The 57,671-nt window shown below is 42.2% G+C and carries 51 protein-coding genes and 4 tRNA genes (1 of these 55 running past the window's edge); 24 read left to right on the plus strand and 31 right to left on the minus strand.

Annotation, left to right across the window (positions count from 1 at the left end; genetic code table 11):
• From ACTXGH_RS02995 to ACTXGH_RS03035, 9 genes are all read right to left on the minus strand, one after another.
• On the minus strand, positions 1-335 hold a 335-nt coding region (locus tag ACTXGH_RS02995; protein WP_439295652.1), incomplete at its 3' end, for a GTP-binding protein.
• A gap of 406 nt (positions 336-741) precedes the next feature.
• A tRNA-Thr gene (locus tag ACTXGH_RS03000) sits at positions 742-816 on the minus strand.
• 106 nt (positions 817-922) lie between these two features.
• Positions 923-996: transfer RNA gene (locus ACTXGH_RS03005), tRNA-Gly, on the minus strand.
• Positions 997-1,109: 113 nt separating this feature from the next.
• A tRNA-Tyr gene (locus ACTXGH_RS03010) sits at positions 1,110-1,193 on the minus strand.
• 66 nt (positions 1,194-1,259) lie between these two features.
• A tRNA-Thr gene (locus tag ACTXGH_RS03015) sits at positions 1,260-1,335 on the minus strand.
• A 256-nt stretch (positions 1,336-1,591) separates the two neighbouring features.
• The gene (locus tag ACTXGH_RS03020) at positions 1,592-3,088 is read right to left on the minus strand and encodes an anthranilate synthase component I family protein (protein ID WP_439262631.1); all 1,497 of its coding nucleotides are present in this window, start codon (positions 3,086-3,088) and stop codon (positions 1,592-1,594) included.
• Positions 3,089-3,366: 278 nt separating this feature from the next.
• A complete protein-coding gene (locus tag ACTXGH_RS03025; RefSeq protein WP_439262632.1) occupies positions 3,367-4,365 on the minus strand; it encodes an FHA domain-containing protein in 999 nt (332 codons plus the stop codon).
• Positions 4,366-4,448: 83 nt separating this feature from the next.
• Positions 4,449-5,303 carry an RsiV family protein gene (locus ACTXGH_RS03030; RefSeq protein ID WP_439262634.1) on the minus strand — a complete coding sequence of 285 codons (855 nt, stop codon included), beginning with the start codon at positions 5,301-5,303 and terminating at the stop codon, positions 4,449-4,451.
• A 203-nt stretch (positions 5,304-5,506) separates the two neighbouring features.
• Positions 5,507-7,129, minus strand: a complete 1,623-nt coding sequence (locus ACTXGH_RS03035; RefSeq protein WP_439295651.1) for a peptide chain release factor 3 — start codon at positions 7,127-7,129, stop codon at positions 5,507-5,509.
• Between the two features lie 318 nt (positions 7,130-7,447).
• Between ACTXGH_RS03035 and ACTXGH_RS03040 the strand changes: the two genes are divergently transcribed.
• Entirely contained in the window at positions 7,448-8,800 is a 1,353-nt protein-coding gene (locus tag ACTXGH_RS03040; RefSeq protein WP_439295650.1) for an MBL fold metallo-hydrolase, read from the plus strand.
• Positions 8,801-8,852: 52 nt separating this feature from the next.
• Here ACTXGH_RS03040 and ACTXGH_RS03045 read toward each other — a convergent pair whose 3' ends face one another.
• Positions 8,853-9,773: a hypothetical protein gene (locus ACTXGH_RS03045; protein WP_439295649.1), complete on the minus strand. Its 921-nt coding sequence runs from the start codon at positions 9,771-9,773 to the stop codon at positions 8,853-8,855.
• A gap of 299 nt (positions 9,774-10,072) precedes the next feature.
• Here ACTXGH_RS03045 and ACTXGH_RS03050 point away from each other — a divergent pair, with 299 nt between their 5' ends.
• A complete protein-coding gene (locus ACTXGH_RS03050) occupies positions 10,073-10,489 on the plus strand; it encodes an organic hydroperoxide resistance protein (RefSeq protein ID WP_439262639.1) in 417 nt (138 codons plus the stop codon).
• 198 nt (positions 10,490-10,687) lie between these two features.
• Complete coding sequence (gene polA, locus ACTXGH_RS03055; protein ID WP_439295648.1) at positions 10,688-13,642, plus strand: DNA polymerase I; 2,955 nt, start codon at positions 10,688-10,690, stop codon at positions 13,640-13,642.
• A gap of 142 nt (positions 13,643-13,784) precedes the next feature.
• On the opposite strand, the gene ACTXGH_RS03060 is transcribed toward polA, so the two are convergent.
• Positions 13,785-14,237, minus strand: a complete 453-nt coding sequence (locus ACTXGH_RS03060) for a hypothetical protein (RefSeq protein ID WP_439295647.1) — start codon at positions 14,235-14,237, stop codon at positions 13,785-13,787.
• Positions 14,238-14,461: 224 nt separating this feature from the next.
• Between ACTXGH_RS03060 and ACTXGH_RS03065 the strand changes: the two genes are divergently transcribed.
• The 3 genes from ACTXGH_RS03065 to ACTXGH_RS03075 all read left to right on the plus strand — a co-directional run bounded on the left by ACTXGH_RS03065 (position 14,462) and on the right by ACTXGH_RS03075 (position 16,706).
• The gene (locus ACTXGH_RS03065; RefSeq protein ID WP_439295646.1) at positions 14,462-14,899 is read left to right on the plus strand and encodes a MarR family winged helix-turn-helix transcriptional regulator; all 438 of its coding nucleotides are present in this window, start codon (positions 14,462-14,464) and stop codon (positions 14,897-14,899) included.
• A gap of 285 nt (positions 14,900-15,184) precedes the next feature.
• The gene (locus ACTXGH_RS03070; protein ID WP_439295645.1) at positions 15,185-15,715 is read left to right on the plus strand and encodes a hypothetical protein; all 531 of its coding nucleotides are present in this window, start codon (positions 15,185-15,187) and stop codon (positions 15,713-15,715) included.
• A gap of 202 nt (positions 15,716-15,917) precedes the next feature.
• Positions 15,918-16,706: an SDR family NAD(P)-dependent oxidoreductase gene (locus ACTXGH_RS03075; protein WP_439295644.1), complete on the plus strand. Its 789-nt coding sequence runs from the start codon at positions 15,918-15,920 to the stop codon at positions 16,704-16,706.
• 43 nt (positions 16,707-16,749) lie between these two features.
• On the opposite strand, the gene ACTXGH_RS03080 is transcribed toward ACTXGH_RS03075, so the two are convergent.
• Positions 16,750-18,042, minus strand: a complete 1,293-nt coding sequence (locus ACTXGH_RS03080; protein WP_439295643.1) for a right-handed parallel beta-helix repeat-containing protein — start codon at positions 18,040-18,042, stop codon at positions 16,750-16,752.
• A gap of 131 nt (positions 18,043-18,173) precedes the next feature.
• On the opposite strand from ACTXGH_RS03080, the gene ACTXGH_RS03085 reads away from it, so the two are divergent.
• Complete coding sequence (locus tag ACTXGH_RS03085; RefSeq protein WP_439262653.1) at positions 18,174-18,491, plus strand: hypothetical protein; 318 nt, start codon at positions 18,174-18,176, stop codon at positions 18,489-18,491.
• 77 nt (positions 18,492-18,568) lie between these two features.
• Here ACTXGH_RS03085 and hemH read toward each other — a convergent pair whose 3' ends face one another.
• Positions 18,569-19,588, minus strand: a complete 1,020-nt coding sequence (gene hemH, locus ACTXGH_RS03090; protein WP_439262655.1) for a ferrochelatase — start codon at positions 19,586-19,588, stop codon at positions 18,569-18,571.
• Positions 19,589-19,932: 344 nt separating this feature from the next.
• Here hemH and metX point away from each other — a divergent pair, with 344 nt between their 5' ends.
• The 3 genes from metX to ACTXGH_RS03105 all read left to right on the plus strand — a co-directional run bounded on the left by metX (position 19,933) and on the right by ACTXGH_RS03105 (position 22,831).
• The gene (gene metX, locus ACTXGH_RS03095; protein ID WP_439295661.1) at positions 19,933-21,249 is read left to right on the plus strand and encodes a homoserine O-acetyltransferase MetX; all 1,317 of its coding nucleotides are present in this window, start codon (positions 19,933-19,935) and stop codon (positions 21,247-21,249) included.
• Positions 21,246-21,863, plus strand: coding sequence for a methionine biosynthesis protein MetW (gene metW / locus ACTXGH_RS03100; protein ID WP_439295642.1), 618 nt, complete (start codon positions 21,246-21,248; stop codon positions 21,861-21,863). Before metX ends, metW begins: the two co-directional genes overlap by 4 nt.
• 386 nt (positions 21,864-22,249) lie before the next feature.
• On the plus strand, positions 22,250-22,831 hold the full coding sequence (locus ACTXGH_RS03105; protein ID WP_299185536.1) for a tetratricopeptide repeat protein: 582 nt from the start codon (positions 22,250-22,252) through the stop codon (positions 22,829-22,831).
• Between the two features lie 99 nt (positions 22,832-22,930).
• Here the strand turns inward: ACTXGH_RS03105 and ACTXGH_RS03110 are convergent, their stop codons facing one another.
• Positions 22,931-23,551 carry a peroxidase-related enzyme gene (locus tag ACTXGH_RS03110; protein WP_439295641.1) on the minus strand — a complete coding sequence of 207 codons (621 nt, stop codon included), beginning with the start codon at positions 23,549-23,551 and terminating at the stop codon, positions 22,931-22,933.
• 259 nt (positions 23,552-23,810) lie between these two features.
• Between ACTXGH_RS03110 and trhO the strand changes: the two genes are divergently transcribed.
• Entirely contained in the window at positions 23,811-24,899 is a 1,089-nt protein-coding gene (gene trhO / locus ACTXGH_RS03115; RefSeq protein ID WP_439295640.1) for an oxygen-dependent tRNA uridine(34) hydroxylase TrhO, read from the plus strand.
• Positions 24,900-24,972: 73 nt separating this feature from the next.
• On the opposite strand, the gene uraH is transcribed toward trhO, so the two are convergent.
• Both uraH and serA read right to left on the minus strand, forming a co-directional pair.
• A complete protein-coding gene (uraH, locus tag ACTXGH_RS03120) occupies positions 24,973-25,398 on the minus strand; it encodes a hydroxyisourate hydrolase (protein ID WP_439262661.1) in 426 nt (141 codons plus the stop codon).
• A gap of 295 nt (positions 25,399-25,693) precedes the next feature.
• Positions 25,694-26,920, minus strand: coding sequence for a phosphoglycerate dehydrogenase (serA, locus tag ACTXGH_RS03125; RefSeq protein ID WP_439295639.1), 1,227 nt, complete (start codon positions 26,918-26,920; stop codon positions 25,694-25,696).
• A gap of 342 nt (positions 26,921-27,262) precedes the next feature.
• Here serA and ACTXGH_RS03130 point away from each other — a divergent pair, with 342 nt between their 5' ends.
• Positions 27,263-28,705 (plus strand): FAD-binding oxidoreductase, encoded by a 1,443-nt coding sequence (locus ACTXGH_RS03130; RefSeq protein ID WP_439262665.1) that lies wholly within the window; start codon positions 27,263-27,265, stop codon positions 28,703-28,705.
• A 134-nt stretch (positions 28,706-28,839) separates the two neighbouring features.
• On the opposite strand, the gene ACTXGH_RS03135 is transcribed toward ACTXGH_RS03130, so the two are convergent.
• Complete coding sequence (locus tag ACTXGH_RS03135) at positions 28,840-29,469, minus strand: BLUF domain-containing protein (RefSeq protein ID WP_439262667.1); 630 nt, start codon at positions 29,467-29,469, stop codon at positions 28,840-28,842.
• A 370-nt stretch (positions 29,470-29,839) separates the two neighbouring features.
• Here ACTXGH_RS03135 and ACTXGH_RS03140 point away from each other — a divergent pair, with 370 nt between their 5' ends.
• Both ACTXGH_RS03140 and ACTXGH_RS03145 read left to right on the plus strand, forming a co-directional pair.
• Complete coding sequence (locus tag ACTXGH_RS03140; protein WP_439262668.1) at positions 29,840-31,480, plus strand: carbon-nitrogen hydrolase family protein; 1,641 nt, start codon at positions 29,840-29,842, stop codon at positions 31,478-31,480.
• A 171-nt stretch (positions 31,481-31,651) separates the two neighbouring features.
• Complete coding sequence (locus tag ACTXGH_RS03145; RefSeq protein WP_439295638.1) at positions 31,652-32,203, plus strand: protein disulfide oxidoreductase; 552 nt, start codon at positions 31,652-31,654, stop codon at positions 32,201-32,203.
• Positions 32,204-32,292: 89 nt separating this feature from the next.
• On the opposite strand, the gene ACTXGH_RS03150 is transcribed toward ACTXGH_RS03145, so the two are convergent.
• The 4 genes from ACTXGH_RS03150 to ACTXGH_RS03165 all read right to left on the minus strand — a co-directional run bounded on the left by ACTXGH_RS03150 (position 32,293) and on the right by ACTXGH_RS03165 (position 36,504).
• Positions 32,293-32,886, minus strand: coding sequence for a glutathione S-transferase family protein (locus ACTXGH_RS03150; RefSeq protein ID WP_439262672.1), 594 nt, complete (start codon positions 32,884-32,886; stop codon positions 32,293-32,295).
• Positions 32,887-33,055: 169 nt separating this feature from the next.
• Positions 33,056-34,171: an alanine dehydrogenase gene (gene ald, locus ACTXGH_RS03155; protein ID WP_439295637.1), complete on the minus strand. Its 1,116-nt coding sequence runs from the start codon at positions 34,169-34,171 to the stop codon at positions 33,056-33,058.
• A 214-nt stretch (positions 34,172-34,385) separates the two neighbouring features.
• A complete protein-coding gene (locus ACTXGH_RS03160; protein ID WP_439295636.1) occupies positions 34,386-35,744 on the minus strand; it encodes an NCS1 family transporter in 1,359 nt (452 codons plus the stop codon).
• Positions 35,745-35,805: 61 nt separating this feature from the next.
• Positions 35,806-36,504: an aspartate/glutamate racemase family protein gene (locus ACTXGH_RS03165; RefSeq protein WP_439295635.1), complete on the minus strand. Its 699-nt coding sequence runs from the start codon at positions 36,502-36,504 to the stop codon at positions 35,806-35,808.
• A 185-nt stretch (positions 36,505-36,689) separates the two neighbouring features.
• Here ACTXGH_RS03165 and ACTXGH_RS03170 point away from each other — a divergent pair, with 185 nt between their 5' ends.
• The 3 genes from ACTXGH_RS03170 (at position 36,690) to lspA (ending at position 41,244) form a co-directional block, all read left to right on the plus strand.
• Positions 36,690-37,406 (plus strand): GntR family transcriptional regulator, encoded by a 717-nt coding sequence (locus ACTXGH_RS03170; protein ID WP_439295634.1) that lies wholly within the window; start codon positions 36,690-36,692, stop codon positions 37,404-37,406.
• 399 nt (positions 37,407-37,805) lie between these two features.
• Positions 37,806-40,625, plus strand: coding sequence for an isoleucine--tRNA ligase (gene ileS, locus ACTXGH_RS03175; RefSeq protein ID WP_439295633.1), 2,820 nt, complete (start codon positions 37,806-37,808; stop codon positions 40,623-40,625).
• Complete coding sequence (gene lspA / locus ACTXGH_RS03180) at positions 40,618-41,244, plus strand: signal peptidase II (protein ID WP_439262683.1); 627 nt, start codon at positions 40,618-40,620, stop codon at positions 41,242-41,244. The genes ileS and lspA overlap by 8 nt, the downstream gene beginning before the upstream one ends.
• 127 nt (positions 41,245-41,371) lie before the next feature.
• Here the strand turns inward: lspA and ACTXGH_RS03185 are convergent, their stop codons facing one another.
• Complete coding sequence (locus ACTXGH_RS03185) at positions 41,372-41,983, minus strand: glutathione S-transferase family protein (RefSeq protein WP_439295632.1); 612 nt, start codon at positions 41,981-41,983, stop codon at positions 41,372-41,374.
• Between the two features lie 177 nt (positions 41,984-42,160).
• On the opposite strand from ACTXGH_RS03185, the gene ACTXGH_RS03190 reads away from it, so the two are divergent.
• Positions 42,161-42,766, plus strand: a complete 606-nt coding sequence (locus ACTXGH_RS03190) for an O-acetyl-ADP-ribose deacetylase (RefSeq protein WP_439295631.1) — start codon at positions 42,161-42,163, stop codon at positions 42,764-42,766.
• A gap of 9 nt (positions 42,767-42,775) precedes the next feature.
• Here ACTXGH_RS03190 and ACTXGH_RS03195 read toward each other — a convergent pair whose 3' ends face one another.
• On the minus strand, positions 42,776-43,435 hold the full coding sequence (locus ACTXGH_RS03195) for a DUF1294 domain-containing protein (RefSeq protein ID WP_439295630.1): 660 nt from the start codon (positions 43,433-43,435) through the stop codon (positions 42,776-42,778).
• 151 nt (positions 43,436-43,586) lie between these two features.
• Here ACTXGH_RS03195 and fkpB point away from each other — a divergent pair, with 151 nt between their 5' ends.
• Both fkpB and ACTXGH_RS03205 read left to right on the plus strand, forming a co-directional pair.
• Complete coding sequence (fkpB, locus tag ACTXGH_RS03200; protein ID WP_439262691.1) at positions 43,587-44,084, plus strand: FKBP-type peptidyl-prolyl cis-trans isomerase; 498 nt, start codon at positions 43,587-43,589, stop codon at positions 44,082-44,084.
• 50 nt (positions 44,085-44,134) lie between these two features.
• Positions 44,135-45,175 carry an aldo/keto reductase gene (locus tag ACTXGH_RS03205; protein ID WP_439295629.1) on the plus strand — a complete coding sequence of 347 codons (1,041 nt, stop codon included), beginning with the start codon at positions 44,135-44,137 and terminating at the stop codon, positions 45,173-45,175.
• 135 nt (positions 45,176-45,310) lie between these two features.
• Here the strand turns inward: ACTXGH_RS03205 and ACTXGH_RS03210 are convergent, their stop codons facing one another.
• On the minus strand, positions 45,311-46,111 hold the full coding sequence (locus ACTXGH_RS03210) for a lysophospholipid acyltransferase family protein (RefSeq protein WP_439262694.1): 801 nt from the start codon (positions 46,109-46,111) through the stop codon (positions 45,311-45,313).
• Positions 46,112-46,572: 461 nt separating this feature from the next.
• On the opposite strand from ACTXGH_RS03210, the gene hflX reads away from it, so the two are divergent.
• From hflX to ACTXGH_RS03230, 4 genes are all read left to right on the plus strand, one after another.
• Complete coding sequence (gene hflX, locus ACTXGH_RS03215) at positions 46,573-48,021, plus strand: ribosome rescue GTPase HflX (RefSeq protein ID WP_439295628.1); 1,449 nt, start codon at positions 46,573-46,575, stop codon at positions 48,019-48,021.
• Between the two features lie 332 nt (positions 48,022-48,353).
• Entirely contained in the window at positions 48,354-48,785 is a 432-nt protein-coding gene (locus ACTXGH_RS03220; RefSeq protein WP_439295627.1) for a CidA/LrgA family protein, read from the plus strand.
• Positions 48,786-48,804: 19 nt separating this feature from the next.
• Positions 48,805-49,494 carry an LrgB family protein gene (locus ACTXGH_RS03225; protein ID WP_439295626.1) on the plus strand — a complete coding sequence of 230 codons (690 nt, stop codon included), beginning with the start codon at positions 48,805-48,807 and terminating at the stop codon, positions 49,492-49,494.
• A gap of 490 nt (positions 49,495-49,984) precedes the next feature.
• A complete protein-coding gene (locus ACTXGH_RS03230) occupies positions 49,985-50,800 on the plus strand; it encodes a lytic transglycosylase domain-containing protein (protein ID WP_439262700.1) in 816 nt (271 codons plus the stop codon).
• A 169-nt stretch (positions 50,801-50,969) separates the two neighbouring features.
• Here the strand turns inward: ACTXGH_RS03230 and tsf are convergent, their stop codons facing one another.
• From tsf to ACTXGH_RS03265, 7 genes are all read right to left on the minus strand, one after another.
• Entirely contained in the window at positions 50,970-51,851 is an 882-nt protein-coding gene (gene tsf, locus ACTXGH_RS03235) for a translation elongation factor Ts (RefSeq protein WP_299218101.1), read from the minus strand.
• A 255-nt stretch (positions 51,852-52,106) separates the two neighbouring features.
• Positions 52,107-52,916: a 30S ribosomal protein S2 gene (gene rpsB, locus ACTXGH_RS03240; protein ID WP_439262702.1), complete on the minus strand. Its 810-nt coding sequence runs from the start codon at positions 52,914-52,916 to the stop codon at positions 52,107-52,109.
• 392 nt (positions 52,917-53,308) lie between these two features.
• Entirely contained in the window at positions 53,309-53,758 is a 450-nt protein-coding gene (locus tag ACTXGH_RS03245; RefSeq protein ID WP_439295625.1) for a chemotaxis protein CheX, read from the minus strand.
• A 41-nt stretch (positions 53,759-53,799) separates the two neighbouring features.
• The gene (locus tag ACTXGH_RS03250; protein WP_439295624.1) at positions 53,800-54,249 is read right to left on the minus strand and encodes a chemotaxis protein CheX; all 450 of its coding nucleotides are present in this window, start codon (positions 54,247-54,249) and stop codon (positions 53,800-53,802) included.
• A 30-nt stretch (positions 54,250-54,279) separates the two neighbouring features.
• Positions 54,280-54,642, minus strand: a complete 363-nt coding sequence (locus tag ACTXGH_RS03255; RefSeq protein ID WP_439262706.1) for a response regulator — start codon at positions 54,640-54,642, stop codon at positions 54,280-54,282.
• Between the two features lie 20 nt (positions 54,643-54,662).
• Positions 54,663-56,834 (minus strand): ATP-binding protein, encoded by a 2,172-nt coding sequence (locus ACTXGH_RS03260; RefSeq protein WP_439295623.1) that lies wholly within the window; start codon positions 56,832-56,834, stop codon positions 54,663-54,665.
• Positions 56,835-56,846: 12 nt separating this feature from the next.
• Positions 56,847-57,671: the 3' portion of a substrate-binding periplasmic protein gene (locus ACTXGH_RS03265; RefSeq protein WP_299218112.1), read on the minus strand. 57 nt of this gene lie beyond the right edge of the window; only the last 825 of its 882 coding nucleotides appear in the window; its start codon lies beyond the right edge, outside the window; its stop codon occupies positions 56,847-56,849.

The following is a 57,671-nucleotide window of genomic DNA, read 5'->3' on the forward strand; positions in this document are numbered from 1 at the left end:
GGGCCATCAGTTGCTGATACGACTAGGATTGCGCCGTCCATTTGAGCGGCACCAGTGATCATGTTTTTAACATAGTCGGCGTGACCTGGGCAATCAACGTGCGCGTAGTGACGAGTGTCGGTGTCATATTCTACGTGTGAGGTGTTGATGGTGATGCCACGTGCTTTTTCTTCTGGTGCGCTATCGATAGACGCGTAGTCTTTGGCTTCGCCGCCAGAGGTGATTGCTGCTACGGTTGCGATTGCGGCAGTCAATGTGGTTTTGCCATGGTCAACGTGTCCGATGGTGCCGACGTTGACGTGGGGCTTGTTGCGTTCAAACTTGGCCTTTGCCATGGGTAGTTCCTCTTTATTGATGAATCTTTATGCTTAAAAAATATTAAACAGTAAGATCGGTAAATAGCTATTTGACGGTTTATGACAGAGTTAAAACCATCAAACCGTTGACGCTAGGATAAATCTAACAAACTTTTACTATCAGTATAGAGATACGATTCGAACACTATACTAACATTTTCAGTCTACTCAGTACATATGATCGGTTTATGTTGAATAACTGATGTATTCACAATGTACTGACAGCACTAAAAGGCAACACCTCAGTGTCACCTTTAAATCTTAATCCGCCACACTAACTTTAGAATTTTCGACAGTCTATTAATTTTCAACATTCTGTATGGTTGATATCGACGTAACATTATTTAAAAGTAGCGAAGCAAACACAAAAAGCATAATCAATAAATGGAGCTCATATCGAGAATTGAACTCGAGACCTCTCCCTTACCAAGGGAGTGCTCTACCGCTGAGCTATATGAGCATATCTTAGCCAGCCTATAAGCTGTACTAAAAAAAATATCACGATACAGTAATAATATACTGATTGTCGTGATGATTTATTGGTAATTTTTGCGTTGGTGTATATATGGAGCGGGTGGCGGGAATCGAACCCGCGTCATTAGCTTGGAAGGCTAAGGTGTTACCATTATACCACACCCGCAATGACTCTTATGCAAAGTGACTCTTATAGTATGAATACAAAACAGTATTATAAATATAAAGAGTAATTATGTATAACGAGTATGCTTGGCGTTATGACAAACTACAGAAATATGGTGGTGGGAGAAGGATTCGAACCTTCGAAGCTTTCGCGACAGATTTACAGTCTGTTGGGTTTGACCGCTCCCCAATCCCACCTTAGGTTGCTTTGAATAAACAGACTTTAATATAAAGCAAATTTATAAAAAGCTACTTTGAAAGAGATGGTGCCGACTGCCGGGATCGAACTGGCGACCTACTGATTACAAGTCAGTTGCTCTACCAACTGAGCTAAGTCGGCTTGTTCTCTCAAAGTGGTGGCTATTCTATCAAATATTTTGACAGACGCAAGCCCTTTTTTATTTTTTTTACACTTATTTTAATAAAAATTTTCAAGCACTTGATTGCATTGGATTTTTTTATAAAAATACTGGTTACGATTTATGCCGCACTTTCATTGTAGCCACAACACATCACGTCTTTTTTCATTAAGCTAAGTATGAATCAAATAACATAGGTTTAATAATACCAGACCGCTAGTCTTTAACCAAGTCGTACTAATGAATACGTAACCCATCACAAGCCATCTTTACCGCCTTGACCAATGCTAGTGCTTTTTTATTGGTTTCGTCCCACTCTGCTTCTGGCACTGAATCAGCAACTACCCCTGCCCCCGCTTGAATATGTATCTTACCGCGGCGCATCACCGCCGTACGTATGGCAATCGCAGTATCCATATTGCCATGCCAACCCAGATAACCTACTGAGCCGCCAAACACAGTTCGACGTACTGGTTCGACCTCGTCAATCACTTGCATGGCACGAATTTTGGGTGCACCTGATAGTGTACCTGCTGGAAAAGTCGCACAGAATACATCCAGCGCGTCTTTGTCAGCTAGTATTCTACCTTCGACGTTAGAGGCAATGTGCATCACTTGCGAATAGCGCTCTACAAACATCTTCTCGGTAACTTTGACACTGCCATACTCGCAGACACGGCCGATATCATTACGACCAAGATCAATTAGCATCAAGTGCTCAGCGATTTCTTTTTTATCAGCCAGTAGCTCTATTTCAAGTGCTAGATCTTCTGCTTCATCTTGACCGCGTTTACGTGTGCCTGCCAGTGGACGCACTGTCACTGTCCCATCTTCGATACGTGATAGAATCTCAGGAGAGGCACCAATAATGTCAAAACGTTTGTGGTCATCAAGCGTATAGCCATGTACTAAAAACAGATAAGGTGACGGATTTAAAAATCTTAACGCTCGATACACTGCCAGCGAGTCTCCTTTATAGTCCGCAGTTAAACGCTGAGCGGGAACGACCTGCATAACGTCCCCTTCTAATATATAATTTTTTATCTTATTGACATCATTGCAATACTTCTCTTGTCCAGTTTGCGATTCAAATTTTGGTGTGGGCATGATGGGCGTACTCAAGTCTGGCATCTCAGCCAGCTTATCTTCGATTTTCTCAAGCTCTCGAATCGCTGCACCATAGCCATCCTTATCATTACAATCTGCATAAACGATGATGGACAAAGTGTTTTCTAAATTATCAAAGACGATGACACTCATCGAGAGCATTAACCACATATCAGGTAGCGACATGGGGTTTGGCGCATCAGACAATCCAACGCTTGGTTCAATAACGCGTATCATGTCATAACCGAAGTAGCCCACCAGCCCGCCACTAAAGCTTGGTAGTGCTTCGATCTCATTTGGTGTGGGCATTTTATACTGCGCCATAAGCTTTCTAATATAATCAAATGGATCATCGACTGCGTCACTATCAATCTGATCGTCTCTTTTGATGGTCATATAACCGTCTGTGTACTGTAAGATTAAATCGCTACCCAGACCAATCATAGAATAACGCGCCCAGCGCTCACCGCCTACGACTGACTCAAACAAATAAGCTGAACCGCTTAAATCACGTACTCTAGAAAACACAGAAACTGGTGTTTGAGCATCCATTAAGCGTTTTTTGACAAGGGGGGCGTGACTATAACCTTGTGTTTTAAATGCGTTATATTCTTCAAAGGTCATCATAGTAAAAAGTCTCTTAACACCAAATAGGCAAAAGATAAAAATAGCAGTAGCAAAAAGACAGTACATGCTCGGCGTTGAAATAAATAGAGCATAAACCTGTCAAGAAATGAGGATGGACCAAATTTAGCTACAGTATAGCCAGCCAGTATAACAAAACTGGCCAGCGTTAGTATTATTTAGCACTACTGTACTGTTCGGCTCATCTCTTTAGTTATAAGGCATCTTCTATAACTGATTGGTGCCAGCTAGCAAACTGTATAAACGATCAAAATAAGCGATTAAACGCCGCCCATGTTAAATAACCATAGAGCAATTCCGATGATAATAATGACGATAAATACCCATATGAACCAACTACCGCTTGGTTTTTTCTCTGGATGTCCTGTATTAGCAGGATTGTTGACAGCTTGATCCATTGCATTATTGCCTTCAGTTCCTAGATCGCGACCTTGACCTAGATTGGCAGTACCAGAAAACTGCGCTGAGGCAGCTTGTTTGGCGCGTAGTACATCTGGATCTGACTCTTCTTGTAAAGTGGTTTTAGTCGTCTTATCGTGCTCTGGAGCATCATCTGGCTCTTGATGCGCAGTTGGCTGTTTTGCTATTGGCTCGTTAACTGTTGGCTCATGGTTTAGCGTCTCTTTAGACTTATCATTAGACATCACTGTCTCCTTAGCTGTGGCCGTACTCGGTGCTGAAGTAGATTGAGAAGTAGTTTCTGTTGCCGTATTAGTTAGTGTTTCTACGGATTCACTAGTGGTAGATGAGAGGACTTCTGTGACTATGGTATCTTTGACCACTGGCTCATTGACAGCTGTCTCATCTACTACGCTTTCAGTCAGCACGCTATCTTTGTCTGTCGCCGTGCTTTGCTTGGTCGCAGGTTCAACTGGCGCGGCTGCTACTGGTGTGACCGGATCAGTATCTACCTGCGGGGCAGCAACCTTAAAGACAAAACTTGCAAAACCAACCGTATCATTTGTATTAAGATGAGTAGACTTATTGCCCTCAATGCGCTCATCATTGATAAATGTCCCGTTTGATGAGTCCAAATCTTTAATATATAAATCTCCGTTTAAGACACTAAGTAACGCATGATTGCGTGATACTGCCTTACTACCAAGTACGACATCGTTGTCGTTACCGCGTCCGATGGACAAACTGTCATCAACCGTCAGTGTTAAATCACCCAACGCTTCAGTCATTGCGTTAAGCTGCCAAGTCGTTGTCTCTTCTTTAGTCTTTAGCAGGTTGTTGTCATCTAAGTTATTCGTCATCTTGCGACTCCTTATTATAAATTTTTGAAAATATGACCAAATACCATCTTTGGTCATACCGGAAGTTGTTGTTTGTCTTTATTTTACTGTGGCATGAAATAAGGCTTGATAATGGTGTTTAGCTTATCATACGGGATACTTAGCACTGGCATACCGTAGGCATAAGGACCGATAGAGTAATGCTGGTAACGAATATCGATGCCTTTATCCGTTAAAGTTATGTTGTCACTGAACACGAAAGGCCAGCTTTGCTCATAATCATGAGTGTCGCTGGCAACTGTACCGACCCACTTCTTATAAGCATCGTACGCCAATGCCTCAAAGTCTGACTTTTTGCCCTTTTGCAACATGTCTACCAGCTGCACCTGTTGCTTCGTTGTGGAATCAAATACGAGATATTCGCTATACGGCATTCCATGGGCACCGCCTGTAAATATATAGGAATGTATCTCAAATAACTCAAAGTTATCTACATGTCCTAGATATTTAGGCTCTATCGTTAAACGATAAGTAAAAACGCTATCTGCAGGCAAATCAGAAAATTGTGAGGCTGCAAAGTCATCAATAGCTGCTCTAACATCGGCGTGACTATTTTTATTGTTGATAGGTGCCGACTCAGACATTTTACTGTTTACAACTAGATCGTTAATACGTCCATTAACAACCCCGTTTAGCCAGTCATGATTGGTTTTAAGATATTTGATGTCAATTTTTGGACAGTTTTCACGTTTAATACAGCGTTCTTGTAAATGTTTTGGTAAATTATAATCAAGATAGTCTGTTGCACTGATCAAAGTAGTCGCATTGGTAGATAAACTAAAAGCACTCAATAAGATGGCAACGCCAAAAGTAGCAATCGGCTTTATACCTTTGATTGTATTTATATTTTTATTAAATTGTGAATGCTTTATCACATGATAATAAGTAGCTATTGACATATATCCTCTTTAATTAATAGACGACATTTATAGATATTCTACCGTAATCAAAATCTATTATTGTAGGAACACTGTTTTAGCGATCAGTTTTTAATAACATGGCCTAATACTTTCAATGAATCATACAAACAAAAAAGACACGGCCAGCGTGTCTTTTAAGAATATATTATAGGACTAAATAATAACCTCTAGCATCATTGATTTTAGTGCTCGCGAGTATTGCTAAAAGTCACTTCTGGATAGCGATCTTGCATCAGTTGCAAGTTAACACGCGATGGCGCCAAATATGTTAAGTAGCCACCGCCATCTATCGACAACTGATCATGCGCTTTTTTCTTAAATTTTGCCAGCGCTACTTCATCGTCACAATGAATCCAGCGTACTGTAGCGATGGAGACGGGTTCAAAAGTACACTGCACCTTATATTCTTCTTTTAGTCGATGCGCGACCACTTCAAACTGGAGCACACCCACTGCGCCTAGAATTAAATCGTTATTAATCTGCGGCATAAAGACCTGAGTAGCTCCTTCCTCACTAAGCTGCTGTAAACCTTTTTGCAATGCTTTAGATTTTAATGGGTCTTTTAGTACTACACGGCGAAACAGTTCGGGCGCAAAATGTGGAATACCGGTAAAGTTCAACTCCTCGCCTTCGGTAAAGCTGTCGCCGATAGAGATCGTACCGTGATTGTGTAAGCCAATAATATCACCTGGATAGGCTTCTTCTAATGCTTCACGGTCACCTGCAAGAAAAGTCAGGGCATCAGCAATCCGTACGTCTTTGCCCAGACGCACATGCTTCATTTTCATACCTTTCTCGTACTTGCCTGAGCAAACCCTTAAAAACGCAATGCGGTCACGGTGACGCGGATCCATATTGGCCTGAATTTTAAAAACAAAGCCGCTGAATTCAGTTTCAGTCGCTGCCACTTCGCGCTCATGAGTCGGATGCGCTTTGGGCGATGGGGCATATTTGACTAGAGTATCCAGCACCATATTGACCCCAAAATTACCTAGCGCTGTACCGAACAGTACTGGTGTCATCTCGCCTGTTAAAAACTCCTCAACACTAAAGTCTTCTAGCGCCATTTGTACCAGCTCAAGCGACTCTTCAAAAGCATTAAACATCAGCTCACCCAGACGCTCGCGTATATCAGGATAGTCATAACCGTCCCGCGTTTCAGCGACGCTCATATCACCACCATGACCTTTTTCATAAAGATAGGTCTTGTTTTCGGTTAAGTGATATACCCCAACGAAATCTTGACCCATACCAATAGGCCACGTCATAGGCACGCATTTGATTTTTAGTACACTCTCAATTTCACTAAGCAGCTCAAGCGGTTCGCGAATCTGACGATCCAGCTTATTGACGAACGAGATGATTGGTGTATCACGCATCCGGCAAACTTCCATCAGTTTGATGGTACGCTCCTCCACCCCTTTTGCGCCATCGACCATCATCAGTGCGCTATCAACGGCGGTCAAGGTACGATAAGTATCTTCACTAAAATCAGCGTGACCGGGGGTATCTAGTAGATTGACCATATGATCTTTATAAGGGAACTGCATGACTGAGGTCGTAATAGAGATACCGCGCTCTTGTTCCATACTCATCCAATCAGAGGTTGCATGACGATCGGTTTTGCGGCCTTTGACTTCACCAACCACTTGGATCGCTTGACCCCATAACAGTAGCTTTTCGGTCATAGTAGTCTTACCCGCATCAGGATGCGAAATAATGGCAAAGGTGCGGCGTTTGGCGACTTCGCGAGCAAGCTTGGCAGGAGGTAACTTAGTGGCTGAAGGTTTAGAATCTGCGCTCATAATGAATAACTTATCGTTAAATTTTGGAAAGGAAAAACAGAAGGTAATACAGATAGAGGTGAAAATTTAGTGCGCTTATTGTAGCCGATTTATGGTTTGGATGCTATTTTTGCTTAAGGTACTGATACGCTGAAACAATACACCTACTTATAATATATAGCTTGATACTGTGCCAGTACTATTTATTTGCTACTCTTTTAAAAAGACGAAATTTAATATAGATGTTAAATCTAGATATTGAATACAATTATTAAACACAGCTATTGAATACAGTTACTTCAATGATATTTAGCCACCAATATTTATAAGGGAATAATTATGCTACTTGAGAAAATAAAGACACCCGGACTCGCTCACTTGTCCTATCTGGTAGGCTCAGGTGGAAAAGCAGCAGTCATTGACCCACGCCGCGACTGTAACATTTATGTCGAAAAAGCACGTGCTGCTGGGCTGAAAATTACCCATATCTTCGAAACTCACCGTAATGAAGACTTGGTTTCTGGTGCGCCAATTCTAGCAGAATTGACTGGTGCAGTAGTACTACATGGGCCAAATCCTGAAAAGCCTATCACTTATGCTCAAACAACTCATGAGAATGACTGCTTTGCCATCGGTCAGCTTGAGATTCGCGTACTAGAGACACCTGGTCACACTGATGATCATATTAGCTTTGTGTTATTTGATAGCGCCTATCCAGAACAAGCTGTCGGGGTTTTCACAGGGGATGCGCTATTCGTGGGCGATGTTGGGCGTACGGACTTTTATCCCAATCGACGTAAGGAAGTGGCAGGTCTGCTCTATGACTCATTACAAAAAATTTTAGCGCTTGGCGATCAAGCCCTTATTTATCCTGCCCATGGGGCTGGGTCAGTGTGCGGCTCAGGTATGGCTGCGCGTGAGTTTTCAAGTGTCGGCCATGAAAGACTGAATAATCCGCGCCTGCAGATTGAGAGTCGTGACGTATTTATCGATGTCAAAATCAACGAAAACCATTATCAACCCCCTTATTTTCGCTTGATGGAGCGCCTCAATATGGAAGGCGGTGACGCCGCGCCGCGCATTATGCGTCCGCGTCATCTATCGCTTGATGAGCTTAAAACCTGTGACGCGGATCATCTCATCGATATTCGAGAACCGATGGCTTATGCTGCCGGTCATCTGCCTGGTGCTATGAGCCTGCCGGTGGGGATGATCTCCGCTTTTGCTGGTTGGTTTATCTCTGATGGCGAAAGCATAGCACTGATTGCCGCCAATGAAGAGCAGCTTGCTACCGCCATGGAGCATTTGGTACGCATCGCCCTTGATAATATCGTCGGTGGCTATGTCGGTGTGGTGCCTGCTGCCGCGCAAGGTCAAAAGATACAATCAACACCTATGATCGATACTGCTGAGGTTGAAGAAAGGCTCAACGTTAATAAAGACGACTGGACCCTGCTTGACGTCCGCGACGCTGATGAAAGAGCTTCTGCTGCAATTAAAGGATCTGAACATATCTATGTCGGTCATCTTAACGAACGTTGGCATAAACTTGATAAAAACCAGCACTATACGTTGATGTGTGGTAGTGGCGCACGGGCGACAGTTGCAGCAGGATGGCTTGCAAGCCAAGGGTTTAAAAATCTCGATATCTATCTTGGCTCAATGAGTGCATGGCAGGCTGCACATAACTGATGTCATCGTCGATAGTACATAATCAACGTTTGTGCAAATGCCAAAACAGCTATTAATAGTAGCGTCTAATTTGGTCTTCTAAGAAGTCAGCCGCTACCTCATTAACTAAAGTGCAATCAACCACCCCGCGTCTACTGTTTTCGTTGGGGCGCGGTGCATTACTGTCAATGTAATCGGCTTCATAGATACGGTCGTCATAATCAACGGCTCTGAATATATATTCTGGTTCATTGTCAAAAGCAAAATACCTGATCTGCGCAGTTTTTAGTTGATTGTTGATACCGGTATTTGAGCGAGTGGTACTGAAATTTCGATTATCGCTAAAACGATTTTCAGTCATATCGACCCAATCATCAAGATCGTCGTAACGGGTTCTGTCCTTATCATTGAAAACAAAAAACGAGCGGTCACTGGTCGTCACAGGGATATAACAAACAGAACCTGTTGGAAACTCTATATTTGGCGGAATGTTTGGATAATTATTCAAATCAGTGAGAATCCCTCGGCTACTAGTCAGACTATTGCCAAGACTATAACTACCAGCGCTGACTCCAGACAGATCTAGTTTTCTATAGCTCGTTTCGTAATTAAATTTATTACTACTATTTGTCTCATAAATTGGCTGTCTGACGTTTCGCCCATTGACTTCGATATAGCGATCTTCAAGTGTGCCCTCAAAATTGTCTGATAGCACAATTGATCGTTCTAAATCATTAATGTTTTGCGCATTAAAGCTTCCTATAATGTTGGTTACATCAATATCACGCTCACCATCGCTATATTCGGTATCAATACGCGCCACAGCTTCCCTTCCAGTCTGGCGATCGATACCTTTATCAAAACTTGCCAGCGTCAGCTCATTGTTACTGCTTGAACCAAAAATGCCATTGTCTTCCTCGTCACACCCAACAAGCCCAATCGCTAATAAAGAAATAGCAAGCGGTGCAAGAAGTTGTTTATGCGCTTTTTTCATCGCCAGATATCCTTATTTGTCGATAATGGAGCGTTATTAAATACTCTTTCACTAAATATATAGTGAGTGGCTATCGCCTAATCTCTTCTCATTTGACGGCTACTATTAGCTTACACTAATCGTTAAGCTACCTCCACATGTGGCCAGTATTTCATTTACTAAACCAAAAGACTTGCTTACAAATTCATAGTATAGGGTTACCACTGTTATATAGAGTCGCACCAAAGATTTGCTATGCTAAATGAGTTGTATGGCTAATACGATGCATCTACCATAAAAACCAAGGAAAAAGGACAATTATGAAAACTCTATATTCTACCAAAGCAACTACTACTGGCGGCCGTGCAGGTTCAGCCAGCTTAGCTGATAGTGATCTCAGCATCAATATGGTAGCGCCAGGTTCTGGAAAAGAAGGTAATAACCCAGAGCAGCTATTCGCCATGGGCTATAGCGCCTGTTTCGATAGCGCACTTGGTGCAGTCAAACAAATGGAAAAAGCCAAATTTGATTCGACTACTCAAATAGAAGTAGATTTGCTACAAGGTGAAGGGCATGACTACAAGTTAGCAGCAAAAATTCATGTGACTGGCGAAAATACCGACCTGTCTGCTGATGAGTTCCAAAAACTCGTTGAAAAGGCTCATCAAGTCTGCCCGTACTCAAAGGCGACACGTGGTAATATTGATGTTGAAGTGACTTCAGAAGTAAAAAGCTAAGCTGTATCATGAGTTGATAAACAGAACTGTTGTTAGCAAAGCCCAGCAAGTCTGGGCTTTGTTGTTTTTAACCTTTATAGTTAAATAACGCTTATAGTCATATACATTTTAACTTTTGAGCCATTCGGCACGCGCTGATTTTATCGTTATAATGGTTGATATTTTTTGATTTTATCCAATAGCTGATAAGTGACCTCTATGACCGATAATGACCACAATTCGCACTCACCTATTAATCCTAATACGCTACCAAATTTCGACAATATGCCCAATGTGGCGACCATGGATACTAGCCATGTAGATAAAGACCAGCCGCCATTTATCTTAGTAGATGGCTCGTACTATCTGTTTCGTACCTATCACGCACTGCCAAAGACCATGCAAAACTCGCAAGGCCTGATAACCAATGCCATACGCGGCACACTAAACGCTTTGTTGAAGCTTATGCGACGCTATCATCCAACGCATATGGCCGTTTGCTTTGATACCAAATCTCCGACCTTTCGCCATGCTATGTCTGCTGAATATAAGGCGGCACGCCCGCCCATTGATATTGAGTTGGTTGAGCAAATTCCTTATATTCATCATCTGGTAGCGGCGCTTGGGATTCCTTTATTGCGTATAGAAGGCGCAGAAGCCGATGATATTATTGGCACCCTTGCCTATCGCGCGGTTGAGCAAGGCCATCACGTGGTCATCTCGACTGGTGACAAGGATATGATGCAGTTGATCAATGATTGTGTGATATTGGAAGATAGCTTTACAGGCAAAATCACTGATAGTGCAGGCGTGATAGAGAAGTTCGGGATTGAGCCTCATCAGATGATTGACTTTTTGACCTTGATGGGCGACTCATCAGACGGCATCAAAGGCGTGCCTGGTATCGGTAAAAAAACGGCCAAAGACTTGCTTAATAAATACGGCAATATCGATACAATGCTCAAAAACGTTGCTGAAATTAAAGGTCGCGCTGGTAAAAATTTGGTCGAATATGCCGATGATATTCCGTTCAATGCAAAGCTTGCGACCATTGTGACCGACTTGGCCATCGGACAAGATTGGACAGACCTTATAATAAATACTGACCCCTGCGCCCATATTGATGAGCTACGCAAGCTGTATAGTGAGCTTGAATTTAAAAATGAGTTGGCCTCTCTTGATCACCCAAACCATCCTGCCAATGGTAGCGCAAGCATCGCTGACAGTCAGGCCGATGCTGAGTCGCAAGCGCAAGTCGCTAAATCCTTGCAATCTAATATGATTGATAATATTAAAGACAGTAAAAGCCATGAAAAAGCGTGGCATACCGTGCTTGATATGCCCGCTTTTGAGAGCCTACTTGAGCAGCTTACAAACGCAGCGCATTTCGTTATCGATACCGAGACGACTAGTATTTATTGGCGACAAGCCGAAATTGTCGGCTTATCTTTTGCCGTGCAGGCCCATGAGGCTTATTATGTACCGCTCACGCATCGCTTAGAAGGTGATGAGCTGATCGAAAAGCAGCTTGATCGCGATACAGTGCTGTCGCGACTTAAACCCATTTTAGAAAATCCAAACATTGGCAAGATTGGTCAACATCTAAAATACGACGCGCATATCATGAGTCATTACGATATTGATCTGGTCGGTGCGTTACATGAGTCACCCAATAATTGGGCGATGGATACTATGCTCGCAAGCTACGTTATCAATGCTGCGGTTACTCGTCATGGTATGGATGATCTTGCACGTCACTATTTGCAAACACAAACCATCAGTTATGAATATGTCGCTGGCAAAGGCGCTAAGCAAGTTAGCTTTGATCAAGTGGCTATCGATATTGCCAGCGATTATGCTTGTGAAGATGCCGACATTACTTATCAGCTCTTTGATCTATTTCATAAGCAACTTGCTGAGGATGACAACAACGCCAAACTACTGCACGAGCTAGAGATTCCAACAGCCCAAATTCTTTGTCAAATGGAAGCGCATGGTATTTTGATTAAGCGCTCTTTCCTCAATGAGCTGTCTAAACGCTTTGATGAAGAGATCATAGCACTTGAAAAACGTGCCTATGAAATCGCTGGCGAAGAATTTAACTTAGGCTCACCAAAGCAGCTCGGTGAGATGCTATTTGATAAGCTTGGCGTCCCTGGTGGTAAAAAAACCAAGTCAGGACAGTACTCTACTGGTGAAGCTATATTGTCCAAGATTGATCACCCATTAGTAGAAATCGTACTAGAATACCGCGGCTTATCTAAGCTTAAAAGCACCTATACCGATGCACTTGATGCCGTAGCCGATAACGAGACTGATCGTGTGCATACTAGCTACCATCAAGCATTGACCAGTACCGGACGTCTATCGTCAACTGATCCTAATTTACAAAACATACCAATTCGTACAGTGACAGGTCGCTTGATTCGCCAGGCTTTTATTGCCCCAAAAGGACGCGTTATTTTGGCAGCGGATTACTCACAGGTTGAGCTGCGCCTCATGGCACACTTCTCAGAAGACGCCAACTTAACTCACGCTTTTAAAGAAGGGCTGGATATTCACGCCGCGACTGCTGCGGAGGTACTTGGCAAAGATGTTGAAGCAGTCACTGCCACTGAGCGCCGCAATGCCAAAGCCATTAACTTTGGTCTACTCTATGGTATGAGCGCCTTTGGGCTGGCAAAACAACTCCAAATGAGCCGCGGTGAGGCACAAGATTATATCGATATGTACTTTGATCGCTATCCGGGGGTTAAGCAATATATGGTTGATACACGTGCCAGTGCTGTCAATCGTGGTTATGTCGAGACTATACTGGGTCGTAAGCTCTATACGCCTGATATCAATCATAGCAACCGCATGGTCAAACAAGGCGCCGAACGTGCTGCGATTAACGCACCACTCCAAGGCTCAGCTGCTGATTTGATTAAACTTGCCATGATTGCTGTCGATAAAGTACTGCCTAAAGAGCAGGCGAAAATGTTACTACAAGTCCACGATGAACTGGTGTTTGAAGTAGATAGCGATAAGGTAGAAGAGATTAGCCAACTCATTACTGATGCCATGCAAGATGTCTTAACGGCCACTGCGGTTGAAAAGGGTTGGCATGTAGACTTTGCTGTGCCGTTATTAGTTGAGACTGATAGTGGTCAGAATTGGGATGAGGCGCATTAGAGTTTAATGTTGGTAGAGGATCAGTTGGTTTGTTCAGTGCTCGTAGAAAAAGCTGAACAAACCACTCCATTTACTCTACTCGTAGATACATTTAAAACTTTAGAATGTATATTCTAAAGGCCACTTCACTAAATAGACAGACTTACATCGCTCCTTTTCTTCTACGAATACCAAGCCCGTCACGGATATTAAGCCCCATAAGCGTCAAGTTTGCGGCTCCTACTATCAGCTCGACACCCTGTACGATATAAAACGTGCTACCAAAGCGGCCCAAGCTTGCCAAATAGCTTAAATAAAATGCCGACGGTAATAGTATAATCAGTCCATTCATAACAATAAATGGCATGCGTTTTTTCTTAGCCAATACATTGGGGTGTTTCACTTTGACGCTAAGCTTGCTACCCGACATGCCTGCAATTATCATAGTTGGAATAAAAAAGATGAAAGCGTAGAGAATGCTTTGCTTCACCATAGCAATGGTTTCATAAGACATAAATAGCTCACTGATAAGCGTACTTAACCAAAAGCTTAGAATAAAGAAAAACCCTAAAAAACCAGTGGTAGCATGAATTTTGACTAAATATCGACGATCCATTGTTATTCTCCAGCAGTGCTTTTAGTAGCATGGCGTTAGCGATAAACTATTTACCAAATAGCGTTAACAACACTTTAAAAGCTCTAAACTTTTAGACGCAAACTTAATCTAATCGCTTCATACTTGAATATTAACATAGCATGCTATATAAATACATAGCAAGCTATATTTATATCATATTAGAAAATATCTTGTTCAAAATATACTTATATAGAGAATAGATCATGACCTTTAAAACTGAATCTACAGGGTATCTTGCTAATCATCTTGCTAGGTTGTACGCCATTTTGCTCAATGAACAGATAAAACCGTTAGGCATTAGTACAGCTCACTTCCCCATTCTGCTTGAGCTATGGCAACAAGATGGTATAACGCAAAATGACTTGGTACAGCTAGGTAATTTATCACAGGCGACAATTGCCAATACTCTCAATAGAATGGAACGCGATGGATTGATCACGCGTGTAGCGGATAAAAAAGATGCACGGGTCAAACACATCTTGCTGACGAAAAAAGCTAGAACGCTTGAAACCAAAGCCATTAATTGCGCCAGACAGGTCAACCAACAGTCGCTGTCAGTCTTGACTGAGGAAGAACAAAAACAGTTTAATATGTTGATGCAACGGGTAATTATTAGACAGCGGGAACTGGTAGCAGAATAACACTTTACGCGAAAGTACCAGCTTACATCGAAACTAACATCACTACCTGTAGATAAAGGCCATTATTTTTCTACTCTTTTAAGCATCAAGCTTTTGCTCTAGTGAAAGTCGATTTTTAATAAGATGAGTCCTAAAATGACTGGTGACCAGTTAGTTATATTTTGAAATGCTGTTTTGTATTAGCTGGACGTATAATATACTTCACCTACGTTTTTATAACTGATGATCTAAAGTGAGCCCTTGGGTTCACTTTTTTATTTTTTGCAAAACCAGGAGCCCTTTATTTTGGCTACAGATGGCATCATCGAAATACCCGGTCTTATACTTATTATTGTCTGCTTGCTACGCTGTGCCCAGTATGTAGTACAAAGTCATAGCAAGCAAAGTCGTTATTTTTGGCTCGCATCAGTGCTCGTATTTTTTGCTGTGCTTCGCCGAGAGTTAAACTACTTACCAGAACTGCTTATTTCAAGCGAATTTTCGCTACTTGGTCGTTCTTATGACTGGTGGGAAGATGGTGTGCTGACCGTTGTCTATATTGTCATCATTGGATTGCTCGTTTATTCATGGCGTTATCTTGAAGCCGTCTTAAAAGGTGTCGATGTAGCATTATATGTCCTCGTAGTCATACTGGCGATAATACAGTATATGGGCGAGAATGCGATTGTGTTCCCTTATGCCGTTGGCGGCATCATTGAAGAGTTAGCAGAAACTGCTATTTATGGTACTGCTTTGTTTTATGTATGGAAATTTAAGTTAGCTGATTTTGAAACTCAGACAGTAGAAAACCTAAATTTAAAAACCGCAAGACGATAGCAAGTAGAGTTGACTATGATATGTACCTTAGCGATTAACTTTGCTTATTAATTTGCTATACTCAATATAAGCTCGAGGGACAATAGCAGTGTTTATAACAGTGCCGACTTTATTGATACCTATACTAAGGGTGTTGCTAAATATCGTGACTTAGCGTTGTACCTTGATTTACTCATTATTGCTCATTATTAAGTTACTCATTATGAATATATTAATCACTGGTGCATCGCGTGGTATTGGTTTGGCCACTGCCAAAAAGCTGGCGGCAAAGGGTCATAGCGTTGGTCTATTTGCAACCAATACTGATACGCTTGAAGACGCAACTAAAGATAAAGCTTTTAAAAAAGCGATCAAACAAAAACGTATCATAACTGGTCAGCTTGACGTAACCCAGCCTGACTCATGGGAAGACGCTATCAGTCAAATGATTGATAATTTTGGCAGTATTGACGCGTTAATCAACAATGCAGGTGTGCTAGTCAGTGGTGCTTTGCCCGCGACTGATTTACAGCAGCAGCTGTCTTTAATCGATGTCAATTGCAAAGGCGTACTCATTGGCTGTCATAAGCTTGCGCCTTATTTGGCTGATAGCAATAATGGTAAAATCGTTAATGTGTCCTCAGCGTCTGCTATTTATGGTCAGCCTGAAGTTGCCAATTATGCAGCCAGTAAGTTTTTTGTCCGCGGTCTCACCGAAGGCCTTAATATTGAATATCAAAAGCTCGGTATCAAAGTCATAGACGTCATGCCGCTTTGGGTTAAGTCTGATATGACAAAAGATATTGAGGTGACAAGCATTGATCGCTTGGGTATCAATCTAAACGTCAATGACGTGGCAAAAACGTTGTGCAAATTGTCCACCAGTCCTAATCGTAAAATAAAAGGTACGCATTATGCTGTTGGCTTGCCAGCCAAAGTCTTTCAGACGCTCTCACAAGTCACGCCCGACCCAATCATACGTTGGGTAAATACCAAAGTGGGTGCCAAATAAAGCGCAGACCATTTACCAACAGCTTATCGTATTATCTTGACGGCTACTCAATCTGAGCGGCCGTTTTACTTGCCGCTCGAATATCAATCGCTTGCTCGATGGTTTTGTCGGTGAAGGTATTGTTTTTAATAAGCGTGTTTTTGATTGGCCCTGCTGCGCTGTCTTCGCGAACTTTTGAGCCAATATTAATAGGCAAAGTAACGTCAGCGGCGAATTGATTACTACTAATAAGCGTGCCATCATCCTCCACAACAACGCCCTGCTCGACTTGTTCAAAACGATTATTGATAATCTGATTGTTTTTAGCACTGTCTAAGTGATAGCTGGCAAAAGGCGTCTCTTTAATCAAATATGCACCGCACGCAAAACCTTTTAAATTGCGTGACTGTCTTGATGCCACCCATACGCCCACTGGCTCATCTTGAAAAACATTACCGCGAATAATATTGTCACGGCTCGATTCTGTACGTTTAAAATGATTACCCCGCGTTGGATCATCAGTATGCTCAAAGCAATTGCGATACAGCAATATACTGCCTGCGCCATTATGGATAAATCGATTATTCTCGATGCGATTACTGCTTGAAGAATCCACCGCTATCGCCTCTCGATTGGGCTTAAACGTGCGAAAACCATTACCGATAAACACAGAATTTTTAATCACATTATCGCGGCTACCAAATTCTAAATATAACCCCACGGTGCCTGCATTTTGAATATGTATTTTATTAAAAGTGACATCATGCACATGATCGCCGACGAACATACCACTGTTAATACTGTTGCGACTAGTAACGTTGATTACGCGAATATTTCTTGGAGCAAGCCTCCGATTGGCAGCAGAATCGATAAAGCCGCGAATGTAGCGCTGATTTGGTTGGCTATATTGACGAATATGTAGCGCATGACCATAGCCATCTACATGACAATTGGCAACGGCAATATCTTCGATAGCATTATCCGTCTTAGGTTTAATCGTAATTGCACTGGCCGTTGATTGATCATCGGCCATTGTACTAAGCGCAGCTCCCTGACAGTCAAGTGAGCTGTCTGATTGACTAAGGACGAAACGTACTGATTTTTCTGTTAGATCACAGCTTTGGTTTAAAGCACTATGGTCTTTTACATGGACGGTTTGCTTGGGTGTCAATTGCGCGCAATCTATAATAGTGGTCGCGGCAGGTAGCTTGGTATCAATCACGATTGACTGCTTTGCAAACTCGTCAGTATCGTCTACAGCTGCTATATTGCTAGTAGGCAGGCTATCGCAAGCGGCCAAACTGACGCTGGCACTTATCAACGCTACTATTATTGGTCGCTTATTGTTTTTCATCATGACGATCTCATCAGTCGGCTTATCTTACATTTTTTGAACATGCTGTGACACCTTACTACTGGCAGTAAACCTCTTAAAGCTGCACAATATTGACAACATCCAACCTATCATAAAAAATTAAGGAATGACTTATGGATAATTCAAAAACCCCACTTCCAGACGCACAAGATCGCATTGATGGTGACAGTAATCAGCAAGTAGATATGGACAATCCCATGCTGCATACCTTTGACGACGACGATGTGATTGATAACGATGCAGGCTTTAGTAATACTGAAGTAGGCAGCGCGGCAACTGAAGGACTTACTCCGATACATCGTCAAAACGTTGATGAAGCCACTATTGATAATGTCCTTGTACAAGACAATCTAGATGATGGTGACTATCCGGATATTGTCGATATCGCTGATAAAGATGCTGCTGAGCACAGCAATAGTGATGATCTATAACGAGCAAACCCCAGTTAAAAAATACCGAACAGTATCAATGTCCGGTATTTTTTTGTCTTTGTATTGGGATATTTAGGTTATACCCAGCCATCAAGCGTACCCGCCCAGCCTTTAACTAGAGGTGCGCTCATGGCTTCTAATAAGTCGATGTGCGCCTCATCTATGTTTAGCGCTGGAATATAATGGTACTCTTGTCCGCCTGCATTAAGAAAGTTATCACGGTTTTCAATCGCCAACTCCTCTAAGGTTTCAAGGCAATCAGCTGAAAATGCGGGACTTAAAATCTGTACCGATTTGACCCCTGACTTCGCCCACTCATCAAGTACCACATCGGTATACGGCTTCACCCATTCCTGCTTACCAAAACGTGATTGAAAGCTTATAATCCATTCATCATCGGCAAGACCCAACGCCTGCACCACCTGCGCGGCGGTGCATTTACATCGGCTTGGATAGGGATCGCCTTTATCAGCATAAGGCTGCGGAATACCATGAAAGCTAAACATCAGTTTTTCGGGTTTGCCATGTGTCGCCTGAAAACGACGAATGCTATCGGCTAAGGCTTTAATATATAAAGGATGAGCAAAGTAGTCTTTGACAATCGTGATATTGGGCAAATTGCGCTGCTTTTGTGTCCATTTTGTGATGGCATCATAGACTGCACCTGTTGAAGTTGCTGAATACTGTGGAAATAGCGGCAACATCACAAAATGGTCGACACCATCAGCGCGCAATTTGTCCATGACATCAGGCAGTCCTGGATTGCCGTAGCTCATCGCTGGATGCACAGATACGCGATACGGCGCCGCGTCTTTCGCCAAGCGCGGCTCAAGCTTAGCGACTTGTTCATTTAAGATGTTGCGCATAGGCGAGTCGCCATCCCAAATACTGGCATAAGCTTCTGCCACGCGCTTAGGACGACTGGGCAAGACAAACAAGTTGAGAATGATAACCCACAAAAACTTAGGAATCTCAATGACGCGAGGGTCAGATAAAAACTGTTTGAGGTAACGACGGACAGCAGGCGCTGTCGGCTCATCAGGTGTCCCAAGGTTGACTAATAAGACGGCGATACGTGGCGGCAGTTTAGGTTTCATAAAGGCTGTATGTTATTCATAAGTAATAAAGGAGGATTGTTAAGACGATATTTATTTAATATCTGATTAGTGTAGCATTTTATCGTAAAAAAACGCATAGCAAAGGCGGCCTTTATACAATTTGCTACGCGCGTCAAATAAAGACGGCGCATGGAGGTTGTACTCCTACGCGCATCGCCATACAATAGGCAAGCTCATTTTAAAAACAGTATAGAAAAATAGTCTTCATCTTGTCTTTTTTTTATTGATGATCGTTGTCTTGCGAGGTAGCTTTGAACGCACGCCCTGATAGTACCAGTGACCAACTTCCAAAAGATACATTCGATTCGAATCGCTCAGTCGACATGGTTGGCTCAGTAGGAATCGTCACACCCGAAAAATTCCATTTTGCCGAACCGCTTACTTTAGAATGCAATCGTACCCTGCCGTCTTTTGACTTAATGGTCGAGACCTATGGCACACTTAATAAGGATAAATCAAATGCCATTTTGATTTGTCATGCCCTATCAGGCAGTCACCATGCAGCGGGCTATTATAGTGTTGACGACAAAAAATCGGGCTGGTGGGACAATATGATTGGCCCTAATAAAGCCATTGATACCAACCAGTTTTTTGTGGTGTGTGTCAATAACATCGGTAGCTGTTTTGGCTCCACGGGCCCAACGACCATCAACCCTGATACCCTTGATCAAGCCGATGGCAGTGAGCCACAAGTCTATGGCCCTGACTTTCCACTAATCACTATCAAAGACTGGGTAAAAACTCAAGCAATGCTCTCTGACCGCTTAGGCATCAATGTTTGGCACGCTATCGTCGGTGGTTCTATGGGCGGGATGCAGGCGCTACAATGGTCAGTTGATTATCCAGACAGACTAAAACGCTGCGTCGTTATTGCTAGTACACCAAAGCTATCTGCGCAAAATATTGCTTTTAATGAAGTCGCTCGTCAGTCCATCCTCTCTGACCCTGATTTTAACGACGGCCGTTATATACAAGCAGGCACCTATCCTCGTCGCGGGCTTATCCTTGCGCGAATGGTGGGTCATATTACTTATCTGACTGAAGATGCAATGAAAGCCAAGTTTGGCCGCGACCTAAAATCAGGCAAATTTATGTACGGCTATGATGTCGAGTTTCAAGTCGAGAGCTATCTGCGTTATCAAGGTGAACGCTTTAGCAAAAACTTCGATGCCAATACCTATTTGCTGATGACCAAAGCCTTAGATTATTTTGATCCAACGCGCGACTATCCATCAACACAAACGCTAGATTCGGCAGCATCAGTGCAGCTTGAAGACTCGATTGCTGCATCAATCAACGCCCCTGAGAGCACACTTGAAGACAACCTTGTGACTCAAGATGATAGCGAGAACGACAATCATCAAGAACTGACCGCGCTCAAAGCAGCATTTGCTCATACCAAATGTCAGTACTTAGTCGTATCATTTACTACCGATTGGCGCTTTGCTCCCGAGCGCTCGCAAGAAATCGTAGATGCACTCATGGCCACGGGCAAACCAGTCAGTTATATCGATGTTGATGCGCCGCACGGTCATGATTCGTTTTTATTTAATATTCCACGTTACATGGGCGCGGTCAAAGGCTTTTTAACGGCACCCTTTATGACGAGCAACTCAATAACCCAAGGAGAGCGCTCATGAGAATGGATCATCAGCTGGCCGAGCGCTGGATTGCGCCGCAATCGCACGTATTGGATTTGGGTTGTGGTAATGGCGATCTGCTCGCACATTTACAGCAAAAACTGGACGTAACAGGTTATGGGCTTGAAATCGATGAAGACAAAATCAACGAAGCCATCGGTAAAGGTTTATCTATCGTCGAGCAAGACCTCAATGATGGGCTGGCACGTTTCGCTGACAACAGCTTTGACACCGTCGTCATGGCGCGCGCCCTACAGGCGGTCAAAGCCCCTGACTTACTGCTACTTGATATGCTGCGTGTTGCTCGCGAAGCCGTCATCACCTTTCCGAACTTTGCCCATTGGCAAAACCGTATTCATCTAGGGTTTAAAGGTCTGATGCCAGTATCAGAAGCCCTACCTTATGAATGGTACGATACACCAAACATTCATCTATGCACGTTCAAAGATTTTGAGCAGTTATGTGCCAAACACGATATTCATATTCTTAGTCGTTTTGCTGTCAGTGACTCTGATAAAGGGCCCTCTCCTTTACTATCAACTTTAATAAGACAAGCACCCAACTTATTAGCGGACGTTGCTATCTATAGAGTAACCAAACAAAAATCCATTTGAGTTCATTATATTCAGTAGCTGTCTAAGTATTGTGTTTTGTATATTCATTCTTACGGTTTAATAACTGTATGATTTTGTTACATACTACGATGTTTAAAACGACGTTAAAACGAGTAATTAGTATTTGAGTTTCGTAACTTTGGGTGGTAAGCTAGCAAAATAGTGTCGATGACACCCTCATTACAATTACTTATCTGTTGAGTTAGCGTAAACGAAGAGACTTATGTTCATAAGTTTGCTATTCATTCATAGTTAATATGATGTTGCTAATAACTAGGTAAGTTCATACTGCAAAGTGTAATGTCTGCGATAGTGTCGCTTGATGATATAAATTTTGGCGGCAAACTTTATCCATTGCTTATCAACTGCCTAATTTTGGAGCTGCTATGAAACTACTAAAAGCCGCCTTGTTTACTGCTTTATTCTCCTGTGCTGGACTGGCTAACGCTGAGTTAATCTCAAACGTACCACTTGATACGTCGCGTTTTGAGCTGATGCCTGTTAGCGAGCTGTCTAATCGTGCCGCCCAAGGTAACGATCATGCTCAGTTTTACCTAGCCAAGCGCTTGCAAAAAGGGGAAGGCGTTGCTCAAAACACCCAGCAAGCTATCCAGTGGTACACTAGAGCGGCTCAGCAAGGCGTTGCCCCTGCTCAGTTGAACTTAGCTATCATGTATTTGCGCGGTGAAGGCGTGAAGCCTAACCTCCAACAAGCTCGCGTTTGGTTAGAAAAAGCGGCGATGCGTGGTGATAATCGTGCCAGTTATACGCTTGCATTGTTAGATGAGAAGCAAAAAAACCTGGTTGATGCTTATAAATGGTATGACTTAGCTGCTCGTGATGGCATGCTGGATGAAAAAGTACGTAATAAAGCACGTGGTAAAATCGGCCAATTAGCATTGAACTTATCAAGCTCAGATATCGCAAGCGCTCGTAACCAAGCGGATCGTTGGTTCCAGAGTAAGTAAGATTTAAGCTTTTAGTCCATAAAAAATCCAGCTTATAGGCTGGATTTTTTGTGTCTGTATTCTGTATAACGATAAATGATTAAATAAATTAGATAGCTGCTACTCTTTTGGCTCGCGTGCCATCGTATAGAACTCCGTATTTGACTGCATGTTCATTACAATTGCCATTCTATTCGACAAGCCAAAAAACGCGGTAATACCTGTGATATCTAAAATATCCTCGTCATCATAGCCATGCTCTTTAAGTGCTGCATAATCCGAATCTTGGATGAGCTCTGGTGTACAACAGAGCTTGACTGAAAACGCCAGCATGGCTTTTTGTTTAGGGCTGATGGGTGCATGTAAATAGTTGATTGCTATTTGATCTGCCAGTAGTGGTTCTTTAGAAAACACACGCAGTAACGCACCGTGAGCGATGACACAATATTGGCAGCCATTGGCGGCACTCGTCGCAACCACGATCATCTCTTTTTCAGCTGGGCTTAGCGTACTACCTTCTCGCTCCATAATCGCATCGTAATAGGCAAAAAAAGCTCTGAACTCTGCTGGGCGGTACGCTAACACTAAAAACACATTAGGAATGAATTTGGCCTTTTCTTGTACCGCAAGAATACGTTTTAGAATATCATCAGGCAAGCTATCTAAAGATGGTACAGGGTATCGGCTAATAGGCGCGCTCGTGGAAGGATTGTTAGCAGAATTAATAGACAGATTACTCATGTGTCATCTCCATTGACATTAATTGATGGTTATACCTAATTAGTCTACCTTTATAAATGAGTAATAAGTAGTTAAAAAGGTGCTTAATTTATATCGTTTGCCTTTATAAAACGTTCAAAATACGCACCAAATTTGCTACACTACGCGCGCACTAGTCAATTCCACAATCATGTTAGTGTGATTAGCTTTACTTATTAGATCTACCAAACACCTCAAACCCAATGCACTAGGTTTGCGACCTAGCCAGCAGGAGAAAACCATGAGTACCACTCAAGATAGCAATACCAAACACAGTACTATCCAAGACACTACTACAGACAACAATAAGTCAGCGCCCGCCTACGATAGCGTGACTAACAATATCGTCGTAGCTGCTCTTTATAAGTTCACACGCTTTGATGACTTTGAGCAACACCGTGAGCCAATTCTAAATACCATGCTTAACAACGACGTCAAAGGCACACTATTGCTCGCAAGTGAAGGCATTAACGGTACGATTTCTGGCAGCCGCCAAGGTATTGATACTGTCCTAGACTATCTGCGTAGTATCGAAGCAATCGGCACTTTTACTTTTAAAGAGTCTTATACCAATACGCAGCCTTTTTACCGCACCAAGGTCAAGCTAAAAAAAGAGATCGTTACGATGGGCGTAGAAAATATCGATCCATTACAGTCAGTTGGACGCTATGTAAAACCAAGTGAATGGAATGAGTTAATCTCGGACCCTGATGTCATCCTTATCGATACCCGTAACGACTATGAAGTACAAATCGGTACTTTTCAAAATGCAATCAATCCAAACACCGAGACTTTCCGAGAGTTTCCGGAATACGTAGCAAAAGAGCTCGACCCAGCCAAACACAAAAAAGTGGCGATGTTTTGTACTGGCGGTATTCGCTGCGAAAAATCCACCGCTTATATGCGTGAGCAAGGGTTTGAAGAGGTCTATCATCTAGAAGGTGGTATTTTGAAATATCTTGAAGAAGTACCCGCCAGCGATTCTATGTGGAAGGGTGACTGCTTTGTCTTTGACAACCGCGTCTCAGTCAATCATAACCTAGAAAAAGGCGAATATGAGCAATGCTTTGCTTGCCGTATGCCTATTACTCAAGATGATATGCAAAGCATCGCCTATATCAAAGGTGAATCATGTCCGCACTGTATTGAGAAAGCGACCGATGAGCAAAGAGCACGTTTTCGTGAGCGTGAGCATCAGATGCAGTTAGCGAAACAACGCGGTGAAGCTCATATTGGTAGTGATGTCATTGAGGTGATTGAAAAACGTAAAGTGGCTAAGACTGAAGCGCGTCATTCACCAGACTCTACTGATTCAGACAAGTTAGGTTAAATGCTCTGTCAGTAAAGCTCATAACAAAAAAAAGAGGCTCAATTGGCCTCTTTTTTTATTGTCAGTATTTTTATTAGCTACCACGATAAGTGCTGTAACCATAGGCCGATAGCGTGATTGGCACATGGTAATGGTTATTGTCTTCAATATTAAAATTGACTTCAACATAAGGATAGAAAGTCTCTAAACCTTGGTTCATAAAGTAAGGTTTAGTTTCAAAAAGCAGTTTATACGTCCCTTTATGATCAGCATTACCTGCGTTAGGCAAGAAATTACCAATACGACCATTATTATCCGTTTTTTGCTCACTGAGCACTTTCCACTTACCATCATTTTGCGTCATCAATTTTACATTAACGTTTGGCGCAGGCTTGCCAGTGCTGATATCAAGTATGTGACTTGATAATTGGTAATCATCTTGACTAGCTGCTTGTCCAGCAGTTGCTGTCATGGCTAATACGCCACCTAGTGCAGCTGCTTTTATTATGTTCATTTTCATAAAAACCCTTGCTGTTATTGTTTAAGATTAAACAATGAGCTGTACTAACTCAAAATTGAGTTCAATTGCTAACTCTGTTATACAGTATAAATTATCAGTCAATCCCTACAACAAAGAAAAGGTTAACTTATACGCTAGTATGTATGGCGGATGTAGTTTCACCAACATTAAACCCACCAAAAAGACAAAAAAAATAGCAAACAACTCCAAGAGAATTATCTGCTATTTATTATAAGGTTAGATAAGAGATTAGCTTTTTCAAGAGGCAAAGTCTTGTATCTAAAAGATGCCAATATTAAAATAAGATCCGAATACGAATAGTCTCTTCTACATCCTTTAATTGATCAAGAGCAGCATCAGAATCAGTGTAATCAACATCCATCACTAAGTAGCCTACATCACCTTCAGTCATCAGGCTTTGCGCCAAGATGTTGATGTGTGCCTCTGCAAATAGACGGTTAATTTGCGATAGGACACCTGGCACGTTTTTGTGAATATGTAGCAAACGATGCGTGCCTTCTTTAAAGGGAATAGAAACCTCTGGGAAGTTTACAGCCGTGATGGTATCGCCTTGATCAGAATATCGTACAAACTTTTCTGCCACTTCTAGACCAATATTGGCTTGTGCTTCTTGCGTTGATCCGCCGATATGCGGTGTCAAAATGACATTATCGAATTTACGCAGTGGTGACTCGAATTCTTGATCGGCAGACTTTGGCTCTTTCGGAAATACGTCGATGGCAGCGCCCAAGACTCTACCCGACTCAAGTGCCGCAGCAAGATCGTCAATCTCAACGCAGGTACCACGTGCCGCATTGATAAAGTAACTGCCTTCTTTCATCTGTGCAAACTGCTCAGCTTTCATCATATAGCGTGTGCTTGGCTCATCAGGCACATGCAACGTCACGATATCAGCAGTAGATAGTAGCTCATTTAGGCTACCTACTTGATGGGCGTTGCCCAGCGGTAATTTGGTCACCACGTCATGATAGATAACTTTCATACCGAAGCTTTCAGCCAGTACAGATAGCTGTGAGCCGATAGAGCCATAACCGACGATACCGATAGTCTTCCCACGTACTTCATGTGAGTTGGTAGCAGACTTGCCCCAGCCGCCGCGATGGACAGTGGCGTTTTTTTCGGGGATGCCGCGATATAGCATGATGGCTTCTGCCAATACCAATTCAGCTACTGAGCGAGTATTCGAGTATGGCGCATTAAATACTGGAATACCAAACTCACGAGCCGCATCAAGATCGACTTGATTGGTACCGATACAAAAGCAACCAATACCGATAAGCTTATCCGCGTGCTCAAGGACTTCACGAGTCAGCTGCGTGCGCGAACGAATACCAATGAAGTGCGCGTCTTTGATTTTCTCAATCAGCTCATCTTGATCTAGGGCGTGACTAAGATAGTCAATATTTTTATAACCAGCGTTGTCTAAAACCTTTAAGGCGTTCTCGTGTACACCTTCGAGTAATAAAAACCGGATTTTGTCTTTTTGTAATGATAATGCCATATGAGGACTGTCCTATGGTTGTCTTATTAAAAATAATCTATGCTAGGGTAAACGAAAACAGTCCGGTTATCTTACACAAAATTTAACGGTGATGTTAGCAGATTAGATGAATTATTGCTTATCAAGCCTGAAAACTTTTTATGCTATAGTGAGCTTTGTTATCTAAACATTGTTTAAACTGCTTTATTCACTATTTACAGCCTTTAAGCGTTCATAATATTACCTATCTCGTCCTAACTGATTTATCTAAAGCAGCTACTCGCTAGCCCTAACTTTAGTTAAAATTTTTTGGTTAAGAGAAGCCGTTAGGTGTAGCGCTAATGTTTATACAGAGACTCAATCATGACGCCATTTGCACCTCAGACTACAACTGTTACCGATACTAATAAGCTCGAGATCATCTTTGATACCTTGGTAAATGAGCACAATTTCGATAATACACAAATTAAAACCGATAGCGAAAGCTTAGAGCATTGGGGCAAAGACTGGACCAAGCATTTTGCGCCCGCGCCCACGGCTATTGTCTTTCCAAAAACGACGGAACAAGTACAAGCTATAGTGCTACTTGCTAATGAGTACAACATAGTGCTAACACCTAGTGGCGGTCGTACGGGTTTATCGGCTGGCGCGGTCGCTGCCAATGGCGAGATTGTCGTTAGTATGGATAAAATGAATCATATCGGACAATTCTACCCTGCTGATCGTTTGGTCGAAATCGAAGCAGGCGTGATAACTCAGCAGCTACAGCAATTCGCGGAGTCCAAAGATTTGTACTATCCCGTTGACTTTGCTTCAGCAGGCTCTAGTCAAATGGGTGGTAATATCGGCACCAATGCTGGCGGTATCAAGGTTATTCGTTACGGTATGACCCGTCAATGGATTATGGGTTTGACCGTGGTCACAGGTAAAGGCGATATCTTACAATTGAACCGTGGTATGGTCAAAAACGCCACTGGCTATGATTTGCGCCAGCTGTTTATCGGTAGTGAAGGTACGCTAGGCTTAGTCACTCATGCACAGATCAAACTTGAGCGTCTGCCACAAGAGTTGAACGTCATGGTACTTGGCATGGACAGCTTTAACGATGTGATGAATGTGTTGTCTGCTTTTCAAGCGAAGATTGATCTAACTGCCTTTGAGTTTTTTGATGATGTGGCAGTCGATAAATTAATGGCGCATGGTCAGGTCCAAGAGCCGTTTGAGTCGCGCACCAAGTTTTATACGCTGCTTGAGTTTGAAGCGCCTTATGAGCCTATTATGGATAAAGCCATGGCAATATTTGAGCATTGCATGGAACAGGGCTGGGTCGTTGATGGCGTCATGAGTCAGAGTCTAGCGCAAGCCGAGGAGCTCTGGAAACTACGTGAGTATATCTCTGAGACCATTTCCGTATTCACACCATATAAAAATGATGTATCGGTATTAATCAGTCATGTACCTGATTTTATCGCTGAGATTGATCATATTGTCAGCAGCAATTATCCTGACTTTGAAGTGTGTTGGTTCGGTCATATTGGCGATGGCAATTTGCATCTCAATATCCTCAAACCTGAGAATATGACCAAAGATGACTTCTTTAATGAATGTCAGATTGTTAATAAATATGTGTTTGAGACCGTACAAAAATATGGTGGTTCGGTATCTGCTGAACATGGGGTCGGCATGACCAAAAAACCTTATCTTCACTATAGTCGCAGCGAGATTGAGATTGACTACTTAAGACAGATCAAAAAAGTGTTCGATCCAAACAATATTATGAATCGGGGTAAGATTTTCGATATGTAGCGACACGTTTTTTAGTTGGTATGACAAGACAGTGACGCTAGGTACCATTCGTCACTGCTCCATCACTATTTTTTTAATCGCTACGAATAACTAATAAGCTGGACTTTAGCCGGGCTGTCTATAAATATGGCAGTCTACAAATACAAGAGTAATAACGCTGCAACGACCAATATGCATAAGAAGCTTTGGACAACTAAAAACGCTTGATGAGGTGCTGCAATATGCTGAACCATATTGCCCAATGCATTGTAAGTAATACCCGCCGCTTTGATATGAGGCGGGGTAACAAAGTTTCTGATAATTTGTAAGAATTGCTCTGTGCGCTTGGGAGACCAACCATGCGGACTAAAAGGCAGATATGGTGCTAACAGCGCAGCTTGTTGTTTGGTTGCGGGCGACCATAGCCAGCGCTCCAAAAACAATAAGCGCATACGCCAATCCATAAAGCTACGTTTATCAATAGCTTGAACTAAGAGGACTTTAACGTTTTTATGCCGCAAGTCTGCAAAAATACGGGCTTGTAAACTGAGTACTTCTTTTTTGCTACCTTCAATACATTGTAAAAACTGACCATTGCCATAACATAAGATACCAGTGATGCCATGGTCTTCATTGTGATCGCGTGCGTGCTTTTCTACTTCATCAAATATGAGAGTATTTATGCGACTTTTAAAAGTGATGCTACTCACATACACCAGCTGAATAAGTGCTGACTCTTCTATATTCTCTAATAAATCAGTTGTATCACCCTGTTGCAAAGACATGCAAAATCCTAAAAATAGCGCTTTTGTATGGATAGTAAAATATTCAAAACTCACATTTAAATGAGCCGAATCATACAATTCACAAAAACGTAGTAAATATTTACCATGCCAGACTGTCATTAGTTATCTTAGTTGATAAAATGACACCCCTTAGGGAACATGCTACCGCAAAAAAGCATACCAAATAATCACTGTGGCTATAACAACTCGTTGTAAATACGACAATTAAATATTGTAACGATTAAACGAAGCAATAGGTATATTTTTATGAGTTTTGTTACACAAAAATTCAGTATTATCAATACTCTAAAGCCTTATTCATCTATAAAAATTATTATCTGACATCCCAAATATCCAAAACAGGAATATTATGAGCAAAATTGAAAAATTAGACGACTTTCATTTAACGATTGCCGAAATTAAGAAAAAAGATTACGCCCAATTAAAAGCGTTAATGGATCGCGTCTATGCAAATTTAGGCGGCGCATGGTCAAAAACCACGATACATACCTTGATTGATGCTTTTCCAGAAGGGCAGATTGCGTTATTTGATCATGATCAGTTGATCGGTATCGTACTATCTATGCGTGTTGATTATGCCAAATTTTCTAACCCGCATACTTATGATGATTTGATCGGACAAAAAGAAATCATCAAAGACAATCCTGAAGGCGACGCTATCTATGGTTTAGATGCATTAATCGATCCTGAGTATCGCGGTTATCGTTTGGGTCGTCGGTTATATGATGCTCGTAAAGAGCTGTGCCGTCAGCTCAACTTTCGTGCCATTTTGGCGGGTGGTCGTATTCCAAAATACCACGACCATCAAGACCTCACCCCTGGCGAATATATTGATGCTGTTGAATCACGTGAGATTCATGATCCAGCGTTATCGTTTCAGCTGTCTAACGGCTTTATCGTCAAGCGTATTTTGACTGCTTATCTACCAGATGATAAGCAATCTAAAGGTTTTGCAACCTTACTTGAGTGGGCCAATATTTATTATGAGCCCAAAGACTACAAGCCCAATACGCGCAAATCTGAAGTGCGTATTGGCGGTATTCAGTGGCAGATGCGTGAAGTTGAGTCACCAGAAGAGCTGTTACAACAAGTTGAGTTCTTCGTCGATATAATGGCAGATTACAACTCTGATTTTGCTTGCTTGCCTGAGTTTTTTAATGCGCCATTGATGGGATTATGCGAATCAACAGATCAAAACATCGCTATCCGGTTTTTGGCCGGTTACACCGAATGGTTTAGAAACGAGATCTCGCACTTAGCCGTCAGTTATAACGTCAATGTCATTAGTGGGTCGATGCCATTGCTCGATGAAAATGACACTTTATATAATGTCAGCTATTTATGTCGCCGTGATGGCACTGTTGAAGAACAGCGCAAAATCCATATCACGCCACATGAGCGCAGTGCTTGGGTTATTGAAGGTGGCGATGAGGTCAAAGTATTTGACACCGACGCTGGCCGTATCGGTATCCTAGTCTGTTACGATATTGAATTTCCTGAACTTGCCCGCTTGATGGCGCTTGATGATATGGATATCTTGTTCGTACCGTTTTGGACAGATACCCAAAACGGATACCTAAGGGTACGTCATTGCGCTCAAGCGCGTGCAATCGAAAACGAATGTTACGTTATGATTTGCGGCTCAGTTGGTAATTTGCCACAAGTTGAAAGTCTAGATATACAGTATGCTCAGTCGTCCATCTTTTCGCCTTCAGATTTTGCGTTCCCTCACGATGCGATTATGGCAGAGACCACTCCAAATACAGAGATGGTGTTCTTTTCTGATTTGAACTTGGATAAGCTTACTTACGTGCGTAATGAAGGTTCAGTACACAACTTAATCGATCGCCGTGATGATTTATTTAGCTTAAAATGGAAGAGAAAATCGAAAGTTTCTGCCAGTAAACTGAGCGACGACGAACGTCATGAAAATTCTGGTAGCGTATTATTGGGCGATGCATTGCAAGGACGTGCGAAAAAGTCTCACTAATGCCATTCAGTAGCGTCAACAAACCACTGTATATATTGATAAATTGCTACTTTAAACATCATTATTTAAATAATACGGCTGACTATACAGCCGTTTATTTTTGTCTAAAAATTTTTTAAAAGCCTGTTGTTCAAGCCCTCTATTTAAGTAAATATGCAATAAGCAGACACTATGATTACAGATGTTGAAAAGACCAAAATAAAACCTAAAAAGACCCCAAAACAGAGGTTATTATCCGTACTCAAAACCGTACTATTATATGGTTTTGTCTTTTTGGTCATCTATACTGCGATTAACTGGTGGCGACAGCCCGTCATGCCAGCCAACCCACAGCTACAATTGACGGACTATCAAGGCCAACCCGTTGATTTGGCTGCTATGAGTGCAGATAAGCCAACGCTGGTATATTTCTGGGGTACATGGTGTCCGATTTGTAGTGTGACTTCGCCAACGATAGACAAACTTGCAGCGTCTAATGACTATCCGGTAGTCACTGTCGCAATTAAGTCAGGTTCTGATCAAGAACTTGACAGCTACCTTAATGAGCATGATTATAGTTTTACAACAGTTAATGACCAAGACGGCAATATTTTTGCCGAGTGGCAAGGACAAGTAACGCCCTCTTATGTGGTCTTAAAAGATGGCGAGATGACGCAAGGGTTGACAGGCATTCAGCCGCTTTGGTCCCTTAAATTAAGGTTGTGGCTTAGCGCCAACTTTTGACCAAAGCTGCCTGTATTTGTTTATGAGGACTTAACTTATTTATACCCGTAGCCCTACGTAAATAGTTTGTTCTTATAAAAAGTGCTGCCTTATATTCCAGGCATGCTGACAAAATCTGGTAACGCTTTTATACGCTCTATCCAGTCTGTTATTGCTGGATAAGGCTTCAATGATACGCCGCCTTCCTCGCTAAGTGCCACATAAGGAAAGCACGCTAAATCTGCTAATGTTGGCCGGTCAAGCTCTAACCAATCACGGTCTGATAGATGTTTGTTTAAAATATCTAGAACACGAGCTGACTTATTCCGAGCTATATCAATATCAAGCTCGTAACCAAACTTATCATGCAGCCGTGCATCGTTAGGGCCTCTTGCAATCTCACTCTCAGCGACCATTAACCACTGAACAACTTTGGCCTCCTCAGCAGGCGTTGTTGGATACCAGTCTGTTCTATCGAACTTTCTAGCAAGATAAACCAAAATGGCTTGCGAATCTCTGAGAGTCAAATCGCCATCGATCAATACTGGCACTTCACCAAACGCATTTCGTTCAATAGACGTCTCGTTCTTGTGCTCACCCCCCAAAAAATCTACTGAATGCAGCGTATAAGGTTGTTTTATCAATGCTAAGAACAGCCGAATCTTGTAGCAATTCCCTGATACCTCTAAATCGTAAAGCTCCATGTCTATTATCCTTTTACTGGTTGGTGTCATTGATTAGCTTTATCATCCACCATATAATAACGAATATTTGACGTCAATTTAAATCACTGAAAACATTATCAAAATCACTGATTTTTTATATTGCAGTGCGGCTCATAATGAGTACAACAGTCACCATGTTCTTAAAAAATTAACCAATCAGCTCATCCAGCGCTTTGTACTCATAGTCTAGTGCCTTAGCAACAGCTTCATAAGTCATATAGCCTTGCATGGTATTGACGCCTTTTGCCAATGCTGCATCATCAAGACAGGCCTTCTGATAGCCTTTGTTAGCAAGTGCTTGTATGTATGTTAAGGTGACGTTAGACAATGCCATGGTAGAAGTACGTGGAACAGCGCCAGGAATGTTTGCCACCGCATAGTGGACGATACCGTGCTTTATGTATGTGGGACTATCATGAGTGGTGATACGATCTGTGGTTTCAAAGACCCCGCCTTGATCAACTGCAATATCGATGATGACACCGCCATCGTCCATAGATTCGATCATCTCCTTAGTCACCAGTTTGGGTGTCGCTGCGCCTGGAATCAATACGGCACCAATAACCAAATCACTGTTTTTGACACTCTTTGCGATATTGAGCTTATTAGATACTAAAGTTTGTACGTTATTACCGAACATCTCGGACAGCTCTTTTAACCGCTGAGGGTCTAAGTCTAAAATAGTAACATCAGCACGTAGCCCAACGGCAATTTTGGCAGCTTCCGTACCAGATACTCCGCCACCGATAATAGTCACTCTGCCCTTTTGAATGCCAGGGACTCCGCCAAGTAACACCCCTTTACCACCATAAAAAGTTTGCAAAAACTGCGCACCAATTTGTGTACTCATGCGTCCAGCAATCTCACTCATCGGTGTGAGCAGTGGCAATGAATTATCCATTAGCTGTACCGTCTCGTAAGCAATCGCGGTCACTTTGTTGTCGATTAATACTTTGGCAAGCTCAGGCTCATTTGCTAAATGCAGGTAGGTAAATAGGATTAAGTCTTGGGTGAGATATCGATGTTCAACTGTTTGCGGCTCTTTTACTTTAATGACCAGTTCTACCTCCCACGCGCTAGACGCATCATCAGCGATGGTCGCGCCCGCTTCTTTATAATCATCGTCAGTAAACTGTGAGCCTATGCCAGCATCCTTTTCAACGAGCACATCGTGACCATCATCGACTAGGACACTGACTCCATTTGGCGTTAAGCCAACCCGATTTTCGTTGTTTTTTATCTCTTTTGGAATTCCTATTTTCATAATTTCATCTTCCTTGATGAGAGTAGAGTGGTGTATTTAACTATAGAAAATAAGTGGTACAGGGTCAGTGTTATAAATACAGCCCAACAATGAACCATAAAGGTTATCATGCAGGAACTCACTGCCCAACGCAACAGCCCCTATAGTAGAGCTCTCTACTATAGGGGCTGTTTAACGATTTATGCAAAAAGACTGAGTACATCAATCGCATTGACTACGACATAAAGCGCTGTGCAGCTGGCATCTTAAGCATCAATATCCAATAGATAGCTCCTGCTGGAATCAAGCTTGCATACCAAGAGATGCTCGAAAACATCAACGCGACTACGATACCGATGACCATAGCGATGACTGCGGCCATATTCACACCTTTATAAGGCCCATCTTTATCATATAGCTTGTCAAGGTTGAGTTTTTGTTTACGCAAGAAATAGAAATCTACTACCAAGATTGCAAATATCGGGCCTAAGAAGGCTGAATAAGTTTGGATAAATAGATTCAAACCTGCAGCAGATTCGTCTTTTACCAGCTCCCAAGGGAAGGTACAGAACGCTAGCAAACCTACAATAACAGCCGCGGTTTTATACTTAATGTTGAATATGTCCATTAATGCATAAGCAGGTGGAATGACGTTGTTTAAAATATTGGTCGTGACTTGCGCAAAAGCGATGAAAAGCATGGTGATAATCAATAAAGGCTTGTTATCGACAGCGCTAGAAAATACCTGAATAGGATCAACTTCACCCGTCGCACTGGTAACCATGACACCAATTAACCCCATAAATAACGTTGCAGGCAAAATTGAGTTAGCATAGATGACAACTTGACGAAATAGCCCAACATTTTCGCGTAGCTCGCGCGAGTAATCAGATACGTTGAGCATCATTGTGCTATAGACCCCTAAAAACAACATCGTGGCACCCCAAAATGGTGTACCCCATGTGCCCTCGACATTGACAAGGTTAGTCGAAATCGTATCACCGTACTTGTTAATAACACTAAAAAACATATAAGCGAGTGAACCGATAATAAAAATCGAACCGATGTTTTCAAGCCATTTAATACCATGAAACCCAAGAACGGATAAACCAATTTGTAAAAATTGAAAGCCTACGAAGAATACGACAATGTTGCTATAGCCAAACAAAGTGTCGGATACTAAGTTTAGGGCACCAGCGCCGATCCAGCTTTGAAAACCAAACCAGACAATCGCTGGCACCGAACGTACCAGTGCCGGAATACGGCTACCTGAAAAGCCAAAGGCAGAGCGGGTTTGTACCATGAACGGTATGCCGTATTTGTGGCCTGCTCGACCATTAATCATGAGCGCAGCACCAATAACGGTACAACCAATTGCGATAGCCAATACTACCTGTAGCAGGTTTAACGTACCCACAAGTCCTGAACCAACGGTGAATGTGCCAATTGATACACATCCCCCCAACCATGCAAATAAATAAGACCATGAGCCCATAATACGCGTGGTTTGCGGTGCCAGACTCTCCTCCCCGATTGCCTTATTATCGAGGGTTTGTACTCCTGCCGCAGCGACGGCAACTTTCGCATTTTCCATTACGTTCCCCTTCCTTGAGAAAGTTTGTTGGTTAATCGTGGATTAATTCATCTTGGTTAATTTAATTCTCAATCGGTGCAGCATAAGCACCAACCTTACTGGTTTTAAGACCGCAGCCAATCAAAGCCTCAACCATGCGCGTAGCAACAGTGACACCATCAATAACAGGAACGCCAGTCTCTTTTGTCAGCCATTCTGTCAGATCTGCCATACCAGCACATCCCAAAACTACGGCCTCACAATTGTCTTCACGCACTGCACGTAAGATCTCATCACGAACCTTTTCACGTGCGCCAGAGCCTGGCTCTTCAAGAGCAAGTACTGGTATGGCAGCTGAGCGTACACGGCGGCAGCGATGTGATAAGCCATAACCATGGATAAGATCTTCGATGACAGGTACAGAACGAGGTAGCGTTGTGACCACACTAAAAGATGTCGAAATCATACTTGCGGCCTTGACTGCGGCTTCACAGATTCCGAGAACTGGCCCTGAAAAGACTTCGCGGCAAGCACCGATTCCTGGATCGTCGAAACAGGCAACCACTACCCCATCAACACCCTCTGCTTCGGCTTGTTTTAAACGCTTTATTAAACCAGGAACAGACATCGCTTCATCGTGATGCCCTTGAATAGAGGCAGGTGCATCCGTGCCAGAAGCACCAATAATGGTAGTGCCTGCGCTGACCTTTTGACGCGCGCTTTCTACGATTTTGTCTGTCATAGAGGTTGTAGAGTTTGGATTCATGACTAAAATTTTCATAGCGTCTCTCTATTTATAAATTTTGCTATTGGTTTCGTTTTCTATCATCGGCTTTTGTCTTTGACTATTCATTAATATAAAATAATCGTTGTTAACAAACATTGTTAACTATTATTGTTAACAAAACAATCAAAAATTTATAATATTTGTTGTAGAGGTCACAGTGGCACACTATAATTGCGCCTATGAATGATATAAAAACTGAAAATACAGCCTCTAGGGTCGATGCGATGCCAGAGCAAACGATTATTAACTCAATCACTGCAGCTGTGTCAGAGCAGCGGTTGCCAGCTGGAACTAAACTAGGTGAGCAGGTACTAAGTGATCTATTTAACTGTAATAGGGCCAATGTTAGGCGGGCGCTCTCTACGCTTGCCACGATGCATGTGGTGCAATTGCAGCCCAACCGAGGAGCATTTGTCTCAACGCCATCTCCTAAAGAAGCCGGTGATGTCTTTGAAGCGCGTCGAACGATTGAGCGTATGCTGGCACGTAAAGTCATTGAAAACTTCACGTCACAGGATATCGTTGACATACGTGCTACGATATCCGCTGAGGCCAAAGCACGTAGTAAGGGGGACAAACCTGCTGAGCTTCGTCTATCGCGTACGTTTCACATGCGTTTGGCGACAATCGCTGACAATCAGGTCTTAGAGCGGTTTTTGAGTGAGCTGACGTTACGTACTACTTTAATCATCGGATTGTATAATACAGCTGGCTCATCTCACTGTGCCGAAGATGAGCACCTCGAAATAGTACAAGCTATCGAAAATAAGGATGAAGAACGCCTTTTGCTACTCATTGATCAGCACTTAAATCATTTGGAAGCTGGCCTTGATTTTGAAGCCTCGACCAAACCTTTTTTCAATTTGGCAGAGCATCTAACCATCGTACCTGTTTGAAGGAATAGAAAAGCCTGTAATACAGCCAAATGATAATATTGCAGGTATTCTCCATCTCTTGTGCCAAACCTTTTCCTTTATCCATACAATAGTTTGCTGACTGCGCGGTCTATACTGGCATACTGTTGTAAGCTAAATCAAACCTTAACCTTCTAGACTATTTTCATCGCAAGTCACTTAACCGTAACTTAATCATCTGGACTGCTTTTGTCCTAATAATTGCTTGATTTTGTCGGTCAGCTCCATGCATGATAGCCCCTGTTTTTAGTCCCTTTTTTATCCTATAATGAGTAGCTTTGATTTTGCTAAATATGTCTGCTGGTTTATGAGTCATCACATAATATATCGCATCCCAACCCTTATCTTTCCACTGTATAAATAGAGACAAAGACGAAGACTATGACCGAATCTATCGACTATAAAGACACACTAAATCTTGCTGACACACCTTTTGCCATGCGTGCAAATCTTGCCAAACGTGAGCCTGACTGGCTTGCAGCATGGGAGTCTGACGATGTATACGGCAAAATCCGTCAAGCGCGTGTAGGCGCAACCAAATATATTTTGCATGATGGCCCTCCATATGCCAACGGTCAGATCCATTTAGGTCACGCAGTCAATAAAGTACTTAAAGACATCATCGTCAAGTCAAAAACCTTATCAGGATTTGATGCGCCTTATGTGCCCGGTTGGGACTGTCATGGTCTGCCTATCGAGCAAAAGGTTGAAGCCAAAGTCGGTAAAGTCGGACAAAAAGTCACTGCGACTGAATTCCGTGGTCTTTGTCGTGAGTATGCGAGCACGCAGATTGAGCTGCAAAAAGCAGACTTTAAGCGTCTAGGTGTGTTTGGTGATTGGGACAACCCTTATTTGACCATGAACTTCCATCAAGAAGCCAACATCGTACGCGCGCTTGCCAAAATCTATGACAACGGTCATGTTACTCGCGGTATGAAGCCTGTTAACTGGTGCTTAGACTGTAGCTCTGCCCTAGCTGAAGCAGAAGTTGAATACCAAGATAAAGTCTCTGATGCTATCTACGTGAGCTTTGATGTGCTTGATACCGAAAAGGTTGCGGCGCTAAGTGAAATTGATGGCAACATTGCCGCTGTCATTTGGACAACCACGCCTTGGACGCTACCTGCTAACCAAGCGATTGCTGTACATCCTGAGCATGACTATAGTGTAGTCGCGACTGACAAAGGCAACTTCCTATTAGCGACTGACCTTGTCGAAACAGCCTTAACCGAGCTTAAGCTTAGCAATGAAGGCATATTGGCAACCGTATCAGGACGCGAGCTTGAAGGTCTGCGTGCTCAGCATCCATTGATTGCAGATCGTCAAGTACCGTTTATCTTGGGCGATCACGTGACTACCGATAGCGGTACGGGTCTAGTACATACTGCCCCCGGTCATGGTCTTGACGATTATATCGTGGGTCTTAAGTATAACTTGCCAGTTGAAAATCCAGTGGGCGGTACGGGTGTCTATCTAGATAGCGCAGCGGTATTTGCCGGTGAGCACATTTATAAAGCCAATCCAAAGATCATTGCTACTTTGCATGAAAATGGCCACCTCGTTAGCCATACCAAGATTGAACACAGTTACCCGCATTGCTGGCGCCACAAGTCGCCCATTATTTTCCGTGCAACACCGCAGTGGTTTATCAATATGGAAACCAAAGGTCTGCGCGAACGTGCTCTAAAAGACATACCAACCGTTAAGTGGACACCAGCTTGGGGTCAAAATCGCATTGAATCTATGATGACAGGTCGTCCTGACTGGTGCATCTCACGTCAGCGTACTTGGGGTGTACCGATTGTCTTTTTCACTCATAAAGAAACAGGCGAGCTGCATCCAAAGACGCTTGAGCTGATGGAGATGGCCGCACAAAACATCGCCAAAGGTGGCGTTGAAGCATGGTTTGATGCCAGCTGTGAAGACTATATAGGTGATGAAGCTGCTGATTACGACAAATCTACTGATACCTTAGACGTTTGGTTTGATTCAGGGACGACGCATTTTGCCGTTCTTGAGCAGCGTGATGAATTAACCAATCCCGCTGATATGTATCTAGAAGGCTCTGACCAACATCGCGGTTGGTTCCAGACTTCACTATTAACGTCTGAAGCGATGTACGAGCGCCCACCGTTTAAGCAAGTATTGACCCACGGCTTTGTCGTTGATGAAAACGGCCGCAAGATGAGCAAGTCACTTGGCAATATCATCACGCCGCAAGATGAGATTAATAAAACGGGCGCGGATATGCTGCGTTTGTGGATTGCCTCTAGCGACTATCGTTATGAGATGAGCGCAGGTAAGACGGTGTTTAAAGGCGCAATCGATATGTATCGCCGCATCCGTAACACCTTGCGTTTTTTGCTTGCCAATACTGATGATTTTAATCCTCAGACCAATAGCATCGCGATGGATGAGCTGGTCAGCCTTGATAAATTTATTATTAAACGTACGCAAGCGGTACAAGCACAAATTGTCAGTGCTTATGATGCCATGGACTTTCACCAAGTCACCCAGCATATTGCCGCGTTTTGTTCGCAAGACTTGGGCAGCTTCTATTTAGATATTATTAAAGACCGTCAGTACACCACTCAAACTGACGGACAGCCGCGCCGCTCTGCGCAAACGGCTATTTATCATATTGCTCATGCACTCATTCGCTGGATTACACCGATTTTGTCGTTTACTGCACAGGAGGCTTGGGAAGTATTGCAAGGTAAAAACGGACAAGACGCCGGCTATGTGTTTACCCAAGAATGGTATAAGTTCCCAGAATTTGAACTCAGTGCCATCAGTAGTGAGGACTGGCAACGTATCATGCAAGCCAAAGATATGGTTAATAAAAACATCGAGACTGCACGCGGCGATAAGATTATTAATGCTAATTTGTCCGCTGATGTCACTCTGTATGCCGATGGCGAGATGCATGAGAGCCTAGCAAAACTTGGTGAAGAATTACGGTTTGTCTTGATTACCAGTAAAGCGACTTTGGCTCCAATAGCTAAAGCTCCCAATGATGCTAAGCAAACAGAAGACAGCTCAGCAGACTTGACTGTCAATGTGAGCGCGGCCACTGGCACAAAATGTATACGCTGTTGGCATATCCGTGATGACATCGGTACAGATCCAGCACACCCTGAATTATGTGCGCGCTGCGTAACCAACGTCGCTGGCAATGGCGAGGTGCGTCACTATGCCTAATCCAACGGAATCATCCGACAATCAACGGCCGCAGGTTGAGGCCGACGGCTCGCCCAAACCTGCCCATGCAACCACGGGTAGTTCATCGACGCCCAAAGGACGTTTGACTAAAACACCAAAAGTTATCGCAAATGGCAGTCGTGCCTTTATGTGGTATTTGCTGTCGCTTGCCGTGCTTATCATCGATCAATGGACAAAATGGCTAGCTGAAACCAAGCTGACTTTTCATGAGCCCGTACCCGTTATCGAGCCGTTTCTTAATTGGACCTTAGCGTACAATTATGGCGCTGCTTTTAGCTTTTTGGCCGATGCAGGCGGTTGGCAAAAGTGGTTTTTTGCAGGTCTTGCTCTAATCATGTCGCTGTTCTTGATAGGCTATCTGATAAAAGCCCCGCGCCAAGCCAAGCTACTATCTACAGGTCTAGCATTGGTACTTGGCGGTGCAGTTGGTAATCTGATAGATCGCTTGCTACATGGTCACGTCATCGATTTTATCCATGTGCATAATGCGGATGTCTGGCATTATCCGATATTTAACATTGCCGATATGGGTATCAGTATCGGTGTGGCGATGATTGTCATTGATATGCTATTTTTAGAAAAGAAGCGTGAAATTTAGCAATGATAATCGTAGATAGTTTTTAGATTGGGAAGGTGGGTTTACGAATACGTAACCCGCCTTTTGTTTTGCCTGTTGTTTTTGATAAATTAACGTGTTGGAGCGGCTCTTGCTACACGCTATTATCCTACCTCCCATGAAACTTCTCACGCTTTGATAACTTCTTAAGATAAGCCTTAATATGCTCAGGCAATTCAACTCCTAACATTCTTACCCACGAAAACAGCTGCTGATAATAAATATCTGCTAATGTAAAGCTGTCCCCTACTATATAGTCCTGCTCATCTAACCAAACGTAGGCAATGGGTAGCGCATTTTGGATACACTTCATGCAGTTATCAGCCGTACCCTCGGGCCAGCTCTCAAAGTTTTGTAAAACTTTAATTTTGGTCAATATCCATAGATAACTTTCCAGCTCAATCATGCCAAAGGAGATGACTTGACGCAGTTTGTAGTTTTTCTCTGCGTAGTTTTCATCGTCTCTGTTAGGCGTAAGTGGTTTATCAGGATGCAAGTCATTAAGGTATTCAATGATAGCCAAAGATTCTGTAAATACTTTGTCATTATGAGTTAATGCTGGGATTTTACCAAAAGGATTAATTGCTAGAAACTCAGGACTTCTTTGCTCACCTTTTTTGGCATCTATCTCTTTAACTTCATAATCTAGGTCAAGCTCGCTTAGTGCCCAAATCACAGTCTCCGCTCGACTTGGCTGGGTATATTTGTACAGAGTAATCATTATAATTTACCTTGTTATGATTAAAGTCCATTTACCTGTTTGGTTGTTTATAGATCTATAGAATTGAGCTGATAAAATACAACTTATTATAACCATATAACATACAAGCCAATGATGGAAAATAATTTAGAATAAGTTATAAAATAATATTATTGAACTAATAAAAAGGTTTTTTCTATGTCAAACACTCAATCAAGACCTATTTATCAAAAGAAAATTTCTGCTTCTAAAAATCCTAATATTGAGCCCTCTAATGTTGTGACTTTGTCAGTATTACAGGCAGACATCACCACCTTAAACGTCGATGCCATTGTTAATGCTGCCAACTCAAGTTTGCTTGGTGGCGGCGGTGTCGATGGTGCAATTCATCGGGCAGCGGGACCTAAGCTACTTGAGTATTGCCGTACATTAAATGGCTGCCAGACTGGCGATGCTAAAATCAGTCCAGCATTTGACTTACCCTCCCAGTATGTGATTCATACTGTAGGCCCTGTTTGGCATGGCGGTCATAGTAGCGAACAAGCACTACTTGCCCGTTGTTATCGAAAATCTTTAGAACTGGCAACTCAAAAAGGTCTCACCAGTATTGCCTTTCCATCTATTAGTACAGGCGTCTACGGTTACCCCATTGATAAGGCAGCTAAAGTTGCAATCGATACAGTCAGAGAGTATGTGCAAAACGGTTTAGAACAAATGGATGATTTTTCAATTTGTGAAGTGATCTTTTGCTGTTTTTCAGCCTCAGATACAGCCGTTTATCAGCGAATACTGGCGCAAATTTAAACCAACGCTCTACAATAACTCGGTTAAAAAATCTAAGCTGCCGCCCATTATGACAAAGAGCAGCCCTGCTAAATTGATAATGACCGTCAGATAGTAGGTCATGCGAAATTCAGGCTTTTGTGATTTGTGTCGCAAATACGTCTGTGCGACCATCGCTCCGACCCAGCCACCAAGCATGCTAAGCAGGTGTAGTGTTAATTCAGGCGTACGCCAATCGCCACTTTGGGCTGCGGCTTTATCTTTGGCATACATCATATAAGTGATAAATCCTAGTGCTATATACCATGCAACCACCAGCCAATTTATCTCACTGGTCAATGCAAGTAGTATAAGCACGCCATAAAAACCGGCACCAAGGAGCAAACGTTTTTTTTGCCCATTCTCAAACTCAGCTTGTGCCGTGCGTTGTTGATTACGTTTACGGATTTGACTGTTTTTCTTCGCCATTTGTTGTTGTACATATTCAAGCTCTTGTACTTGTCTTGCTTGCATACGACCTTTGTTGTCTTGCCCCAGCGTAAAGATGACAGACTCACCAATCTTAGGACGACGCTGTGCTTTAAATTCACTGATATGAAAAAATACGGACTCATCATTTTCAGTATTAATAAAGCCAAAACCTTTATCATCTTGCCATTTTTTAATCGTGCCCTGTTGCCTATCTGCCATCTGTTTTTGCCTCTGTATTAAACAGTCAAATATTGTAAACTATTTAGGTTACATTATTAACGCTTACATTAATGGTTAATTGTCTTATCATTTCTTACACTATACACATCAAATAATTCCTCATTACTTTTATGACTAATGGCGCTTGATTATGACTGACTCCCAATTTATCAATCCAAATGAAGACACACGTATTACTCACGGTAGCCTTGTTAAGCTTCATTTTGAAGTGTCTCTAGAGAACGGTACCATCGTTGACTCAACCTTCCACCGTGATTCACCTGTCAAGCTTACCATCGGCGATGAGAGTTTATTGCCAGGTTTTGAGCAGGTACTGATGAATCTACGTGCGGGTGACACGCGCTCAGCCCATCTTGAGCCTGAGCAGGCTTTTGGTGAATGGAATCCTGAAAACATCCAGCACTTTAGTCGCACTCAGTTCGCTTTAGTCACCGATAATCCAGAAGTTGGCATGTTGGTCGAATTTGAAGACAAAGGTAAAAACACTTTGCCAGGTACGATCAGTACTATCAATGACGATGAGATAGAGGTGGACTTTAATCATCCTCTTGCTGGTCAATCCGTGCTATTTAAAGTCAAAGTCTTTAAAGTTACCCCACCTGGGGTGACTGGCGTCCAACTAATGTAATAATGAAACGTACTCTAGAGAACAACAACCCTTTTAAAAAGGACATTTATATGCAATATCAGGCGCTTCCACAAATCGATGAACAAGTCTCTAAAATCTGTCTAGGTACGATGACTTGGGGCCAACAGAACACCGAAACTGAAGCACACGCGCAAATGGACATGGCGCTCAGCGAAGGGGTAAACTTTTGGGATACAGCTGAGATGTACCCTTCACCGCCAGACAAAGACAAGCAAGGTGATACAGAGCGTTACGTAGGCACATGGTTTAACCAGACCAAACAGCGTGACAAGGTCATACTTGCCAGCAAAATGTCACCAATGAGCTTTTTGCGTGACGGTCAAACGCGTTTTAACGCTGAGCAAATCAGTAGCGCGATTGATAGTAATCTTGAGCGTCTACAAACAGATTATATCGACATCTACCAGTTGCACTGGCCTGAACGCCAATCCAACTACTTTGGACAGCGCGGTTATACTGAAGATATGGCCGCGCAGCCACTAGAAGACCTCACGCCGTTTTTGGAAACCATCAGTGCTTTAAATGATGAAATTAAAAAAGGTCGTATTCGTGCTTATGGGCTATCGAATGATACTGCTTGGGGTCTGATGCGCTATTTATGGGAAGCGGATAAAAATGGACTAAAAGCGCCGATTACGGTACAAAACCCTTACAGCCTACTTAACCGCTTATATGAAGTAGGCATGGCGGAGATTGCACACCGCTCAAACGTTGGTCTACTCGCCTACTCTCCGCTTGGCTTTGGTGTACTATCAGGTAAGTATTTGGATGGCAAACGTCCAGAAGGAGCACGCCTGACGAAATATGATCGTTTTGAGCGCTATGTCAACGAGCAAGCACAAGAAGCAACCGCCCAGTACGCTAAGATAGCCGCAGATGCAGGCTTAGATATGGCACAGATGGCACTGGCTTTTGTTAACTCACGCTCATTTGTCACTAGTAATATCATTGGGGCCACCAACCTTAAGCAGCTAAAGTCAAATATTGACAGTATTCATCTGACTTTAACCACTGATGTATTAGATGCCATAGAAGCGGTACATACGCGCCAACCCAACCCATCTCCATAGACTGGACAGCCTCGTATTTATACGGTCAACATAAGGTTGTTCATTGTTGATATCAAAAAGGCGCAAATCGCTCTAGTAACAATAGCGATTTGCGCCTTTTCTTATGCTATCCCTATCAAGATTAGACATGAATTCTTAAGCGTTAGGTGACGTGCTAAGTACTCTTGAATGTAGTTCAGTTAAACCCTCTTGCATACGCTTTTGTAGCTCGTTGGTCAACTCACTCTTACTGCGGCCGTTTGGATCTAATGGTTCAAGTGGTAGTACATAAGCGGTCACGTTTTTACTATCAAGGACCCGTTTAATGCTGTCTTTCATCGTAAGCTTGCCATAATAAGGCAGTGCTTCACTTAAGGTACCATCTTTATTAACATAGCATAGTACAAGCGGTTGAATCGGTACATCCGCGTCGATTGCTGCTTGTAATAAAGTACCGTGAATACGCTTCACTTTTTTGCCATCAGTGGTGGTCGCTTCAGGAAAGAATATAACTGAAAAACCTTCATTTAAAAAACTGGCAATTTGCGTTGTCACTGAGCCTACGTCGCCAGAGCCACGTTTGATAAACACTGTGCCTGCTGCATGGACAAGCTTACCAAAGATAGGCCAATCGCCAATTTCTGCCTTTGACAAAAAGAAAGCAGGGCTGACAGTACCAACTACAGGGATATCCATCCACGAAACATGGTTAGATACCCATAGGCCGTGATACTGCGGCACAGGCTCAACCTGGACAATCTTGACACCGAAAGAGCCTGCCATCTTGCGACAAAAAGTCTGAATATAGCGTGGTAACGTCTCACGTGGTGGTTCACGAAAAGCACCAATACGCTGTGCTGTGCGCATACCACCTGCGATAGTCGTCGTCATGCCAGCTATTTTTTTGCCGCGGCCCACCTGCTTTCTGAGCGAAAACTTTGATTTAGATTGGCTCATCTGTGCCCCTCATGATTAGATAACGGTTTAAACAATTACCTGAACAAATTAATACTTAGATAAATGAAAATGTTGATTCAGCCTAAAAATTAATACCCTTATATGAAGGACAAAATTAAGCCAAAAAACGAGGTAAGTATAACAAAGTTTTGTGAGTCAGTGACGATTTGTTCACTCAGTCTTCTTATGCTACTGTGGGACCAGCACGTTCTTCGTTTTCTCAAGGTTTAATACTATTTTATCAGCCGTTTTTATATTTATTGATAAAAAAGTTAAGATAACAATATCATCGATAGCGAGTTACCCTAAAAGCGCTGTAACATAAAATCATCGCTAATTATTTTTATACGCTTTAATATCAAGACATCAGACCATATATAGACCTTAACTGAACGCTGCTGACATGCTATATTTTTATACAATAGTAGCGATTTATTTACTCTATTCAGAGGTGAGAATTTTTGGAATATTTTGAAAGACACTCAGGTGGCGAACGTGCCATTATCGTACATTTAGACATTCGTCAAATCCAAGATCCTGATGATCTAAGCGAATTTGAGTTGTTGGCAGATTCGGCAGGGGCTGATCGTCTGGCACTAGTCACCGGATCACGTTCAAGACCCGATGCCAAATACTTCGTCGGCAGTGGTAAAGCTGAAGAAATCGCTGAGCTGGTTCGTGAACATGACGCTGATATTGTTCTGTTTAACCACAACTTATCGCCCTCACAAGAGCGTAATATTGAGACCCTAGTAAAATGCCGCGTACTTGATCGCACCGGTTTAATTTTAGACATTTTCGCTCAGCGTGCGCGTACTTATGAAGGTAAGCTGCAAGTGGAGCTTGCGCAGTTAAACCATCTGTCTACCCGCTTGGTACGCGGTTGGACGCATTTGGAGCGTCAAAAAGGTGGTATTGGTCTGCGCGGGCCAGGTGAGACTCAGCTTGAGACCGATCGCCGTTTGTTACAGACGCGCGTCAATCAGCTGAAAAATAAGCTCGATAAAGTAAAGCAAACTCGTGCTCAAGGTCGAGCCAAACGTCAAAAGTCAGATGTACCTACTATATCTTTGGTCGGCTACACTAACGCTGGTAAATCAACTTTGTTTAACCGTCTAGTTGATGAAAACATCTATGCCGCAGATCAGCTATTTGCAACCCTAGACCCTACGCTGCGCCGCCTAGACTGGCAAGGCGTTGGTCGAGTTGTGCTTGTTGATACTGTAGGTTTCGTTCGTCATCTGCCCCATGAGTTGGTAGAGTCTTTTCATGCGACTTTAGAAGAGACACTAGAGGCCGATTTGTTGTTACATGTTATTGATTCATCTAGTGAAGATATGCATGAGCAAATCCAAGCGGTCAAAGATGTCTTGGCTGAGATCGATAATGATGTTCCTGTACTCAACGTTTATAACAAAATCGATTTAACCGATGAGCCTGCACATATAGGCTATGCAACTGAAGGTAAACCCAATCGCGTTTATGTGTCTTCAAAAGATAACTTAGGCATGGAAGAGTTGTCACTTGCTGTACAGCAGTTATTAACAGGTACATTGACAACGTTTGACTTGACGCTTCCTTATGATGCCGGTCAGCTCAAAAATACGCTTTATGAGTTAGGGGTTATTCAAGCAGAAAGCTACGATGACACAGGACACGAATGCTTAACCATTCGTCTACCAAGTGATAGACTCAAGCAAATACTAGGGCAAGCAAACTTATCGCCGATTGATGTCTTACCATTAGCGCAAGCAACCCTATTGATGCCTATACTTGAACCATTTGAACAGGATATTAATACTGAGCAAGCGACGACTGATGGTGATGATGGTTTTGGAAATACGGATGGCCAAGATATCAATGAGCCTGTTGATATTGATGACTCCTCAACGACTGATTCATCATCTTAGCCAGTTAAACAAGGTATGTAGGCTTGGTCCAACAAAGGCCTGTACTTGCAACGTTTGCATGTACAGGCCTTTTTTAAGTCACTTTTATTGTTTGACGAACAAGTATTTTTACCTTATTAACGTGCTCAAACCTTACTAGTTAAATCTGTGTATTCAGCGAGGTTTATTAGTTTATTCAATATGTATATAATCAATCGCAAAGTCAATAAAGCGTCTGGTTATCTTTATATAATACTTACCACTCTATGCTATAGCGCTTTTTTCTGTGCCAACAATGCAACTTCTACCTTATTGCCAACACTGACTGATTGCTATTTTGGCAAGGATTGTTTATGAAAGCTACCCACTCCTCGTCTATGCCGCCATGGATTGCATTAATAATTACACTATCCATGGTCGTTATTGTCCGTGAAACAGCCGTTGTTGTTTGTCAGTGGGCGGGTATTGAAAAAGCAGCCAATGTAGTCGGCTTGGTAGCGATGTTTTTTATTCTTGTAGCATGGCGGATACTCAAAGGTTTACCTAACTGGCTGACCAAAGCCAGTAATACGCTACTGGTTGATAGTGGCTTTGCATTTTTGCCAATATCAGCTGGCGCAGGTTTACTGCTTTTTGCGTTAGGCGATGAGCTATGGGGAGTCATGCTAACCATGTTGATTAGTACGCTGATACCTCTTTGGGGGCTTGGCCTACTTGCCAATCGTTGGTTAAGTCGTGATGTCAGTATCAATGACGACACTATTACTGAGCACAAAAAGCCATAATAGGCTTAGGAGAGACAGCATGAGCTTTGATAGTGTATTTATAGCTACCTTGGCAGCGATATTACTCACCTTAGCCGCACACGTTATTGCTCGCGTATTAGCAAGGAAGATATCTTGGTTACCAATGGTCATTACTGCACTCGTCTTAGTCATTGTATTTTTATTTATTTCACGGTGGGATTACAATGATTATTATAGTGTTGCCAAACCTGTCTTTGACCATTTATTAGGTTACGTCACCGTATTATTGGCTGTGCCACTAGCCGCTATGAGCTTCAAAGGGTTACCTGTCAAAAGCTTGACCATTATTGTAGTCATCGCTAGTGTGGTCGGCGCCCTCCTACCCATGTCATTGGCTTATCTATTTTCGTTAAGTCATGACACCTTATTAGCCTTCGCTACTCGTTCTGTAACGACCCCTATTGGCCTTAGTGTGGCAGATTTGATAAAAGCGCCTTTAGCAATGGCCAACTTAATTATCATTGTGTCAGGTTTAATAGGCGGCATGCTGGCTCGGTTCTTATTTCGCAGTATAGATGATGACCGCGCTAAAGGTTTGGCATTAGGATTGGCCGCTCATGCGTTTGGTACAGTAGAAGCTTGGCAAATCAGTCATACAGCTGGACGTTATGCTGCTTTTGGACTGGCAGTCAACGGTTTACTAACAGCAGTTTGGGTGCCTATCTTTATCAGTGCCTTAGGCATTTAAAGTTTGGTGCTTATAAAGCATATAAGATTAGTCAATCTTAAATTCAGTCACTTTTAAAACCAGTCACTCGCAAACCCGATATGTGTCTTATTTTAAAAACTTATGTCTATCAGAAATGTCTAAACCTATATAACTGTTTGTCTTTCGCTTGTCCTTATAACATTATAATCAGATTATAAGTAAACGTATTTATCAATCTTGTTCAAAATAAAAATAGCGTTAATATCTGATTTTTCTAAATATTTATTAAAAATATTTAGTGCTTATTCCAAACCAAGGTTATAGGGTTAAAAGTTATTTTATGATATAGTAAGCAACTATTATCTTTTGTATCTATTGCAAGTGATTTTGGTTAGACGTAATTTTGTTGGCTATTTATGGCAGTCATTGGTGTGACAACCTGCAGCTACTAATAATGGCTTTATTAAATAAAACATTACGCCTATAAGCAGAGTAATTTGCTGTTATTCGATAAAAAGTGATATTTTCTATGATAAAAATTGCCCCTCTATTTAACCGTTTTCTGTCTCCTTTTATGTTGACTGCTATCGCTCTATCTACCCTCTCGGTTACCGCTCAAGCTGGTAACATGTACATATATAAAGATAAGGGTGGCCAAGTTCTCTTAACGAACGTCAATCCGACTGGTAATTTTGATAAGTTTACTAAAAAAGTAAAAGTGACTTATTACAAAGACTCAAAGATGTATGACGGTGATAGTAGTAGTAACAGCTATAGCAGTAGCTCTGCTAGCAAAAGCGGTAGTCGCGATGCTTATGATAGCTATATTCGTGCCTCTGCTACTCGGCATGGCGTTGATCCAGGCCTAATGAAAGCGATGATGCACACTGAGTCAGCTTTTAACCCTAATGCTCGTTCTCCTGTGGGAGCGCAAGGTCTTATGCAATTGATGCCTGCTACTGCCAGTCGCTTCAAAGTCAGCAATCCTTGGAATCCTGCTGACAATATTGAAGGCTCAGCTAAATACATTGCTTGGCTTATGCGCCGTTTTAACAACAATATTGAGTTTGCGATAGCAGGTTACAATGCTGGAGAAGGTAATGTCGATAAATACAACGGTATACCACCTTTTAAAGAAACTCGTAACTACGTCAAAAAAGTGATGAGTCGTTACCATAGCTTATACAAGAACGACTCAGGTCTGTCTGATAATACTATGAGCGCTAATAATGCTACTGTTAATAGCAACAACAATAGTGGTGGGATACAAACTGTCAGTTACGGCACTAGCAACAACAGTGGCAGTGCCAGTTATGCCAATTCCGCCTACGCCGCTTTGCGCTAATATTGAAAGTAAGACATATATTTAAATATTAAAACCTGTACACAAAAAAGCCCGCTAATAGATGAGCGGGCTTTTTATTTTACGATCTAAATACAGTCAGTTGATGGATGCTAAATACAAACTTATTGCTTATTTAGCATCCACCTCGACCTGTAATATATTTTAAAGCTTACTTGTTAGCAGCTTGGGTAGCAGCAACTTCAGCAGCAAAGTCTTCTTGCTTTTTCTCGATGCCTTCGCCAACTTCTAGACGTTTAAAGCCAAGTACTTTTACACCTTCAGCTTTTAGTACATCGCCTACTTTTTTGTCATTGTCCATGACGTATGGTTGACGTAGTAAGGTTACTTCGTCTAGGTACTTACGTAGACCACCTTCGATCATTTTTTCAACGATGTTATCAGGCTTGCCAGATTCTTTAGCTTTTGCTTCGATAATGTCTTTTTCGCGTGCTAGTACGTCAGCTGAGACGTCTTCATCATTGACAGCAACAGGGTTGAACGCTGCGATGTGCATGGCAAGGTTTTTGCCAGTTTCTTCATTGCCGCCTTCATACGATACCACAACACCGATACGTAGACCGTGACGGTATGATGCGATATTGTCGCCTTCAATAGTTTCAACACGGCGAACCTGAATGTTTTCACCGATTTTCTGTACTAAAGACACACGTGCTTCTTCAACTGTTTGACCGTCACCATAAGGCAATTCAGAGATTTTAGCTACGTCAGTCACGTTGTTTTCTAGAGCAAGGTTTGCAACTTTTTCTGCAAACGCTGTGAAGCTATCATCTTTTGCTACAAAGTCAGTTTGGCAGTTCACTTCCAACAAAAATGCTTTTTTGTCACCTTGAGCGATGATAATAGCACCGTCAGCTGCGATGTTACCTGCTTTCTTAGCTGCTTTCGCTTGACCAGACTTACGCAAGTTATCGATAGCAACTTCGACATCACCATTTGCTTCTTGCAGGGCTTTTTTACATTCCATCATGCCAAGACCAGTACGGTCACGCAATTCTTTTACCATTTTGGCAGATACTTTTACTTCTGACATAAGAGTTACCTTAGTATTGTTATGTATGAGGGGCTTAACGTCGCTGATGTTTTACTATTTACGAGCTATGTATAACAAGGGAGACATAGACAGCTATACTTAGTTGTGAAAGAGCTATCCATCAACAACAAAGCATGACGAGTCAAACTGCATCATGCCTATTGTAAGCTTGTATGTTGTTAATAACCTAATATGGATATAGACAGATACACTATCAAAATATCCTTTCAACGTTAGACCTTAACGAGCAGTCATTTATTCTGCTGGCGTTGTAGCGTCTGCGTTATCTTCAGCTGGTGCTTCTTCAGTTGTAGAAGCTTGCTGTGCAGTTTGCTCTTGGTCAGATTTGCCACCAGCTTGAGTCTGTGCATACTCTTTACCAGCGATGATCGCATCAGCAATAGAAGATACATACAAAGTCACAGCGCGAATAGCATCGTCGTTTGCTGGAATAATATAATCAACGTTGTCTGGATTAGAGTTTGTATCAACAATACCGATAACTGGAATACCTAAGTTCTTAGCTTCTTTGATCGCGATCGCTTCATGATCGACGTCAACAACGAAGATTGCATCAGGTAGGCCACCCATATCTTTGATACCACCTAATGAACGCTCAAGTTTTTCCATATCGCGAGTACGCTCTAACGCTTCACGCTTAGTAAGCTTAGCAAACGTACCGTCTTCGCTTTGCTTCTCAAGCTCTTTTAGGCGAGTGATTGACTGACGTAGTGTTTTCCAGTTAGTCAACATACCACCTAACCAGCGGTGATCAACATATGGCATACCAGCGCGTCTAGCTTGCTCACGAATGATACCGCTAGCAGCGCGTTTAGTACCAACAAACAATACTTTGTTTTTCTTAGCAGCTAAGCCGTTTACATAAGTCAATGCTTCATTAAATGCTTTGACAGTATGCTCTAAGTTGATGATGTGAATTTTGTTGCGTGCACCAAAGATGTAAGGACCCATTTTTGGATTCCAAAAACGTGTTTGGTGACCGAAGTGAGCGCCAGCTTGTAATAAGTCGCGCATCTCAATTTTGGTTGGATTGTTTGTAGCCATGTTAAATATCCTGTTGGTTGGGTTATGCCTCCACATCACAAAAACTACCTATTTAGCGACACGCATTTGCTTACGTTACACACTATATCAATGCAACGTCGTAATACTCTACTATATGCAAATTAATCAAGTCACCAAACACCCAGTAATTTTTTACCATGATGTGTGTGTCATTGGTTGATTTAAAAATTAAGCTATTACTTAAAAAAAGTATATTCTAAAAATAGCTGCGCTGTATTTTATCATAACTGCCTATCAATTATAAACAATTACTTTGACGATATGTGTTACATACTTAAATAACAGACAATAAAACCAATGACTTATTAAGCAAACACAAAAAAACGACGCCTATACGTCGTTTTTTAATGATGGCCAATTTATTGATTAGCTTAAGCGATACAAATACCTATGACTGCTTCATAACCACGCCATGTAAAATTGGTAATATAACTATGACGTTCTTTTGGCAAGTAAGACACACTTGGTGCACCTTCAACAATATGAGGCGGTGAGATAATAAACTCCGGACCAAACTCGGTACGAGCATTACCAGATATCGTGTTGGCCATTTCACCAAGTAAGTCCTTCATCATTGTCATCGATGAATCAGGCTCACCCATTATTTTGATCACTTGGCGCAGCATGTTGCTGGGAGCGCTGACATAAACGCAGCCTTCAAGAGGACCTGATATTTCAATAACACCACTATAGTCATAACCGATAGTGCTTTTATTGTTATTCAAATAAGGGGTATTAATAGCCACTTGTGCGTCATCAATTTGTGCAAAAAATGCATTAATCGAACTTAGGAACACACCTAACTTTTCTACTTTAACCATAATATATTATTGTCCATATCCAACATATGCCCGCAACATGTTTAATCTTGCAGACAAATTACAATTTCGCCGACTTGCGATAGCCAAGTAATAGGAATAATAAAGGAACGCTCTTCGCTAGGTAATACGATACTTTGCGGCGCCCCTTTAAATACGAATGGGACAGAGATGTGAAACTCGGCTCCAAACTCATTGCGTGCATTACCAGCGATAGTATTAGCCACTTCACCTGCAAGATCCATGTAAATCTCTTCACTATTTTCAGTTTCGCCCATACTGTTTAATAAAGAAGTCAGTAACTCGCGTGTTGCTGAAAAATACACCACACCTTTTTGGACGCCTGATATTCCAATCACACCTGTATAGTCGTGAACTTTTGGCTGTTTGTTTTCTAACAAATAAGGCGTATCAGCGATGAGCTCTGAACCTCCGAACTGATTAAAATAGTTACTAATAATGTTCAAAAAAATTTGTAGCTTTTGTTCTTTCATAATGACATCTGCTTAGGTCGTTGGATGATATTAGTCTTGTACCAGCTCATACAAAGACTCTACGAGATCTTCTTCTGAAAAAGGTTTACATAAAAACCCACTAGCACCAAGCGATAATGCTTCGATGCCCGTAGATTTATCTGACAATGCCGATACCACCAAAATTCGTACATCAGGATCAATAGCGATGATCTTTTCAATGCATTCAAGACCATCCATCTGTGGCATGGTTAAATCCATAGTAATGACATCAGGACGATGCGTATTAAACTTCTCAATAGCTTGAACACCGCTGGTTGCCGTCGCAACCAACATAAAATTTCCTGAGTCATAAGCCCGCTGGATGCGGTTTCGAATGATATTGGAATCATCAACAATCATTAGTTTATACATAACGTATTTATTATCCTTAATTAAGCGTTAGGCAGCGTAATGACAAAACGTGTCATCTTACCATGCTCACTATTTACATTGAGCTTACCATCATATTCTTTTACTTGAGCTTTGATGATGTCTAAACCAACACCGCGACCACCATCTTCGTCAGCATCTTCTTTCGTAGAAAATCCAGAAGAAAACAGCTGTTTTAACAGGCCATTACGATCAAGTTGTTTTGCCTCTTCGACATCGAAACGACCTTGCTTGACTAACTTTTCACGAATACCATCATAGTCGATACCTTGACCATCATCTTGTAGGGTCACAATAAAATCTTGACCACTACTTTGCATCTCAAGACCAATTGTACCAACAGCAGACTTGCCAGCTGATTGACGCACATCAGGCGTTTCAATACCGTGTACCACAGCATTACGTAGCAGCTGGATACTGATTTCTTTTACGGTCTTTTTAAGATGCTCTGGTATCTTGATTTGTCCCAAAGTAGCACTATCAAGTTGTACTTGTTTGCCTTGTCTTGCTGCGATATCTCGTGCAAAATCATGATAATAATCGAGCAAATGACTGTCAGCTTCTTCATCCAAGTCAATCTCATTGCCTGCAATTTCTAAACCATCTATTGACAGATCTGTTGCTTGATTTTGGACTACTGCTTCATGTACATCTGATGCTGCACTAGCTGGCGCTGTACGGTTGATACGCTCACCCAATGTCTCGATAGTGTTAGACAAACTGAGCAAATCATCCAAATGCACTGCTAAAGGCAGGAAGTCATTACCAGACAGCTTGCCTTGATTTTGTAGCACGTTAAGCTGATCTTCTGCTTCTGATGCAATCTTAGTAAAGCTGTGTAACTTTAATGCTGAGGCCTCACCTTTTAAGCTATGCATTTCACGATAGATAGCGTTTAATTTAACCTCAAGCTCATATTGCGTACTGCCAGGATTTTTTAAGATATTGTTGATTTTTTCAATATGAGTTTTGGTGTTAGTGATGAACTCATTAATGATTTTTGGATTTACATTTAAGATGGTTGTTAACATCTCAATCTGCATGTCATTTTGTGAACGTTCTTTCTCTAAACGTTGTTCTAGATGAACAGCGTCTGATACATCGTTAACGTTGACCAAAATACGAGCAATGTCTTTATTTTCATAAACCCGTGAAAATCTAAAATCTAAGAAACGGCTGTCCGAACCCTGTTCGCTAGTAGTGTTATGTAGCAATACTTTGTGTAGGGGGTTTAGATCGTTAACCAGTTTTTCTTTCACTCGTGGATTGTATAGCTGCTCAACGAACTGGCGTGTGGTCGTTAGATCTTTATCAGAAATACGGCCGCGTAGTACGCTGGCAAAGTTTTCTCCTGCTAAGCTATCAGAGCCAATAATCTTATTGAGTGCCTTTGAATGCTGCTGACCAATATTTAAGTCTTTATCAAGCAAGAACAGGCCGGTATTAACCGTTTGCATAATCTCTTGGGTCTCGCGACGTGCTGCTAATGCTTCAGCATCTGTTTCACGTAGGCGACGTACAAAGAAGAATACAAAGATCAAAAAGTAGGCAAAGATTGCTGCAACACCAAGTATCTGAACCAGACGAATAGTATTGGCTTGGTTTTCAGCACTCGTAAATACATCATCAGTCAGTTGGTCTAAAGAGTCATTAATAAGCAAACTTGATGTCTTTGCCTGTTCGACTGCTTGCGTTAACTCATCAGCAGAGTCAACCATAATATTATCAGCATCTTTTAGATACGCTTGAATTTTAGGTTCTAAAAGCTGCCATTGCTCACTAGCTGCTACGATGTTGGCTTGTGCCTTATTATCAACTTGCGGTAAATCATAAGTATCGCCATCGATATCAGTAATCGTACCACCTTGTCCGATAGCTGTAATAGAGTTGGTAATCAACCCAGTATTCTGCTCTAAACGCTCAAAAACTCGCTGCATATGAGGAGAGTTGGTATCCTCACCGTAGCTATTATCCAAATCAAACAAGTCTTTGATCACCGCCTGCGCACTGTTGGCAACTTGGTTGGTTTGATCAATTAATACTGTGTTTCTTTCTAATAAGCTTGAGGTATAAAACGTAAACGCAAGCAAAGCACCAATCAACGACAAGAACAATGCAATTGATATAATCAGACCTTGATAACGCTTATTATCGACATTATGTGTGGTTGCCATGTTGAAAGTCCTTTAGTTTGCTTGCTCAGTAGTTTGGGCGTCAGATTGAGCTTCACCTAACCATTTTTCTTCGATTGTCTTAAAGGTCCCTTCTGCTTTAAGTTTGGTGATACCTTCATTAACAGTGTCGATAAGCTGAGTGTTATCCTTTGCCATTAGTACAACTTGCTGCGCTGAAGGCGTATCTTCACCTTCATACGGTACGATAGTAACGTCATACTCTGGATGGGTCTTAGCGGTGTATTGCAAAATAGGCAAATCATGTAGGATAACGTCGACCTTGTTTTGCAGTAGGTCTTCAAATAGTAAAAAGGCTGTGGTTCTTGTAGAAAGCTCACCATATTTGCCAATTTCTTTTAGTTGCTCTGCAGGTTTTGCACCTTCCATACCAGCAACATGTAATCCTCCTAAGTCCTCTAAACGCTTCAAGTCTAAGTCTTTATTTGAGTACATCATGGCTGATGGGTTAAAAAAGTAAGGTGTGGACAAGCCATACTTTACGTTACGATCGTCTTTATAAGAGATACCTGATACCGCCAAGTCACGACCGCCAGTCTCTACGCTATCAAACATGTCTTGCCAAGTTTCTTTATAAAACTCGACTTTAAAGCCTTGCTCTTCTCCAATAGCACGGATAGCATCAATATCAATACCTTGCATATTTCCATAGTCATCCTGAAAGGAAAACGGAGGCATGGTCCCTGTTGTTGCTACTTTAACTACTGGAGCATCATCAGGTAATTTACTGACAAAAGTATCTTTGTTTTCTGCCACTGTTGGACTGGTCGTTGTTGCGTTTTCTTGCGTAGTTGTATTGCCTGCATTGTTAGAGTTGCC

The sequence above is a fragment of the Psychrobacter sp. 1Y10 genome (assembly GCF_052259005.1).
GTDB lineage: Bacteria > Pseudomonadota > Gammaproteobacteria > Pseudomonadales > Moraxellaceae > Psychrobacter > Psychrobacter saeujeotis.

What these genes read in the sequence shown, in the direction of transcription:
- ACTXGH_RS03020 (WP_439262631.1), bottom strand. Translation starts at nt 3,088, where the DNA reads ATGATGACCTTTGAAGAATATAACGCATTTAAAACACAAGGTTATAGT.
- ACTXGH_RS03025 (WP_439262632.1), bottom strand. Translation starts at nt 4,365, where the DNA reads ATGACGAATAACTTAGATGACAACAACCTGCTAAAGACTAAAGAAGAG.
- ACTXGH_RS03030 (WP_439262634.1), bottom strand. Translation starts at nt 5,303, where the DNA reads ATGTCAATAGCTACTTATTATCATGTGATAAAGCATTCACAATTTAAT.
- ACTXGH_RS03035 (WP_439295651.1), bottom strand. Translation starts at nt 7,129, where the DNA reads ATGAGCGCAGATTCTAAACCTTCAGCCACTAAGTTACCTCCTGCCAAG.
- ACTXGH_RS03040 (WP_439295650.1), top strand. Translation starts at nt 7,448, where the DNA reads ATGCTACTTGAGAAAATAAAGACACCCGGACTCGCTCACTTGTCCTAT.
- ACTXGH_RS03045 (WP_439295649.1), bottom strand. Translation starts at nt 9,773, where the DNA reads ATGAAAAAAGCGCATAAACAACTTCTTGCACCGCTTGCTATTTCTTTA.
- ACTXGH_RS03050 (WP_439262639.1), top strand. Translation starts at nt 10,073, where the DNA reads ATGAAAACTCTATATTCTACCAAAGCAACTACTACTGGCGGCCGTGCA.
- polA (WP_439295648.1), top strand. Translation starts at nt 10,688, where the DNA reads ATGACCGATAATGACCACAATTCGCACTCACCTATTAATCCTAATACG.
- ACTXGH_RS03060 (WP_439295647.1), bottom strand. Translation starts at nt 14,237, where the DNA reads ATGGATCGTCGATATTTAGTCAAAATTCATGCTACCACTGGTTTTTTA.
- ACTXGH_RS03065 (WP_439295646.1), top strand. Translation starts at nt 14,462, where the DNA reads ATGACCTTTAAAACTGAATCTACAGGGTATCTTGCTAATCATCTTGCT.
- ACTXGH_RS03075 (WP_439295644.1), top strand. Translation starts at nt 15,918, where the DNA reads ATGAATATATTAATCACTGGTGCATCGCGTGGTATTGGTTTGGCCACT.
- ACTXGH_RS03080 (WP_439295643.1), bottom strand. Translation starts at nt 18,042, where the DNA reads ATGATGAAAAACAATAAGCGACCAATAATAGTAGCGTTGATAAGTGCC.
- ACTXGH_RS03085 (WP_439262653.1), top strand. Translation starts at nt 18,174, where the DNA reads ATGGATAATTCAAAAACCCCACTTCCAGACGCACAAGATCGCATTGAT.
- hemH (WP_439262655.1), bottom strand. Translation starts at nt 19,588, where the DNA reads ATGAAACCTAAACTGCCGCCACGTATCGCCGTCTTATTAGTCAACCTT.
- metX (WP_439295661.1), top strand. Translation starts at nt 19,933, where the DNA reads ATGGTTGGCTCAGTAGGAATCGTCACACCCGAAAAATTCCATTTTGCC.
- metW (WP_439295642.1), top strand. Translation starts at nt 21,246, where the DNA reads ATGAGAATGGATCATCAGCTGGCCGAGCGCTGGATTGCGCCGCAATCG.
- ACTXGH_RS03105 (WP_299185536.1), top strand. Translation starts at nt 22,250, where the DNA reads ATGAAACTACTAAAAGCCGCCTTGTTTACTGCTTTATTCTCCTGTGCT.
- ACTXGH_RS03110 (WP_439295641.1), bottom strand. Translation starts at nt 23,551, where the DNA reads ATGAGTAATCTGTCTATTAATTCTGCTAACAATCCTTCCACGAGCGCG.
- trhO (WP_439295640.1), top strand. Translation starts at nt 23,811, where the DNA reads ATGAGTACCACTCAAGATAGCAATACCAAACACAGTACTATCCAAGAC.
- uraH (WP_439262661.1), bottom strand. Translation starts at nt 25,398, where the DNA reads ATGAAAATGAACATAATAAAAGCAGCTGCACTAGGTGGCGTATTAGCC.
- serA (WP_439295639.1), bottom strand. Translation starts at nt 26,920, where the DNA reads ATGGCATTATCATTACAAAAAGACAAAATCCGGTTTTTATTACTCGAA.
- ACTXGH_RS03130 (WP_439262665.1), top strand. Translation starts at nt 27,263, where the DNA reads ATGACGCCATTTGCACCTCAGACTACAACTGTTACCGATACTAATAAG.
- ACTXGH_RS03135 (WP_439262667.1), bottom strand. Translation starts at nt 29,469, where the DNA reads ATGTCTTTGCAACAGGGTGATACAACTGATTTATTAGAGAATATAGAA.
- ACTXGH_RS03140 (WP_439262668.1), top strand. Translation starts at nt 29,840, where the DNA reads ATGAGCAAAATTGAAAAATTAGACGACTTTCATTTAACGATTGCCGAA.
- ACTXGH_RS03145 (WP_439295638.1), top strand. Translation starts at nt 31,652, where the DNA reads ATGATTACAGATGTTGAAAAGACCAAAATAAAACCTAAAAAGACCCCA.
- ACTXGH_RS03150 (WP_439262672.1), bottom strand. Translation starts at nt 32,886, where the DNA reads ATGGAGCTTTACGATTTAGAGGTATCAGGGAATTGCTACAAGATTCGG.
- ald (WP_439295637.1), bottom strand. Translation starts at nt 34,171, where the DNA reads ATGAAAATAGGAATTCCAAAAGAGATAAAAAACAACGAAAATCGGGTT.
- ACTXGH_RS03160 (WP_439295636.1), bottom strand. Translation starts at nt 35,744, where the DNA reads ATGGAAAATGCGAAAGTTGCCGTCGCTGCGGCAGGAGTACAAACCCTC.
- ACTXGH_RS03165 (WP_439295635.1), bottom strand. Translation starts at nt 36,504, where the DNA reads ATGAAAATTTTAGTCATGAATCCAAACTCTACAACCTCTATGACAGAC.
- ACTXGH_RS03170 (WP_439295634.1), top strand. Translation starts at nt 36,690, where the DNA reads ATGAATGATATAAAAACTGAAAATACAGCCTCTAGGGTCGATGCGATG.
- ileS (WP_439295633.1), top strand. Translation starts at nt 37,806, where the DNA reads ATGACCGAATCTATCGACTATAAAGACACACTAAATCTTGCTGACACA.
- lspA (WP_439262683.1), top strand. Translation starts at nt 40,618, where the DNA reads ATGCCTAATCCAACGGAATCATCCGACAATCAACGGCCGCAGGTTGAG.
- ACTXGH_RS03185 (WP_439295632.1), bottom strand. Translation starts at nt 41,983, where the DNA reads ATGATTACTCTGTACAAATATACCCAGCCAAGTCGAGCGGAGACTGTG.
- ACTXGH_RS03190 (WP_439295631.1), top strand. Translation starts at nt 42,161, where the DNA reads ATGTCAAACACTCAATCAAGACCTATTTATCAAAAGAAAATTTCTGCT.
- ACTXGH_RS03195 (WP_439295630.1), bottom strand. Translation starts at nt 43,435, where the DNA reads ATGGCAGATAGGCAACAGGGCACGATTAAAAAATGGCAAGATGATAAA.
- fkpB (WP_439262691.1), top strand. Translation starts at nt 43,587, where the DNA reads ATGACTGACTCCCAATTTATCAATCCAAATGAAGACACACGTATTACT.
- ACTXGH_RS03205 (WP_439295629.1), top strand. Translation starts at nt 44,135, where the DNA reads ATGCAATATCAGGCGCTTCCACAAATCGATGAACAAGTCTCTAAAATC.
- ACTXGH_RS03210 (WP_439262694.1), bottom strand. Translation starts at nt 46,111, where the DNA reads ATGAGCCAATCTAAATCAAAGTTTTCGCTCAGAAAGCAGGTGGGCCGC.
- ACTXGH_RS03220 (WP_439295627.1), top strand. Translation starts at nt 48,354, where the DNA reads ATGAAAGCTACCCACTCCTCGTCTATGCCGCCATGGATTGCATTAATA.
- ACTXGH_RS03225 (WP_439295626.1), top strand. Translation starts at nt 48,805, where the DNA reads ATGAGCTTTGATAGTGTATTTATAGCTACCTTGGCAGCGATATTACTC.
- ACTXGH_RS03230 (WP_439262700.1), top strand. Translation starts at nt 49,985, where the DNA reads ATGATAAAAATTGCCCCTCTATTTAACCGTTTTCTGTCTCCTTTTATG.
- tsf (WP_299218101.1), bottom strand. Translation starts at nt 51,851, where the DNA reads ATGTCAGAAGTAAAAGTATCTGCCAAAATGGTAAAAGAATTGCGTGAC.
- rpsB (WP_439262702.1), bottom strand. Translation starts at nt 52,916, where the DNA reads ATGGCTACAAACAATCCAACCAAAATTGAGATGCGCGACTTATTACAA.
- ACTXGH_RS03245 (WP_439295625.1), bottom strand. Translation starts at nt 53,758, where the DNA reads ATGGTTAAAGTAGAAAAGTTAGGTGTGTTCCTAAGTTCGATTAATGCA.
- ACTXGH_RS03250 (WP_439295624.1), bottom strand. Translation starts at nt 54,249, where the DNA reads ATGAAAGAACAAAAGCTACAAATTTTTTTGAACATTATTAGTAACTAT.
- ACTXGH_RS03255 (WP_439262706.1), bottom strand. Translation starts at nt 54,642, where the DNA reads ATGTATAAACTAATGATTGTTGATGATTCCAATATCATTCGAAACCGC.
- ACTXGH_RS03260 (WP_439295623.1), bottom strand. Translation starts at nt 56,834, where the DNA reads ATGGCAACCACACATAATGTCGATAATAAGCGTTATCAAGGTCTGATT.